This is a genomic window from Pseudomonas sp. FR229a, from assembly GCF_030209115.1.
GTDB lineage: Bacteria > Pseudomonadota > Gammaproteobacteria > Pseudomonadales > Pseudomonadaceae > Aquipseudomonas > Aquipseudomonas moraviensis_A.
On record NZ_JARVSP010000004.1, the window covers coordinates 1 to 57,109 of the forward strand.

The window sequence follows — 57,109 nt, forward strand, 5'->3', positions numbered from 1 at the left end:
ATGGGCGTAGATTACCGCCCTTTAGGAGTGTCCAGAATCATTAAGCCAGATCAGAGACACCTGACGACCTTCTGATGTGGGCGCACTACGCTTGCTCCCATGAAGGGTTTGTAATCGAATTTGATACTGAGTCTGCCTTCTTCAATCAGCGGCGCAGTCAAAAAGATGATTTCAGGCACCTCAAGCCGGTCCAATACTCGACTGTCAGACCCCCACTGACCTTCGATAATGGTGATATCACAGCGATGTTGACGAAAAGTGAGCATTGGTCCTACGAACGCGAATGGCGGATGATGGTCGACTTAAGCGACTCAACAAACACCCTATCTTTTCACGGCAAGACCTATCACCTCTTCGAATTCCCACCCTCTTGCATTACATCAGTGATACTGGGTGCTCGAATGCCCGAAGCGATCAGGGCGCGATTTCTTGAGTTGATCAAAGAAACTCCGACGCTTGCACATATCATTTGCTACCAAGCCTCAACCGATGACACCCTTTTCAAGCTGAACATCGGTCCCACGTGAAATCGGAGTAGCAGTCATCAACATGTATCCCTAGTTGTATCCCTAACTATGTGATTCGCCTGCAGGCCTCGATTTATATAGAGCGCACGAGTCTCCCTCGGGCACCAACACAGAGAAAAAGGTCTTGCGAAAGCAGGGCCTTTTTTTCGTCTGGAGGAAAGTGGGGCGTTGATTTTTTGCATGTGTGAGACGCCGAGGATTGCACTCAACGACGGCGTAATCCCCAGACGCTGAAAGAAGCAAGGTGCTGAGCAAATAGCGCTTGATGACCTTTGCCGGAATCGTTACCAACCGGCAGTAGACGGCAGGCCTACAAGATAGTAGCGTCGCGCCACCACTCTCAGTCATGTAAAGGATTACGTCATGCTTCTCTCTACCGTTCGGTGTGCTGCATTTGCCAGTTTGCTATCAACGCTCGTCGGGTGCTCCGCGGTAGGCGTGGTAAGCAGTTCGGACCCTCATCAAAAGCTGGCCGATGCCAATGCTTTGGTCGATCAGAATAGACCGTTGCCTGCAGAGCGGCTCATTGTCGAGACGCTGACGATCTGCCAGACCACGGCGGATCAGCTTTGCTTTGCCGATGCGTACCGAAGTTATGGTTTGTTTTTCATGTCGCCTACTTTGGGTGGTCAATGGGCGAATCATTACACCACCAACGGTTTTCTTGATCGCACAGCGACCTACAGTGCTCGCTATGAGAAGGCCAACGAGTACTTCGAAAAGTCACGGGCAATTTATGCGCAGGCCGGTAAATTCGATGTCGTGACCAATATCAATCTCAACCGTGGTTTCGCTTATGAGATGGCGGCGAACAAGCCGTCCGCTTGCAGTGCCTACAACGACAGCCTGGCGGCCAGCCATGAAAATCTTCGGCTACAACCGGGAGCCGTGATTCGAGTGCCGGAAAAATACGGCACGTTTGAGAATTACATCGCTTTGCAGAAGAAACGCGTGGGATGCGATAGCCAAGGCTGAGCCCATTAGCGAACAATCTTTCAGACCACCTTCAAGCGCGAGGAGCGGCGGAACACGCGCTCCAGCGCAGTGCCTGCCTGAACTGGTTCCAACGTCGTGAATCAAGGCGCGCTAACAACATGGATGTCGAGGTTGTGCCAGCCTGTGACGCCAGTTGCCGGATCGCTCGTTGCCCCCAATGCGATCACCACCCGTATAATCACGCCCGCACAACAGACCTCCACCGGCATTTTGCGTATTGGTTTGAAGCCCCCCCTTCTACGACAGACATCCCCATGGAAACCTCACTGGAAACCGTCGCCCTCTTCTCCCTCAAACTCGCCTACGAAGAAGAAGGCCTCAGCCCGATCCTGCGCGATGACATGGTCATGGGCGACTACCAAAAAGACGTTTTCGAATTGCTGGTGAAGCGCAGCGATGTCGAGTCCATTCAGTTCAAGCTGAACGAATGCCTGAACCTCGCGCTGGATGCGCTTGGCGGGGTCGAGAAGCCGTTGGGGCGGGAGTTGCGCAAGTTGTCGGCGGAGTTGGCTCAGGCGCGATCCGTGGAGCAACTGGGTCAGCCGCTCCTCGCGCTGAAGGGGTATTTGCGCGACATTCTTTGAGTGCCGCGCGGTGGGTTATTACAGCAGGTAGCTGGAGATGTATTTGGAGATCTCCACCATCGAGGCCTTGCCGGTGAATTCGAATTTCACTTTGCCCAGCGACGAAAAGTAGATCTCCAGTTCCGAATCCAGATCGAAGGTGCCCGAAGTTTCCACGGAGTAGGCGACGATGTTTTTGTAGGGCAGTGAGGTGAAATCCTTTTTGCTGCCGGTGATGCCCTGGACGTTAACGGCGATGATGCGTTTGTTGGTGAAGACCACGCCGTCACGCATGGCTTTGTAGGAATCGATGACTTGTTCTCCTTCCAGTAGTAGTGCGGTGACGCGCTCGGCGTACTCATCGTTCTGCTTGAGTTTGAAGAAGCCCTTGTTGTTGAAGTCGATCATCTGTCCATCCTCTGAGTAAAAAAACTCCCGGTAAAGCTTTGGCTCAGCGACGCGCCCTTAATGCGAAAGTGGCGCGATGCCAGTATTTTGTTATCTTGCGCCCAAATCTTTCGAGAGGCACTGGCGCCTACCCGATCAAAGCGTTTTTCTGGAGTGGATTGCAATGGATGGGTGGCTTTTTGTACTAGCTCTGGTCGTGACGTGGGTATGGGTCGTAGGCGAACGAGGTGATTGGAACCTGGTGACAGCCAACCTCGCCGGGTGTTTCGCTGGCTGGGTTGTCGGCTTGGTAGTGAAAGCGGTGTACGAGGGTTTCGTGGGCGGCACAAGCATGCAATCGTCGCCACACGTTGTGCGATCCCTGCTGATGGTGCTCAGCAGCCTTGGCGCGTTCGCCGGCGTTTGGATTTGGGTGGTGCACCGCAAACGCCCCACGAGCAAGTTGACACGCCATATCATTGGCGCTGCTTTTGGCATTTTTGCTGGTTTCGATACGCTGATGCTGCTCACTCGGTTCATTCCTTTGAGTGCCTGACAGGGCGGACCAACAGGTTTGCTATCGTGCAGCCCTGTTGGAATGATTCGTGTGTCATCTAAAGAATTTCAAGGTTTGAGGAAAAGGATCAAATGGAGTTTCTGTATTTCCTGTTGTTTTTGCTCGTCTGGGGCCTCATGTGGCGCTGGGTGATGAAAAACCGCGGCAGCTGGAATCTGTTCTTCGGCACGTTCGCCGGTGTTCTGGCCGGGTTCATCGTCGCCCTGGTGGTACTGTCGATCACCCTCGCCCTATTCCCTCTGGCGCCGCGCTCCCCTGTGGAACCAACGCAAAGCAACGAGGCTGAAATCTCCTCTTCTTCCCCCGCGCCCGTTACACAAACCGTGTCCAGGTTGATGCCGGTGATCGCCTCCACACCGGATACTTCCGACAACCTTGTCGACTATGTCGCCAGCGCACCTCAGAACGAGCCCTCTCCGCCCGAGTCCGCGCTGTTGCCGAACTACAGCGAACGCCTGCCCTCTTCGCTGCTCGAAAGGGATTTCAAGGACATCATGGGCAATGACTTTGTCGTGTCGCGCCGGCTGGCGGGCAGCAATGCGAATGCGGACAGATCGTTGATGGCGTTCATGATGTGCGACCCCTTCATCAAGCGCGCCATGCGTTTTGCAGCAGCGACTTCCATCGCAGGTGCCGAGAGCGCCAGCAGCCATCGGTTCAAAGATCAGACTTACAGCATTAACGGCACCCTGACCGCTCGCAACATGTTGGGCGACGATGTCCCCTATGCCTACGATTGTTCAGTTCAGCAAGTGGACGGCAGCAATCCTGACAAGGCCGCATGGCGACTGCTCGGCCTGAAGTTGAAAAAGGTCGACTCTTAAGACTCATTTAAGGGATCAAGGTGCCGGCTGCGCTATCATCGCCGGCCTGTGCGCCTTGAGCTTTACCCTGATGTTTTCAACACCCGATGACCTTACCTCGCTGCCTCCTGTACTGGCCGGCCCGCTGCTGCGACGGCTGGAGCCGACGCGCGTGGTGCTGTGGCTTGTGGGCTCGCGTGAACTGTCGCTGACCTTGCGCCTGCAGGGTGTAGGAGATATTCCGCTCGACTCGGAGAAATGCACGGTCATTGCCGTAGGCCGTCATGCCTTTGTGCATCTGATCGACGTTCAACTTGAAAGCGCCCTGCCCTGCGACACGTTTATCGATTACGACCTGCTGATTGATGACGCCATCGGCATGGCTGAATGGGCACCGCATCTGCTTTACGCCGGTGCCACCTGCGCGAACCTCGTGGTGCGTTCGCGGATCGACCAATTGCTCCACGGCTCCTGCCGCAAGCCGCATCATCCGGCAACCGATGGTTTGCTCTGCGTCGATCAACTGCTGGCCGACGAAACCGATGCGCAACAACGTCCGGCGCTGCTGATGATGAGCGGTGATCAGGTATATGCCGACGACGTCGCCGGGCCAATGCTGCGGGCGATTCATGCCTTGATCGAGCGTCTCGGTCTGTTCGATGAGCACCTTGACGGCGCCGTGGTCAGCGACAGCGCCAAGCTCTATCAACACCCGGCCAGCTATTACCACCGCGCGGATTTGTTACCGGCGCTGGAGAGCAACGAGACCTTGCGCGAGCGATTTTTCGGTGGCGCGCGTAAGCCGATTTTCACCAGCAGCAGCGCAGACAATCACCTGGTGACGTTTGCCGAAGTCATGGCGATGTACATGCTGGTGTGGTCGCCGACGCCGTGGTCGCTGATCAATCCGAGCGCGCCGACGCTGACGCCGGAACGCCTGAAGCGCTACAACCTTGAGCAGACGCGTATCGATGCGTTCAAGGCTGGCCTTGGCAACGTCGCGCGGGCGCTGGCGCATCTGCCGAGCCTGATGATTTTCGATGATCACGACATCACCGATGACTGGAATCTCTCCGCGCAGTGGGAGGAAACCGCCTACGGTCACCCGTTCTCCAAACGCATCATCGGCAACGCGCTGATCGCCTATATGTTGTGCCAGGGCTGGGGCAACAATCCGGATCCCTTCAAGGGCGTGCTGGAGCAGACCGCGCAACTGAGCGCCAGTGGCGATGACGGCTATCTGGACATGCCAGTGCAGGACGATCTGATTGATCAGTTACTGCGTTTTCAGCAGTGGCATTTCGTGTTGCCGAGCAATCCGGCACTGGTGGTGATCGACACGCGCACGCGGCGCTGGCGCAGCGAGATGGCCCTCAAGCAACCGTCGGGCCTGCTCGACTGGGAGGCCTTGAGCGAACTGCAACAGGAACTGCTCGATCACCCTTCGGCAATCATCGTGTCGCCGGCGCCGATCTTCGGCGTGAAGCTGATTGAAACCGTGCAGAAGGTGTTCAGCTGGTACGGTTATCCACTGCTGGTCGACGCGGAAAACTGGATGGCCCATCGCGGCGCGGCCCAGGTGATCCTGAACATTTTCCGACACTCGCGCACACCCGGGAACTACGTGGTGCTGTCCGGCGATGTGCATTATTCCTTCGTCTACGAAGTCCTGATTCGTCACCGCAAGGCCGGCCCACGGATCTGGCAGATCACCAGCAGCGGTATCAAGAACGAATTCCCTGCAACCCTGCTGGAATGGTTCGACCGCCTCAACCGCTGGCTCTACTCACCACGCTCGCCGTTGAACTGGTTCACCAAACGCCGGCTGATGCGCATCGTCCCGTATACCCCGGAACATGCCGAGGCCGGGGAACGGCTGTGGAATTCGGCGGGAATTGGACAGGTGTTTTTCAATGAACAGGGACAGCCGAGCGAGATTGTTCAGCACAACTCGAATGGGGCGGAGAAGACGAGGATGCTGGCGCCGGAGTTTGAAGATGCGCCGGATTGAAGCAGTAACCATTTCCTACATCGGCTAGGTCATGGGATGACGAAATAAGGGCTTCGCGACACTGAACAGGACGGAGGAGGATTACAACCTTCTCAGAAACGTCTCGAATATTACTGAGCGATACTGATTGCAGTCGCAGTCAGCCCTGCTGCGACACAACCACTGGTAGGTGTCGCCTTGTCATCCTGTACTCATTTCTGTACGTTCTCTGCAACCAGCGAGGACTTCAATATGCAAACCATCAACTACACCACCGCCCGTGCGCATTTGGCCGAGACGATGGACCGTGTCAATGAAGATCGTGCGCCGCTATTGGTCACTCGGCAGAAAGGTGAACCAGTAGTGATGATGTCTTTGGCCGAATACAACGCATTGGAAGAAACAGCGTATTTGCTTCGCTCCCCCGCCAACGCCGAACGGCTGATGAAATCCATCGGTGAGTTACGCGCCGGCAAAGCCAAAGTCAGGCAATTGATCGAAGAATGAAAATCGAGTTCACGCCCACAGGCTGGGAAGACTATTTGTGGTTTCAGCAAAACGACAAGGCTGGGCTCAAGCGCATCAATCTTCTGATCAAAGCAATCAAGCGCGAACCGTTTGAGGGTGTCGGTAAACCAGAGGCGCTCAAACATAATATGAGCGGCCTCTGGTCACGCCGAGTAACGGCCGAACATCGTCTGGTGTACAGGGTTGAGGACGGCGAAATCTGCGTCATCAGTTGCCGGTATCACTATTGAACCTGAGCTGAATCAGTCATCAGAGCCCGCCCAACCCCTCTGACAATCATCCCCACCTCGCGCTCATCAATTGTCAACGGCGGCAGCAACCTGATGGTCTTGCCACGAGTCACGTTGATCAACAACCCATGATCCCGTGCGGCGATCAGCGTCAGGTCGCGCACCGGTTGTTTCAGCTCGATACCGATCATCAGGCCCTGCCCACGAATCGCCAGCACGTTCGGGTTGTCTGCCAGTTCGGCGCGCAGGCGTTCCAATAACCGTACACCCTGCACCCGCGCATTCTCCAGCAGGCCTTGTTCTTCGATGATGTCCAGCACCGTGCAGCCGACCCGGCAGGCCAGTGGATTACCGCCGAAAGTGCTTCCGTGGCTGCCCGGGGTGAACAGGTCGGCCGCGCGGCCGCAGGCAAGGCAGGCGCCAATCGGCACGCCATTGCCGAGGCCTTTGGCCAGGGTCATGACGTCGGGAACGATGCCTTCATGCTGAAAGGCGAACCACTGCCCGGTGCGGCCGATGCCGGTCTGGATCTCATCGAGCATCAGCAGCCATGCGTGGCGATTGCACAGGTCGCGCAGGGCCTTGAGATAACCCGGCGGTGCGACTTGCACGCCGCTTTCGCCCTGGATCGGCTCGACCAGAATCGCCACGATGCGCGCGCCATGTTTGCGCTGTATTTGCTCCAGCGCCGCGAGATCACCGAACGGCACTTTGACGAAATCCCCCGGCAATTCGTTGAATCCCAGCCGCACTGCCGGGCCATCGCTGGCGGACAACGTGCCAAGCGTGCGGCCATGAAACGCGTTGGCCATGACCACCACCAGCGGCTGCTCGATGCCTTTGCGCCAGCCGTACAGACGTGCCAGTTTAAGTGCCGTCTCGTTCGCTTCGGCCCCGGAATTGTTGAAGAACGCGCGCTCCATGCCCGACAACGCCGTCAGCCGTTTAGCCAGTTGTTGCTGCCAATCGATGCTGTACAAGTTGGAGGTGTGCAACAGCAATCCCGCTTGCTCGCTGATCGCCGAGACAATGCGCGGATGCGAGTGGCCGACGTTGGTCACTGCCACACCGGCGACGGCGTCCAGGTATTCGCGCCCCGCCTGATCCCACAGGCGCGTGCCCAGGCCTTTGGTGAAACTCAGGGCCAGTGGTTGGTAGGTGTTCATCAGGGCGGCGGTCATGACGTGAAACTCCATTGCAGGTCGGTGTTTTTGCAGTATGGTTAGCCACCTGAGCTGGATAAACCCGGAATAACTTCAATCATTTAAAAGCTGAGCTTGATAATGGATCTGTTCCAGTCAATGGCCGTTTACGTCAAAGTGGTCGAAACGGGGAGCATGACGGCAGCCGCCGCAAAGTGCGAAATGTCGACGACGATGGTGGGCAATCATCTACGCGCGCTGGAGCAACGCCTCGGTGTGCAACTGTTGCAACGCACCACGCGGCGTCAGCGCCTGACCGAATTCGGCAGCGTCTATTATCAACGCTGCCTGGAAGTGCTTGGCCTGGTGGCGGACTCTGAACGCCTTGCCGAACAAGCATCGGATGAGCCGCGCGGCTTGCTGCGCATCACCGCGCCGCTGACCTTCGGCGTCGAACGACTGACCCCGGCCCTCAGCGAATATTCGTTGCTGTATCCGCAAGTGAAACTCGACGTGGTGCTGACCAACAGCCGCCCGGATCTGCTGGAAAACGGCCTCGATGTTGCGTTCCGCCTGGGCAATTTCGACCAGTCCAACCTGATCGCCCGCCCCCTGATCGACTACACCCTGACGGTCTGCGCCTCCCCCGAATACATCGCGCGACGCGGCATGCCGCACACGCCACAGGATTTGCAGCAACACGATTGCCTGTCCTTCGCCTACCCGGCCGGGGATGATTGGCAATCGGTGGAAAAACGCTGGCGTCTGAGCGGCCCGGAAGGCGAAGTCCTCATCGACGTCAGCGGGCCGATGCTGATCAACAGCTCCGCCGGACTGCATCAGGCGGCGCGCAACGGCATGGGCATCATGATGCTGCCCGATGCCTTGGTGGAGCAGGACTTGCGCGACGGCAAACTGGTCAGGGTGATGGCCGACTACCAACCACCGAGCCGACCGATGCATCTGCTGTATGCGCAGGATCGCTATCGACTGCCGAAGCTGAGACGGTTCGTCGAGTTTGCGATGCGTACGTGGGGGAAACCTGACGTCGGCCGGCCGTAATCATTCACGATGGACAATTACAAAGGACTGGTACCAACCATGAACGACGCCCTGACCGTGCGCGACTTGCATCCCGGCGAAACAGAGTCGGCGAGGCTGTTTCTCGACCAGCATGGCTGGGGCCATCGCACCGGTGATGCCGACTCTTTTGCTCGCTTGATTCACAATTCGCAGCGCACGGCTGTCGCGCTCGCGGGCGAGCAGATTGTGGGATTCGCTCGAGCGATTACCGATGAGGTCTCCAACGGCTATCTGTCGATGGTGGTGGTCGATGACCAGCATCGGCGTAAGGGAATTGGCCGGGCACTGGTGGAGCATGTGATGGGCAATGACCCCGCTATCACTTGGGTGCTACGCGCAGGACGCGAGGGCGCTGAAGCTTTTTTTGCCAGCCTGGGCTTCGAAAAGTCCGTGATTGCCATGGAACGTCCGCGCCGCAAATAGCGCGCAGTGGAAAAATCCCGACCGGCAGACCGTTGCTCCGTGACAACGCCGCCCCGCTCCCCTAAATTAGGCGGCCTGGAAAAGACCTCGTGCTTTCTCGCCTCAACTCAAGTTAAAAAGTAGTGAAATTTCAATGTCCGATTTCAACACCGCTGAATCCGTAGTCACCCAGTCGTCCAAAGCGGAATACGAAAACTCCATCAATCTTTCACAACACCTGCCTCAAGCCAAAATCATCAGCGAGATGGTCCTGGACGCGTTCCAGTCGACCCGCGAAAGCGACCAGATCCGCGAATTGCGTGCGGCTATCCGTCAGGCGCATGACAGCTTTGATGACGACAAGGCGTACGAGCTGATGGGTGAACTCAAGGCTCTGAAAGACGCTGAAGCCGCCGACCTCGCCGCGTTGGAAGATCTCAGCAGCAAGTTCTCGATCGGGCGCATTCTGTCCAGCTTCAAGGACGATCCGGCATTCCAGGAAATCGTTTATGGCCTGGCCCTCAAAGTGCTGAACCAGACTCACCAGGCGATCAGCAACCCGAGCGGCGGCAAGAGCAAGGCTGCAAAAAAGAAAGAAGTGGAAATCTTCACCATCAGCAAGGACGGCGCCAGCGTAACCCTGCCAATGCGCACCCCGCGTTCGCGTCTGAACGTTGACCGTGCGGCGCTGGAGTTCCTCGGTTTCACCTTTGTGGGTGAAGGCGATGAAGCCGAGCTGGAGAGCGAAACCTTCGTCGATAACGCCGGCACCGAACAGGCTGTGAACCGCAAGAACATCATCACCGCGCTGCAGCAGCAGACCGCGTTTGACGGGTATAGCATCGCGGCGCAGTAATCTGCCAAGCGCTTGCGAAAAAGCCTCGTGCTGAGCAATCAGATGGGGCTTTTTTTCGGCTTGGGATCGGTGGTGTAGCTAACATCGTCGCCCCTCACCCCAGCCCTCTCCCGAGGGAGAGGGAGCCGATTTGTGGGCTGTTCGGAATTCGCATTCGACGCGATATTCCGTTTCGACGCGTCTCGCCCAATCACCTCGGTCAGTCCCCTCTCCCCCCGGGAGAGGGTTAGGGTGAGGGGAGCAGGCGCCGAAGATTTCAAGCCGAAGGATGCAACGCCGCAATCATGTCCACTTCAATCGCCGCATTCTTCGGCAACTGATACACGCCGATGGTCGTGCGGGTATGCCGCCCGGCATCGCCCAGCACATGGCTGAACACATCCGAAGCGCCGTTGGCCACTTCGCTCAGGTCGACAAAATCAGCGGTCGACTTCACATACACCGTGACCCGCAACAACGCGCGAATCTTGTCCAGCGAACCGACCGCATCGACGATCAGCGCCAGGCAACGCATCGCGCTGATGCTCGCCGCGGCTTGCGCATCCTTGAGGTTCAATTCCAGCCCCACGCGACCGGGATACAGAATCTTGCCATTGACCCGCGGCACCATGCCGCTGATGTAGAGCTCGTCGTGATGACGGATCAGCGGCGCGTAATTGCCACCAGCGGTGTTCTCGCCATAGATGTCGTAGTTGAGTTCTTCAGCCAGGGCGATAAAGCGCTCATCGCAGGTCATCCGTTCGGTCATTGCGCCCAGCCTTTTGATCAATGCACGGGTTAGGACAGTCGAGCACCGAAGGATGGCTTGGAGCTACTACTGTCGGGGTTGGATCCGAATCTAGGTCTTTTACCGAATGGCCGCAACCGCAAACTGTGGGAGCGAGCCTGCTCGCGAATGGCAGCACCCCGAACGAGCATATTTCAGCCAACAAAAAACCCCGCACATCTCTCAACGTGCGGGGTTTTCCTGAAGCTTGCAAACCTTACGGCGCGTACGTCAGCAGCAGCTCTGTCGGCACCTTGAAGTCCAGGGACATCATGACGCTCAACGCAGTGATGGTGAAGATCGAGAACACGAACAGCTTGCGTGCCCAGACGGTGTCATCGACTGCCTTGTAGCCGGTCCAGGCCATGTACAGCCAGTACATGCCCATGGCGGCGGCGACGGCGAGGTAGCTCATGCCGGCGTAGCCGCTGAAGGTCAGCATCAAGGTCGCCACGAGGAACGCCAGGATGTAGAGCAGGATGTGCTTCTTCGCCACCTGGATTCCGCGTTTCACTGGCAGCACCGGAATCGATGCGGCCAGGTAATCGTTGAAACGGAAAATCGCGATAGCGTAGGAATGCGGCATCTGCCACAGGCTGAACATCACCAGCAGGGTCAGTGCGGCCATGTCGAAGCTGTTGGTCACGGCCACGTAACCGATCACTGGCGGCATGGCGCCCGACAGGCTGCCCACCAGCGTGCCGTGAACCGACTTGCGCTTGAGGTACAGGCTGTAGAAGCCGACGTAGATGATGAAGCCGATTACTGCGAACAGGGCAGCCAACGGGTTGGCCACCTTGTACAACAGGGCAACGCCGAGAACACCCAGAATGGTCGCGTAAACCAGGGCCAGTTTCAGGGAGATGAGGCCCTGGACCAGCACACGGTTCTTGGTGCGTTCCATCTTCAGGTCGATGTCGCGGTCGATGCAGTTGTTGAACACGCAACCGGAGGCCACGACCAGGGAAGTACCGATCATGGCGGCCAGGAACACCGCCAGATCGACATGCCCTTTCGAGGCCAGGAAGAACCCGCCTGCCACAGAAAGCACGTTACCGAAAATGATCCCCGGTTTGGTGATTTGGATAAAGTGCTTGAGCGACATCGGGTCTACCTCACTTCGCCATCATGTACGTGTGGATGCTGAACATGATCCACAGCGACAGGCCAACCAGCAGCACGATCACAATCGCCGTGAAGACGAACGCGATCACGTTGTTACGCTGTGCAATGGAGCGGTCCAGGTGCAGGAAGTAATACAGGTGAACGATCACCTGGATCACTGCGAACAGCAGAACGATTGCCAGCGTCGTCGACTTCGGCAGGGTCGGGTACATCACCAGACCGAACGGAATGACGGTCAGGATTACCGACAGGATGAAGCCGATGGCGTACGACTTGACGCTGCCGTGGCCAGCATCGTGGCTGTCATGGGAGTGTGCATTAGCCATTACAGAGTCCCCATCAGGTAAACAACGGTGAAGACGCAGATCCAGACCACGTCCAGGAAGTGCCAGAACAGGCTCAGGCAGCTCAGACGGGTCTTGTTGGTCGACGTCAGGCCATGCTTGTTGACCTGATACATCATGATGCCCATCCAGATCAGACCGGCCGAAACGTGCAGACCGTGGGTACCGACCAGGGTGAAGAACGCCGACAGGAAGCCCGAACGGCTAGGACCGAAGCCCTCGGAGATCAGCAGGTGGAACTCGTTGATCTCCATGGCGATGAAGCCCGCGCCGAGCAGGAAGGTCATGAACAACCAGCCCAGGACCGCCTGCTTCTTGCCCTTGTACAACGCCAGCATGGCGAAGCCGTAGGTAATCGAACTGAACAACAGAAGAGCGGTTTCGCCCAGCACGTATGGCAGTTCGAAGATGTCGTGGCCCGACGGGCCACCGGCAACGTTGTTTACCAGTACTGCGTACACCGCGAAGATCGACGCAAACAGAATGCAGTCGGTCATCAGGTAGAGCCAGAAACCGTATACGGTCATCTCGCCCGAGTCGTGGTGATGGTCATCGTGCCCATGGTCACCATGGGCGTGTCCAACATTGGTCACTAAGTTCGACATGGTTTAAGCCTGTTCCAACGAGGTTTCAACACGGGTGGCATTGGCCGGGATTTTCCCTGCCGCGACCAGACGCTTGTGCTGCTCGGCTTCGATACGCTCGATCGTTTCAACCGGAACCATATAGCCCTGGTCGTCACGCGCAGCGTGGATCACGAAGTAAACGACGGTGCCTACCAGGCTCGCGATCGCCAGCCACCAGATGTGCCAGATCATCGCGAAACCGAAGACGGTCAACAGCGCGCCCATCACCACGCCAGTGGCGGTGTTGTTCGGCATGTGGATCGGCTCGTACTTGGCCGGACGCTGGTACGCAGTACCGTTTTCCTTGGCCTCGGTGAACGGGTCGATGCAGTCAGCCTTAGGCAGCACAGCGAAGTTGTAGAACGGTGGTGGCGACGAGGTCGACCATTCCAGCGTGTGCGCATTCCACGGGTCACCGTGATCGCAAACGTTCTCTGGCTTGTTGCGGTCACGCACACTGACGTACAGCTGGATCAGTTGGCAGGCGATACCGGCAGCAATCATCACCGCACCGAACATGGCAACGTACAGGTACGGTACCCACTCAGGGTTGGTGGTGGCGTTCAGACGACGGGTCATGCCCATGAAGCCCAGTGCATAGAGCGGCATGAACGCGACGAAGAAGCCCGAGATCCAGAACCAGAACGCTGCTTTGCCCCAGCCTTCGTGCAGCTTGAAGCCGAACGCTTTCGGGAAGTAGAACGCGAAGCCAGCGATGTAACCGAATACCGCACCGCCGATGATCACGTTGTGGAAGTGCGCGATCACGAACAGGCTGTTGTGCAGCACGAAGTCAGCACCCGGAATGGCCAGCAGTACGCCGGTCATGCCGCCGATGGCGAAGGTCACCATGAAGCCCAGGGTCCACATTACCTGGCTGGTGAAGCGCAGACGGCCCTGGTAGATGGTGAACAGCCAGTTGAACAGCTTCACACCCGTCGGGATGGAAATCAGCATCGTCGCCAGACCGAAGAAGGCGTTGACGCTTGCACCCGAACCCATGGTGAAGAAGTGGTGCAGCCAGACCATGAAGCCCAGTACCGAGATCGCGCCCGAGGCGTAGATCATCGAGTGGTGGCCGAACAGTTTCTTGCCGGTGAAGGCCGAGATCACTTCCGAGAAGATGCCGAAAGCCGGCAGGATCAGGATGTAAACCTCAGGGTGGCCCCACGCCCAGAACAGGTTGACGTACATCATCGGATTGCCACCAAGTTCATTGGTGAAAATGTGGAAATCCATGTAACGGTCAAGGGTCAGCAGTGCCAGGGTCGCGGTCAGGATCGGGAACGAAGCCACGATCAGAACGTTTGCCCAGGTGCAGGTCCAGGTGAAGATCGGCATGTCCATCAGTTTCATGCCAGGGGTACGCATTTTCAGTACGGTCGCGAGGAAGTTGACCCCGGTTAACGTCGTACCCAATCCGGATAGCTGTAGCGCCCAGATGTAGTAATCCATACCTACGCCAGGACTGTATTGCAGACCCGACAGCGGCGGATACGCAACCCAACCGGTCTTGGCGAATTCACCGATACCCAGCGACAGGTTGATCAGCACAACGCCGGACACCAGCAGCCAGAAGCTCAGGGAGTTCAGGAACGGGAAGGCAACGTCACGCGCGCCGATCTGCAGCGGCACTGCAAGGTTCATCAGGCCGGTGAAGAATGGCATCGCCATGAAGATGATCATGATCACACCGTGAGCGGTGAAGATCTGGTCATAGTGTTCAGGTGGCAGGTAGCCAGGCGAACCCTCGGTGGCCATGGCCAGCTGGGTACGCATCATGATCGCGTCGGCAAAGCCGCGCAGCAGCATGACCATGGCGACGATGATGTACATCACGCCGATTTTCTTGTGGTCGACCGAAGTCAGCCACTCGGTCCACAGGTACGTCCACTTCTTGAAGTAAGTGATCGCAGCGAACAGTGCCAGACCACCGAGGGCGATCATGGCGATGGTCACCATCACGATCGGCTCGTGGAATGGGACTGCTTCCCAACTTAATTTACCAAACATCGTTTACTCCTCTGCCCCGGCAGCTGAATGCGAACCCGCGTCAATATCCGTGGCCGCCACTTCTTTCTCTTTCTTCTCGTGCTTCAGCGGCTTGCCCGGCTTCATACCTTCGTACTTGTCGACGATGATCTGGAACTGGTTCGGCGTGACCGACGAGTAGAGCTCGACTGGGTTGTTCTGGCTCGGTTTGGCCAGGGCTGCGTATTCAGCCTGATCAAGCTGTTTAGGCGACTTCTTGACTTCACTTACCCAGGCGTCGAAATCTTCCTGAGTAGTGGAGATAGCCTTGAATTTCATACCGGTGAAACCGGCGCCGCTGTAGTTGGCGGAGATACCGTCCATTTCAGCGTTGCGGTCGGCGATCAGGTGCAGCTTGGTCTGCATGCCCGCCATCGCGTAGATCTGGCCGCCCAGGCCCGGGATGAAGAACGAGTTCATCACGGCGTCGGAGGTGATCTTGAAGTTGATTGGCGTGTGCGCCGGGAACACGATCTTGTTGACCGTGGCGATGCCTTGTTCCGGATAGATGAACAGCCACTTCCAGTCCAGCGCGACGACTTCGATGGTCACCGGCTTGACGTCAGACTCGATCGGACGATACGGATCCAGCTCGTGAGTCGAGATGTAAGTGATGTAACCCAGGGCGATGATGATCAGCACCGGGATGGTCCATACGGCCACTTCGATCTTTGTCGAGTGCGACCACTTCGGCGTGTAGACGGCGTTCTTGTTCGAAGCGCGGTACTTCCAGGCAAACAGGAAGGTCATGACGATGACCGGCACGACGACCAACAGCATCAGCAGCGTGGCGGTGATGATCAGGTTGCGCTGTTCCAGGCCGACCTGGCCCGTTGGATTGAGCAAGGTCATGTTGCAGCCTCCCAGCAGCAACGTGCCGAGCAGCGGCACTAGGCCTAGTAATCTGGGGTACCTGTTTTTACTCATCTCACGACCTCTAAAGCAGCTTGCGCAATGCAGTTGGGTTTTGATCGCCAACACTTCACCCTGCCAAGGGTTGGCATTTTCTTTGGATTGAATAAGGGCCGCCCGTCGCGCGTCTCACGCTCGACAAAACCTTGGGACAGCGTTCAGTTCTTATTCGAATTCGTGGTCAAAGGCCTTGTTACAGACCAATTCCATTTGGTGCGGAAAATTGGAAAGGCACCGACACCTGGGTGTCTTGAAAGACTCACGGCTCGCTCGACACCCGACCTCCTGATCAGTTCCTTGATAAAGGCTGAACAGCGCCGGGAATTCAGTGCGGGCGATTGTAGATAGGTAGCGCCCTATACACCATGTCTTATCCCGAAATAATTTTTATCACTCAGAGCAACAATCCATCGCCATTTTTGCAAAAGTTGCGGGTGTTATTGAAAGCTATTCTCAACAAACCCGGCAAAATGTGCACATGTAACCGCCTCAAATCAGACAGCTCTGCGAGCCGCCTGCGAGCGCCTGACCGGCGCAAAGCCCGATATTCCAAGGCCTTCGCCTACATGCCGGGGCCTGTTAAAACTGCCTGATCCGGCGCCTCCGCCCTGAAGCCCGAAATCGTCGAAACTGGCCAATGTTTTTATGTAACAGGCGGCCAATCCGCCGCATCCCGAGCCCCTGCGACAGCCTGTGTGTGACAACATGTCGCACACTTGCCGCATGCTTCATTGCCGTTCGTCACGGTGTTTTCACAAACGCTCTGAAATGCAAAACGCCTCGATTTTAAGCAGCGAAAATCGGGGCGTTTTGTTTATCGGCACTTCTGCGCAAAAGTTGACTCAGCGCAGCGCTTTTCGATTACGCGAGGTCAGCAGCGGCACCAGAATCACCACCAGCACGAACGCCACCAGCGCCCATTGCGCCAGCGACAGACCGAGGATCGGCGGATACGGCGTCGAGCAGAAACCGTCGACCTGGAAGCCCAGCGGGAAGATCTTCGCCAGCGGCAGATCATCGACAATCGGCTGCAGCACATCGATGCCACAACTCACCGCCGGATAGAACTGCGTATAGACGTGATGCCCGGCCACAGCGGCCCCGGCAAGCGCACAGATCACCACCAGCGTCTCGAACACGGTGATGCTGCGACGGCTGCGCATGCCCGCGCCGATGAAGGCGAACAGTGCGATCAGCAGCAATGCATAGCGCTGCAGAATGCACAGCGGGCACGGTGCCTCACCCAAGACGATCTGCATGTACAGCGCACCGCCGATCAACGCCAGGCAGATGATCCCCAGCAGCACCAGATAGCGCCGCTCACGTCCCAACCGCATCGTTTCCTCGCTCATTGCCTTTCCCTTGTAAGTCCATGGTCCAGCCGGCCGGCGGCTGAAATTGTCGCAAGTCTACACCGGGGCAATAAACGATAAAGCGGTTAAGGAATGATTAACCAACAAAGCTTTGCGGCGCGCAGAAGATTCGCGAGCAGGCTCGCTCCCACCATGGATCTGCGTCGGACACAAACTCTGTGAACAATGCAAAACCTGTAGGAGTGAGCCTGCTCGCGATGCACACGACTCGGTCGTTGACGGTTATTCCAAAGCAGAAGCCGGCCCGAAGAACTCGTACCGGCTCTGTTTCTCCGGCACGCCCAACGCTTTCAGATGCCGCTTGATCGCCCCCATGAACCCTTTCGGCCCGAGGAAGTACGCATCGACATCACGCTGCGCCGGCAACCATTCGCCGAGCAGCTCTTCACTGAGCATGCCGACCTTGTCCGCCGCCGGGCTCACGCCGTCTTCTTCGGCGTAGCAATAGAAGCGCTTGAGCTGTGGATGACGTTCAGCCAGCCCATCGACCCAGTCACGGAACGCGTGGACGCTGCCGTTGCGCGCGCAGTGGATAAAATGCACCGGACGCTCGGTCTCCAGCGCCGCTTCCAGCATCGCCAGCGTCGGGGTAATGCCGACACCGCCGCTGATCAGCACCAGCGGTTTGTCGCTGGCCGCCAGGGTGAATTCGCCGGATGGCGGGAACAGTTGAATGCTTGAGCCGACCTGCAGTTGATCATGCAGATAATTCGACGCGCGGCCACCCGGTTCACGCTTGACGCTGATGCGGTACTGGCCGTGATTGGCCAGTGCCGACAGCGAATAGTTGCGGCGGATTTCTTCGCCATCGAGGAGCAGCTTCATGCCGATGTACTGACCCGGTTCAGCCGCAAGAATCGGCCCTTTGTCCACCGGCTCGAAGTAGAACGAGGTGATTTCGGCGCTCTCTTGCACTTTCGCCGCGACGATGAACTCCCGCGCACCGCGCCAGCCGCCGACCGCGTGTTCCTTCTGATCGTAGATGGCGGTTTCCGCGCCGATCAGGATGTCGGCCAGTTGCCCGTACGCCGCGCCCCAGGCGCTCATCACTTCGGGCGTTGCGATCTCTTCACCGAGCACTTCGGAAATGGCGCGCAGCAGGCAGGTGCCGACGATCGGGTAGTGCTCCGGCAGAATCTGCAGGGCCACGTGCTTGTTGATGATCTTCGCCACCAGATCGCCCAACTGGTCGAGCTGATCGATGTGCCGGGCATACATCAGCACGCCGTTAGCCAAGGCACGCGGCTGATCGCCACTGGCCTGGTGCGCCTGGTTGAACAGCGGGCGTACTTGCGGGTATTCGGAAAGCATCATGCGATAAAAGTGCGTGATCAACGCCTCGCCGCCGCTTTCCAGCAGAGGCACGGTGGATTTGACGATGGCACGATCCTGGACGCTAAGCATAAGGTGACTCCTGCGCTTTCTTGAAAGATTGCACTAGAAGTATCAGCTTTCGTGCCAACTTATTAATCGTTTAAATTCAATGAGTTGAAACCAACATAGTCATTTCGACACAAATGTACGTATAGTCATCACGACTACACTTTGTCTCTTTGACTACATCACCATGACCGCCAAATCCTTGCTTACCGCCCTGCTGCCTCTGGTCGCTGACCTGTCCCGCGAATTGCCCGAAGGTGAGCGCTACCGGCGCTTGCTCGAAGCCATGCGCGCCTTGTTGCCCTGCGATGCCGCCGCGTTACTGCGTCTGGTCGGTGAGTCCTTGGTGCCGCTGGCGGTGGACGGCTTGAGTACCGACACCCTCGGCCGCCGCTTCAAAGTCAGCGAACACCCACGGTTCGAAATTCTGCTGGCCGGCGCCGGTCCGACGCGCTTCGCCGCCGACAGCGAACTGCCCGATCCCTATGACGGATTGGTCGATGGCCTCGACGATCACCTCGAAGTCCACGACTGCCTCGGCTGTCCTTTATTTGTCGATGAGAAACTCTGGGGCCTGATCACCCTTGATGCGCTCGACCCCGAGCGTTTCGAGCCGATCGAACTCGATGCCCTGCAAGCCTTCGCCAGCCTCGCCTCGGCCACGGTCAACGCTGCCGAGCGCATCGAGCGTCTGGCCACCCGCGCCGAAGATGAACATCAGCGCGCCGAGGTCTACCGTCAGGCCAGCGGCCAGCAGAACCGCGAAATGATCGGCCAGAGCAAAGCGCACAAACGTCTGGTGGAAGAAATCAATCTGGTCGGCGGCAGTGACCTGACCGTGCTGATCACCGGCGAAACCGGTGTCGGCAAGGAGCTGGTCGCCCAAGCGATTCACGCCGCTTCCCCGCGCGCCGACAAACCAATCATCAGCCTCAACTGCGCCGCCCTGCCTGACACACTGGTGGAAAGCGAACTGTTCGGCCACGTGCGCGGTGCTTTCACCGGCGCTACCAGCGACCGCCGCGGCAAATTCGAACTGGCCAATGGCGGCACGCTGTTTCTCGATGAAGTCGGCGAGCTGTCGCTGACGGTCCAGGCCAAATTGCTGCGCGTATTGCAGAGCGGACAGTTGCAGCGCCTGGGCTCGGACAAGGAGCATCAGGTTGATGTGCGCTTGATTGCCGCGACCAATCGCGATCTGGCCGAAGAAGTACGCAGCGGTCGCTATCGGGCCGACTTCTATCACCGCTTGAGTGTCTACCCGCTGCGGGTGCCGGCGCTGCGCGATCGCGGCCGCGATGTGTTGCTGCTCAGCGGCTTTTTTCTCGAGCAGAACCGCTCGCGCATGGGCCTTAACAGCCTGCGCTTGAACGGCGATGCGCAAGAGGCGCTGCTGGCGTACACCTGGCCGGGGAATGTGCGCGAGCTGGAGCATTTGATCGGGCGCAGTGCACTGAAGGCGCTGGGTAATTGCAAGGTGCGGCCGAAAATCCTGAGTCTGAGTGCGGCGGATCTGGATTTGCCGCGTGAGGTTGTGGATAACGTTGTTGTGACTGTTACCGCAGGCTTGGCCAATGAGATGCCAATGATCGGCGGGGATTTGCGCAGTGCCACTGATGAGTTTCAGCGGCGCCTGATCAGTGCAGCGCTGGAACGTCATCGGGATAACTGGGCGAGTGCGGCGCGAGAGCTGGGGGTGGATCGGGCGAACCTTGGGCGGATGGCCAAGCGCTTGGGCATGAAAAGCTGAAGATTCTCGCCAAGGCCTAAAGCCCCTCACCCCAGCCCTCTCCCAGAGGGAGAGGGAGCCGATTCGGGAATATTGGAGAACTCCGTCGACCTGAGTGTGATTTACCGAATCCGTAACCTGACCGGCTCCAGTGCGCTAATTGATTCAAACTCTTCCAGTCCATAATCGATTCGATCTTTCAGGTCAATGTATGACGCAGGACACCTCGGTCGGCCCCCTCTCCCTCTGGGAGAGGGCTGGGGTGAGGGGCTTTTGATCTGTGACGACAAACCTAAAGCCCACTCCATTCAAGCCGATAACCCGGCATCAAAGGTTTCTGGCGATTTGCACTCTCGCCCATCCACAGAAGGTTCTTATGTCCTCCACCAAAGCCCGCGCAGATTCACTTTCGCTTCTGCTGTTTACCTTGCGCAGCGGCAAGCTGATGGCGATCAACCTGCTGAAAGTCAGTGAAATCATTCCCTGCCCGCCGCTGACCAAGCTGCCGGAGTCGCACCCGCACGTCAAAGGCATCGCCTCCCTGCGTGGTGCCTCGCTGTCGGTGATCGACCTCAGCCGCGCGATCGGCGAGCGGCCGCTGGAAGATCCCAACGGCGGCTGCCTGATCGTCACCGATGTCAGCCGTTCCAAGCAGGGTCTGCACGTGCAGGCGGTGAGCAAGATCGTCCATTGCCTGACCACCGACATCAGGCCGCCACCGTTCGGCTCCGGCGGTTCGCGTGCCTACATCACCGGCGTGACCTCGGTGGACGGTACGCTGGTGCAGGTGCTGGATATCGAAAAAGTCATTCACAGCATCGCCCCGGCGCAGATCGAAATGGCGCCGACCGACCTGACCATGGAGGACGCCGAAGTCCTCGGCAACGCGCGGATTCTGGTGGTCGATGACAGCCAGGTGGCGCTACAGCAATCGGTGCACACCCTGCGCAACCTCGGCCTGCAGTGCCACACCGCGCGCAGTGCGAAGGAAGCCATCGACTGCCTGCTCGATCTGCAGGGCACCGCGCAGCAGATCAACCTGATCGTCTCCGACATCGAAATGTCCGAAATGGACGGCTACGCCTTCACCCGCACGCTGCGCGAGACTCCTGACTTCTCTCACTTGTACGTGCTGCTGCACACCTCGCTCGACAGCGCGATGAACAGCGAAAAGGCCCGACTGGCGGGAGCGAATGCAGTGCTGACCAAGTTCTCCTCGCCGGAACTGACCCAACGTCTGATCGAAGCAGCCAAGCACGTCGCGGCCAACGGGCACTGAGTCTTGGCCGAGACGTTTTGCTTTCTGATGCGGCGCGACTTGAGTGAAGCGGTGCCGAATGTGCAGTGGCCGTTTGGGATTGAGTTGTCCGTCTACCGCAAGGAGCTGGCGCCAGCGCTGCATCAGTTGATGCAACTCGGACATCTGCAGGGTGGCGGTCGAGTACCGCCGCTGGACGAATGGCAGCAGCGGTTTGTCAGCGATCCCGAATACGATCCCTCATTGTGCTTCGTTGCCTGCGATGCCGAGGGTGTGGTTGGCGTGGCGCAGTGCTGGACCAGTGCGTATATCAAGAATCTGGTGGTACACCCGCGAATGCAGGGCCGGGGACTTGGGCGAGCGTTGTTGCTGCATGCTTTCAGCGTCTATCAACAGCGGCGTGAAGGGTTTGTCGATTTGAGGGTGCTGGAGGACAACCTGCGGGCGCGCCGGTTGTATGAAAGTGTCGGGATGTATGTGGTCCGGCGGGAGCTGGTCGTCGAATGATCCACCGCCATCGCGAGCAGGCTCACTCCTACATTTGAAATGCATTCCAACCTGTAGGAGTGAGCCTGCTCGCGATAGCGCCGACACAGGCAACTTCCAACCCGCTGGCATACTCCAACCTTGGCCATAACCCAGGATGCCCCAACCATGAAAGCCATCACCCTCGCCCTGCTCAGCCTCACCGCCCTCGCCTCCCAGGCCCACGCCTCCAGCCCCGACGCCTGGGCCGCCTACGACAAAACCGTGCTCGCCAGTTGCACCAAGGCCAGCGGACTGAAAAACGTCAAACCGGTCGGCACGCCCGCGCAATTCGATGATCGCGTCGGTTACACCGCCGTTCTGCTGCAAGGCCAATATCCGCAAAAACACATGAAAGGCCAGCAAGGCAGCGAGCTGTGCCTTTACAACAAACAGTCGAAAACCGCATTCGTCACCGAGTGGGACTCGATCCGCCCGATGACAAAATCCCACTGAGTGGCGCAGTCCTTGCTTCGATCGGGTTCTGTGCGATGGTTTTCCGCCATCCTTTCACACCCTGATTGAAGACAGATCGCTCAATGAATACGACGTTTTCCTGCGTAGGCTGCGGCAAATGCTGCACCGACCACCATGTGCCGCTGACGCTGGCCGAAGCCCGCATGTGGGCGGCGGATGGCGGTCAGGTGATCGTGCTGGTCGAGGCCTTTCTCGGCAATGGTCTGGGCCTGCCAGCGCAGCAGCGCGAACATGCCGAGCGCCGGTCGGCCATGGTCCGCAGCGGCGCTACCGATGCTCATGTGGCGATCACTTTCGCCGCCTACAACGTCGGCCCCTGCCGGAATCTTGACGACGACAAGCGCTGCCGAATCTACGAGCGGCGTCCGCTGGTGTGCCGGATTTATCCGGCGGAAATCAATCCGCACATCCCGCTCAATCCTGCTGCCAAGGATTGCCCGCCAGAATCCTGGGAACAGGGACCGGAACTGATCGTGGGCGGCGAGTTGGTGGATCGGGAACTGGTTGAGCTGATCCAGCGGTCGCGTCAGGCGGACCGGGATGACATCAGACTCAAGGATGCGATCTGCGCGATGCTCGGGATTCGCACTACTGCGCTGAAGGGCGATGGGTTTACAGCTTATTTGCCGAACATGGATGCGTTTGCGCAGGTGATCGACCAGGTAAGCGCGCAACCGCTGGCGGCGCAGCCGAGTGAGTGGCTGTTTCATTTGTCAGGTGATGACGTGGCCGGGCAAGTGCTGGCTGCGGGTGGGCAGGTAGTGACCGAACCAGCGCAGACTTATGCGTTCATCTCATTGCGCGCGGCTTGATCTGATATTCGTGGTGTAGCGGCTGCCGCCTTCGCGAGCAGGCTCGCTCCCACATTGGATCTGCGCCGAACCCAAACCTGCTCGCGAAAAGGCCAGCGCAAGCACCATCACTTTTCCGATGTCAGCGCTTGCCCATCGACCGACGCGTGCCCGGGGGCGCCATGCCCGGGGTCTTGGTGTGGCCATTCTTCGCGCCATTCTTGTACCACGGCTGATTCGAGCCTTTCGCCGAGGCCAGCTCGCCCGGCTTGAACGGGAACTTGAACGCCGGGATCTCGGCCTTGGTTTCGCTGGTGTCAGCCACGTCAGCCGGGACGTCGCTCACAGCGTCGTCAACCGGCGGTTGGGTCGGGGAAGTCATAAAAAGCTCCGGGAACAAAAGTCGGCCCGATCAGTGAGCCGCAAAGGCGCGCAGTATACCCGTGCGCTCTGGCTCGGCATCTGGAGATTTGCTCGGTGCGCTGAACGGTTTTCCCCTCACCCTAGTCCCCTCCCGAGGGAGAGGGCTGGGCGGGCGGCGTTCCGATGAGGGGCGAATCCAACACAAGACCATCGCCGTACACCTGCTACTCCCCAACTATCCAAACGAAACTGACAATCCTGACAGCCAGCCGTCACCCTGCCGACCGCCTGACCGGTTTATAACTGGCCAATCTGCCCAAACTCCAAACTCCAAACTCCAAACTCCAAACTCCAAACTCCAGACTCCGGCGCCGCGCATGTCCATTCAGAAAAATAAAATCCTGCTCGCCTCTCTCCTGATTTTGCTGGCAGCCGCCGGCCTGTGGTTTGCGCTCAAACCGGCACCGGCCAAACTGGCCAGCCCGACCGCCATTCCTGTGCGCGTGGTGACGGTCAGCGCCAAAGACGTGCCGCGTTATACCAGCGGCATCGGCTCGGTGCTCTCGCTCCACAGTGTGGTGGTGCGTCCGCAGATCGACGGGATCCTGACGAAAATTCTGGTAAAGGAAGGTCAACTGGTCAAAGCAGGCGACCTGCTCGCCACCATCGACGACCGCTCGATCCGCGCCAGCCTTGATCAGGCCCGGGCGCAGTTGGGCGAGAGCCAGGCGCAGTTGCAGGTCGCGCTGGTCAATCTCAAGCGCTACAAATTGCTCAGCGTTGACGACGGCGTGTCGAAGCAGACCTTCGACCAGCAGCAAGCGCTGGTCAATCAGCTCAAAGCCACGGCGCAGGGCAATCAGGCCTTGATCGATGCGGCGCAGGTGCAACTGTCCTACACGCAGATTCGCTCCCCAGTCACCGGGCGCGTCGGTATTCGTACGGTCGATGAAGGCAATTTCCTGCGCATGACCGACACTCAAGGACTGTTCACCGTGACTCAGATCGACCCGATCGCCGTCGAGTTCTCCCTGCCCCAACAGATGCTGCCGACCCTGCAGAGCCTGATCAGCGATCCGCAACGCGCGCCGGTCAAGGCCTACATCGGCGCCGACACCGATGGCGAAACCGGCAATCTGCTCGGCGAAGGTCATCTGACCCTGATCGACAACCAGATCAACGCCAACACCGGCACCATCCGCGCCAAGGCCGAATTCGCCAACGCCAGCCAGAAGCTCTGGCCGGGTTTGCTGGTGACGGTAAAAATTCAGACGGCTGTGGATAAAGATGCGCTGGTCGTTCCGCCCACCGTCGTACAACGTGGCCTTGAACAACACTTCGTTTACCGCGTGAAGGACGATAAGGTCGAAGCGGTGCCGGTGCAGATGGTGTATCAGGGCAGCGGCCAGGACATCATCAAAGGCGTCAACGCCGGTGACGTGCTGGTGACCGACGGCCAGTCGCGGCTCAAGCCGGGGTCGAGCGTGCAAGTCATGAGTGAGCCGCCGCAAGTGGTGCAGGCGGAGCCGAAGCCATGAATTCGCACAAAGGCATCTCGACCTGGTGCATCGATCACCCGGTGGCGACGATCCTGTTGACGATCGCGCTGGTGCTGGTCGGGGCGATTGCCTTCCCGCGCTTGCCGATTGCTCCACTGCCAGAAGCGGAATTTCCTACGATTCAAGTCTCGGCGCAGTTGCCCGGCGCCAGCCCTGACACCATGGCGTCTTCGGTGGCGACGCCGCTGGAGGTGCAATTCAGTGCCATCCCCGGCATGACCCAGATGACCTCGAGCAGTGCGCTGGGCTCAACCCTGCTGACCCTGCAATTCACCCTCGACAAAAGCATCGACACCGCCGCCCAGGAAGTCCAGGCGGCGATCAACACCGCCGCCGGCAAGCTGCCCAAGGATATGCCGACGCTGCCGACGTGGAAGAAGGTCAACCCGGCCGACAGCCCGGTGCTGATCCTCAGTGTCAGCTCCACACAGATGCCCGGCACCGAACTCAGCGACCTGGTGGAAACCCTGCTCGCCCGGCAGATCAGTCAGATCGACGGCGTCGGCCAGATCAACATCACCGGTCAGCAACGTCCGGCGATTCGCGTGCAGGCGTCGGCGGACAAACTCGCGGCGATTGGCCTGACCCTGGCCGACATCAGGCTGGCGATCCAGCAGACCAGCCTTAACCTCGCCAAAGGCGCGCTGTACGGCGAATCGAGCATTTCCACGCTGTCGACCAATGACCAGTTGTTCCACCCCGAGGACTACAGCCAGCTCATCGTTTCCTACAAGGATGGCGCCCCGGTTCACCTGCGCGATGTCGCCAAAGTCGTCAACGGTGCGGAAGATGCCTACGTGCAGGCGTGGGCGGGTGATCGTCCGGGGGTGAACCTGGTGATCTCGCGTCAGCCCGGCGCCAACATCGTTGAGACCGTCGACCGCATTCAAGCCGCCCTCCCCGGTCTCGAAGCCATGCTGCCGGCCTCGGTGCAGGTGAAAACCCTGATCGACCGCACGCAGACCATTCGCGCTTCGCTGCATGAAGTCGAGATCACCTTGCTGATCGCGATCCTGCTGGTGGTCGCAGTCATGGCGCTGTTCCTGCGGCAGTTGTCGGCGACGCTGATTGTTTCGGCGGTGCTCGGCGTCTCGCTGATCGCCAGTTTCGCCCTGATGTACGTGCTCGGTTTCAGCCTGAACAACCTGACGCTGGTGGCGATCGTCGTCGCGGTCGGCTTCGTGGTCGACGATGCGATTGTCGTGGTGGAGAACATTCACCGCCATCTCGAGGCCGGCGATGACATGCGCGAGGCGGCGATCAAGGGTGCCGGCGAGATTGGCTTCACCGTCGTTTCGATCAGTTTCTCGCTGGTAGCGGCGTTCATCCCGCTGCTGTTCATGGGCGGTGTGGTCGGGCGGCTGTTCAAGGAATTCGCCCTGACCGCGACGTCCACCATCATGATTTCCGTGGTGGTGTCGCTGACGCTGGCGCCAACCCTTGCCGCGCTGTTCATGCGCAAACCGCTGCATCATGCCAATGCCAAACCCGGTTTCAGCGAACGCCTGCTCGGCTGGTACGAAAAGGGCCTGCGCCGCGCCCTCGACCATCAGAAACTGATGATTGGTGTGTTCGGTCTCTCGCTGGCGTTGGCGGTCGCCGGCTACATCTTCATTCCCAAGGGCTTCTTCCCGGTGCAGGACACCGGTTTTGTCCTCGGCACCACCGAAGCCGCTGCGGACATTTCCTACGGCGACATGGTGAAAAAACACTTGGCGATGGCGGAAATCGTCGCGGCCGATCCGGCGGTGCAGGCGTTTTCCCATTCGGTGGGTGTCTCCGGCAGCAACCAGACCATCGCCAACGGGCGCTTCTGGATCGCGCTGAAAAAACGCGGCGATCGCGATGTCAGCGCCAGCCAGTTCATCGACCGCATCCGTCCGCAACTGATGAAAGTCCCCGGCATCGTTCTGTATTTGCGCGCAGGGCAGGACATCAACCTCAGCTCCGGCCCGAGCCGTGCGCAGTACCAGTACGTGCTCAAAAGCAATGACGGCGCGACCCTCGCCACCTGGACCCAGCGCCTGACCGAGAAACTGCGCAGCAACCCGGCGTTCCGCGACATTTCCAATGATCTGCAACTGGGCGGCAGCATCACTCACATCAGCATCGACCGTAGCGCAGCGGCGCGTTTTGGCCTGACTGCGAGCGATGTCGACGAGGCGCTGTACGATGCGTTCGGCCAACGGCAGATCAATGAATTCCAGACTCAGGTCAACCAGTACAACGTGATTCTCGAGCTGGACACAAAGCAACGCGGCAAGGCCGAAAGCCTCAACTATTTCTACCTGCGTTCGCCGCTCAGCGGAGAAATGGTGCCGCTCTCGGCGCTGGCCCGGTTTGACGCGCCGACCATCGGCCCGCTGTCGATTGCCCACGACGGCATGTTCCCCGCCGCCAACCTGTCCTTCAACCTCGCCCCGGGCGTGGCGCTGGGCGATGCGGTAATTCTGCTCAATCAGGCCAAGGCCGAGATCGGCATGCCCACCGCGATCAGCGGCAATTTCCAGGGTGCAGCGCAGGCGTTCCAGAGTTCGCTGGCCAGTCAGCCGTGGCTGATCCTTGCGGCGCTGGTGGCGGTGTACATCATCCTCGGCGTGCTTTATGAAAGCTTCGTGCATCCGCTGACGATCATTTCGACATTGCCGGCGGCCGGCCTCGGCGCGGTGATCATGCTGTGGATCTGTGGCCAGGACTTTTCGATCATGGCGTTGATCGGCCTGGTGCTGCTGATCGGTATCGTCAAGAAGAACGGCATCCTGATGATCGACTTTGCCCTTGAGGCGCAGCGCCAGCGTGGACTGCCGCCGCAAGAGGCGATTTTCGAGGCGTGCATCACCCGGTTCCGGCCGATCATCATGACCACCCTCGCCGCGCTGCTCGGCGCGTTGCCGCTGATGCTCGGCTACGGCACCGGCGCCGAATTGCGCCAGCCATTGGGCATTGCCGTGGTCGGCGGTTTGCTGGTCAGCCAGATGCTGACGCTGTTCACCACCCCGGTCATATACTTATGGCTCGAACGGCTGTTTCACCGGCACTCACACCCACCAGCCCCAACGCCCGCAACGGCATTGGCGACCACAGACTGAGGCGGTCATGCGCGTTCTGATTATCGAAGACGAAGAAAAAACCGCGGACTATCTGCACCGTGGCCTGACCGAGCAGGGCTACACCGTGGACCTTGCCCGCGACGGCGTTGAAGGCCTGCATCTGGCGCTGGAATGCGACTATGCAGTGATCGTCCTCGACGTCATGTTGCCGGGGCTCGATGGCTTCGGCGTGCTGCGCGCGTTGCGTGCGCGCAAACAGACCCCGGTGATCATGCTCACCGCCCGCGAGCGCGTCGAAGACCGCATCAAGGGCCTGCGCGACGGTGCCGACGATTACCTCGGCAAGCCGTTTTCCTTCCTCGAACTGGTCGCCCGCCTGCAAGCATTGACCCGGCGCAGCGGCGGCCACGAGCCGGTGCAAGTAACCATCGCCGACCTGTGGATCGACCTGATCAGCCGCAAGGCCACCCGCGCCGGCACGCGCCTGGATCTGACCGCGAAAGAGTTTTCCCTGCTCAGCGTGCTCGCCCGTCGCCAGGGCGAAATCCTCTCGAAAACCGCGATCGCCGAGATGGTCTGGGACATCAATTTCGACAGTGACGCCAACGTCGTCGAAGTCGCGATCAAACGCCTGCGCGCCAAACTGGATGGCCCGTTCCACGAAAAACTGCTGCATACCATTCGCGGCATGGGGTATGTCCTGGAGAGCCGTGGTGTCCAGTAACTCGATTGCCCTGCGTTTAAGCGGGATGTTCACGCTGGTGGCGCTCGTGGTCTTTCTGTTGATTGGTGGCGCACTGTATCAACAGGTCGACAAGGGCTTGGGGCTGTTGCCGGAAGCTGAGCTGGATGCGCGTTACAGCGTGCTCGAGTCGGCGCTCAATCGCTTCGGCACACCGGAACATTGGGTGAAGATCAACGCAAAGCTCAAGCTGCTCGGCGAAGAAGACAAGCGCATCCGGTTCTGGGTGGTCAGTGGTAATCCGGGTTACGAATATGGACAACCCGATGCCGCGATTCGGGCCTTCGCTCAGGGTCCGCTGGGCATGCATGACCTGCATCTGGCCGACCATCCCTACCCCCTGAAAGTGCTGCTGACCGAGTTGCCGGCCAAGGACCAGCGCCCGTCGCTGCGCTTCATGATCGGCATCGATACGGAGACCTTCCATGAGACGCAGCACAATCTGCTGATTGCGCTGATCGGTCTGGCGATCGCCGGTGTGCTGATGGCTTCGGCGCTGGGCTATTGGGTGGCGCGCATCGGCCTCAAGCCGTTGATCAAACTGTCGCAGGAAGCTCAGCGCCTGGCACCACCACTACGCGCCGGGCGCTTGCGTCTATCGCCGTTGCCGCCGGAACTGGAGCAGTTCGTCGAGTCGTTCAACTCGACGCTGGAACGGGTGGAACTGGCCTATTCGCGGTTGGAGTCGTTCAACGCCGACGTCGCCCATGAACTGCGGTCACCGCTGACCAACCTGATCGGCCAGACCCAGGTCGCGCTGACCCGCGGGCGCTCGGCCGAACACTATTTCGAAGTGCTGCAATCGAACCTCGAAGAGCTGGAGCGACTGCGTTCGATCATCAACGATATGTTGTTCCTGGCCAGCGCCGATCAGGGCAACAAGGCAACCAAACTGACCTCGACGTCACTGGCTGATGAGGTGGCGACGACCCTGGACTATCTGGATTTCATCCTTGAGGACGCTCAGGTTGAAGTGCAGGTCAGCGGCGATGCGCAGGTACAGATCGAGGTCGCGCATTTGCGCCGGGCGCTGATCAACTTGCTGAGCAACGCGGTGCAGCACACCGAACCGGGACAGGTGATCGAAGTGCGCATCGAGGTTCAAGAACATCAGGTGAGCATCGGCGTGGCCAATCCCGGGACGCCGATTGCCAGTGAACATTTGCCGAGATTGTTCGAGCGCTTCTATCGGGTCGATGCCTCGCGCAGCAACAGCGGCAATAACCACGGCTTGGGGCTGGCGATCGTCAAGGCGATCGCGCTGATGCACGGCGGGGATGTGTTTGTGCGCAGTGACCGGGGCATGAATACCTTCGGCATCAACCTCCCGGTCTGAAAAGATCAAAAGATCGCAGCCTTCGGCAGCTCTTACAGGTGTACACCAAGCCCTTGTAGGAGCTGCCGAAGGCTGCGATCTTTGCTTTTGCTGTAACAGTCATTTATGAAAATCACGCTGTTTCCCAACCCTCGGCAACCTTATCTTTGCCCGCACCAAACAGCACTTGCCAAGCAAGAAGGTTTTCCAGATGTCCAACAGTATGGGTATTGCCAGCGCGTTCGTTTTGTCCTCATTGATCCTGTCGCCGATGGCGATGGCTGAAGAATCGCAAACGTTCGTGGCGCAAAAAGTCGCTCGCGCGCAGGCATTCGATCAGCATCAGGCCGAAGTGATGGCCAAGGCTCAAGACGCGACGCAATCCCCCCAGGCCGCCAATTCCCAGACTCAAGCGCTCGAGAAAGACAGCTGAGTCGCACCGCGAAAGGTTTCCCTCGACGCGGTTGTTTGGCTCTTCCCGTTCAACCGTCGTCACTCCAGGCCGCTGCCGTTCAGCGGCCTTTTTTCGTTGTGGTCTGAAAGCCGTCTGGTGCGTCTGTAACAACAAGAAATATCAAGCCGCTCAAGAAACAGAGCGGCCCGCTGACCCAAGGAGCTCCACCGCACGTGTTTTACCCTGCCCGCCTTACCCCGCTGTTCATTGCAATGGCCGCAACGATTGTTCCCACCGCCCACGCCGACGAGCCTGCTGAACAAGGCTTCGTCGAAGGTTCGAGCCTCAACCTGAACGCCCGCAACTACTACATGAATCGCAACCGCTTGCAGCAAGCGGACGACAACATCGAGTGGGGCCAGGGTTTTCTCGGGGTGTTCCAGTCCGGCTATACCGAGGGCACGGTTGGCTTCGGTTTTGATGCCCACGCCATGCTCGGCCTGAAACTCGACGGCGGTGGCGGTACCGACGGTTCGAGTATCCTGCCGATCAGCGATGGCAACGGCAAAGCGCCGGGCTCGTTCTCCACCGCAGGCGGGACGTTGAAGCTGCGGGCGTTCGATACCGAGTTGAAGGCCGGTGACCTGTTCCTCACCAACCCGGTGATTGCCGGCGGCGACACGCGGATGCTGCCGCAGACGTTTCGCGGCATCAGCCTCGCCAATCACAGTTTCGACGGCTGGCTGATCGAAGGTGGCCAGGCCAGTTTCACCAAGCCGTATAACCAGAGCGGTCACACGCGAATCGGTACGTCCTACGGCACCCTCGCCGATGGCGATGAGAGTCAGCGCCTGAACTGGGCCGGTGTGGCCTGGAGCGGGGTCGAAGGTCTGACCAGTAGCCTCTATGCCTCTGAGCTGAAAGACATCTGGAACCAGTACTACTACGACCTCGACTACACCTGGCAACTGAATGACCTGCTCAGCCTCAACCCGGGCCTGCACTTCTATCACACACAAGACACCGGCGACGCGCTACTCGGCGACATCGACAACAACACCTGGAGCGCGCATCTGACCGTCGACATCGGCAGCCACAGCGTTACCGCCGCGTACCAGCGGGTCAACGGCAACACACCGTTCGACTACATCAGCCAGGGCGACAGCGTTTACCTGGACAACTCCCAGCAATACTCGGACTTCAACGGGCCGAACGAACGCTCGTGGAAGCTCAAGTACGCTTACGACTTCACCGGTGTCGGCCTGCCAGGGCTGACTTCGGCGCTGTCCTATTCGCGCGGCACGGTCGACCTGACCAAAGCCGATCCGGACAACCCAGGCTATTCCAGCTGGTACAGCGCTGATGGCCGCAACGCCAAACACTGGGAGCGCGATATCGATTTGCAGTACGTCGTGCAAAGCGGTCAGGCCAAGGACCTGGCGGTGCGCCTGCAATGGGCGACCAACCGTGGCGGCAATGGCTACGGCGCGATTGATTCGGATACAGATGAATACCGCGTGATCATCGACTACCCGATCAACGTCTTCTAAGATCGGCGCGGCGTTTTTCAGATCCTGTGATCTATCCTGTGGGAGCGAGCCTGCTCGCGAAAGCGGTGTGTCATTCAACGCAGATGTTGACTGACAATCAGCTTTCGCGAGCAGGCTCGCTCCCACAGGTTCGTCCGGCGTCAGCCCAACTAAGCTTATGAAACCACTCCAACCGGCTCCCCATCATGATCGCCAGCCGCACACCTCCCGTCACAGGCCAGACCGGTCGCCCCGAGCGCCTGCTGATCCTCGGCAGTCTGCTGACCGTGATTGCGATGGTGTGCATCGTCACCTTCCTGCTGATCCGCGAGTACGCCAGTGCGCAGGAAGCCGCCACTCGCCGTGCGACCACCATCGCGCAACTGATCGACGCCGATGTGCTGCGCACCGTCGAGCTGTACGACCTGACGCTGCAAGGCCTGATCGCCGCCGCCCAGCGTGACGACTTGCAGCAGGTCTCGCCGCAGATCCGTCACCTGGCGCTGTTCGATCGCTCGGCCACCGCGCGCTTCAAAGGCGACATCCTGCTGCTGGACAAGCATGGCGAGGTCGTCGCCGACTCCTCGCGTATCGAACCGAAACCGGGCAATTTCGCTGACCGCGATTATTTCCTCGCCCATGCGTTCAACCGCGAGATGGGCATGTTCATCAGCCGGCCGTTCAAGACCCGTTGCGATTGCGACGAGGCCGATCAGTGGCGCATCAGCTTCAGTCGACGCATATCCTCGCAGACCGGTGAATTCCTCGGTGTGGCGGTGGCGTCGTTGAAACTCGACTACTTCGACGAACTGTTCAAAAGCCTCGACATTGGCACCGACAGCACGCTGAACATCATCAACAGCGATGGCGTGCTGCTCGCGCAGAAGCCGTACCTGCAAAGCGATTCGGTGGGCAAGAGCTTCGGCAATCGGCCCAACGTTGTGCGCATCCTCAATGATCGCGATGGCAGCGGCAGTTTCACCAGCACCTCGAGCATGGATAAACAACGCCGGCTCTACACCTACTCGCGGGTCGGCAATCTGCCGTTGACCGTGATGGTCGCGCTGTCCAGTGATGAGGTGTTCGGCACCTGGCGGCGCACGGCGATATTGATCAGTGGCGCCACCGGCGTGCTGTGCCTTGGCCTGTTGTGGCTGACCTGGCTGCTCGCCCGGGAACTGCGTTTGCGCCATCGCGCCGAACGCGAGCTGGCGCAACTGGCCGCCACCGATGACCTGACCGGCGTGGCCAACCGGCGCATGCTCGATCAGACTCTGCGTCATGAGTGGTTCCGCGCGCAACGCTCGGGCCAGCCGCTGTCGGTGATGATGATCGATGCCGACCACTTCAAGGCCTTCAACGACCGACATGGCCATCAGGCCGGCGATCAGGTCTTGCGTGAGCTGGCCAAGGTGATCACGGCAAATGTGCGACGTCCGGCGGATCTGGTTGCGCGTTATGGCGGCGAAGAGTTTTCGGTGATTCTCGCCGAGACCGACAGCGCAGGGGCGCAGCAGATCGCCGAGCAGATCCGTAGCGCTGTGGAAAACCTGCCGTGGACCGAAGGCGCTGAGCGGGCGATGACCGTGAGTATCGGCATCGCCACATGGACGACAGCGAGCGAGATGACCCTGGAGCAGTTGTTGTTTGCCGCGGACAAGGCCTTGTATCAGGCCAAGGAAGGCGGACGCAATCGGGTGGTGGTATCGGTTTGAGAGGTGCAGTGGCCCCACCGGCCCTATCGCGAGCAGGCTCACTCCTACAATTGGAATGCGTTCCCCCTGTAGGAGTGAGCCTGCTCGCGATAGGGCCATCCCAGGCAATACAAAAACCACAGGTATAAAAAAAGGCCATCCGAGGATGGCCTTCAAAAAACTAGAGAGGTTTTTTACTTACACAGCCGCTACAGGGCGCATGTAAGAGATCGGTGCGGTGCTGGCGTCTTCGAACGTCACCACTTCCCACGCATCTGTCTGCTCAATCAATTTGCGCAGCAGCTGGTTGTTCAGTGCATGACCGGACTTGAAGCCTTTGAACTCACCAATCAGGCTGTTGCCCAGCAGGTACAGGTCGCCAATCGCATCGAGGATCTTGTGCTTGACGAATTCGTCTTCATAACGAAGACCGTCTTCGTTCAACACGCCATCGGCGTCGACCACGATCGCGTTTTCCACGCTGCCGCCGAGTGCGAGGTTGTGCTTGCGCAGGTACTCGATGTCACTCATGAAACCAAAGGTACGGGCGCGACTGACTTCTTTTACGAACGAAGTGCTGGAAAAGTCCACGCTTGCACTTTGGGTGCGGTCCCGGAATACCGGGTGATCGAAATCGATCTCGAAGCTCACCTTGAAGCCTTCGAAAGGGACGAAAGTGGCGCGCTTGTCGCCGTCTTCCACTGTCACTTCACGCAGGATGCGGATGAATTTCTTGGCGGCGTCCTGTTCTTCCAGGCCTGCCGATTGAATCAGGAATACGAAGGGTCCAGCGCTGCCATCCATGATCGGGACTTCGGACGCGGAGAGCTCGACGTAGGCGTTATCGATGCCCAGGCCAGCCATGGCCGAGAGCAAGTGCTCTACCGTGTCCACTTTGACGTCGCCATTGATCAGCGTCGTCGACATAGTGGTTTCACCGACGTTTTCCGCGCGGGCAGGAATCTGCACCACAGGGTCGAGGTCAGCGCGACAAAACACAATGCCAGTGTCGACAGGCGCAGGCTTGAGGGTCAGGTAGACCTTCTCACCGGAGTGCAGGCCTACACCTGTGGCACGGATAATATTTTTCAGTGTGCGTTGTTTAATCATGGCTTGGGCCGCTTCAGCGCAAATTGCGAACTGGTATCAACAAAGGCTGGCGATGATAGCAGACCATGCCTTTGCTGAACACCAATCACCTTCATAGCCCTGATACATTCCATCAATCGGCCTGACGACGCAGGAATGCCGGAATGTCCAGGTAGTCCAGGTCATCCTGCGGATTCATCTTCGCGGCAGCCGCAGCACCGGCCTGAGCCTGGTTGCGCATGACGGTCGGACGGTCCAGATCACGGTAGTTCACCGCAGGCTGCTCCTGACGGGCCGGAGCCGGTTGTTGCACCTGAGCCGAAGCCATGGAGGTGTGAACGGTGTTGTCGATAACCTTCACAGGCTTCTCGATCTTCGCGCCCAGACCGGTGGCAACCACAGTCACGTGCAGCTCGTCGCGCATGTCCGGATCGATAACGGTACCGACCTTGACCATCGCGTGCTCGGAAGCGAAGGCTTCGATGATCGAACCGACGTCGGAGTACTCACCCAGGGACAGGTCAGGACCGGCGGTGATGTTCACCAGGATGCCGCGCGCGCCTTGCAGGTTGACGTCTTCCAGCAGCGGGTTGCGGATCGCTGCCTCGGTGGCTTCACGTGCACGGTTCGGACCGCTGGCGCAGCCAGTGCCCATCATCGCCATGCCCATTTCGCTCATCACGGTACGTACGTCGGCGAAGTCGACGTTGATCATGCCCGGACGCTTGATGATGTCGGAGATACCGCGCACGGCACCGGCCAGTACATCGTCAGCCTTGGCGAAAGCCGACAGCAGGCTGGCGTCTTTGCCGAGGATGGTCAGCAGTTTTTCGTTCGGAATGGTGATCAGCGAGTCGACGCTTTCCGAGAGCATGCGGATGCCTTCGTCGGCGATCTGCATACGCTTGCGGCCTTCGAACGGGAACGGACGGGTCACGACCGCAACGGTCAGGATGCCCATTTCCTTGGCCACTTCAGCGATGATCGGCGCCGCACCGGTACCGGTACCGCCGCCCATGCCAGTGGTGATGAACACCATGTTGGTGCCGGCCAGCACTTCAGCGATGCGCTCGCGGTCTTCCAGAGCGGCTTGACGGCCGACTTCAGGATTGGCGCCAGCACCCAGGCCTTTGGTCACGCCAGTGCCCAGTTGCAGGATGGTCCGCGCGCCGATGTTTTTCAGCGCTTGAGCATCGGTGTTGGCGCAGATGAACTCAACGCCTTCGATGTTGCTCTTGACCATGTGATTGACAGCGTTGCCGCCGCCACCGCCGACACCGATAACTTTGATTACCGGGCTTGCGGGGATGTTGTCTACGAGTTCGAACATTTTCCCTCTCCTTACATTCTCTAGTTTTTTCGCCTACTGCTGTTTGTAGCGGTGTATCTACTGCAGTTGCTTGCCGCTTGAAGCTTGTCGCTCCAGGCTGCTTTTAAAAATTGCCCTGAACCCACTTTTTCAAGCGGTCCAGCAGCGGCGCCTGAGGCTCTTCGCTGCTGTAGCTGTCGCGGCTGCCGATGCCGGAGAACGAAACTCCGTCGGACTGTTTTTGCAGGCCGTACATCAATAAACCGACGCCAGTGGAATAAATCGGGTTGCGCACTACGTCATCCAGACCTTTCACGCCATGCGGCACGCCGAGGCGTACCGGCATGTGGAAGATTTCTTCGGCCAGTTCGGTCGCGCCTTCCATTTTCGAGGTACCGCCGGTGAGCACGATGCCCGCCGGAATCAGGTCTTCGTAGCCGCTGCGACGCAGCTCGGCCTGGATCAGGGTGAACAGTTCGTCGTAACGCGGCTCGACCACTTCGGCCAGGGCCTGACGCGACAGTTCGCGCGGTGGACGGTCGCCGACGCTCGGCACCTTGATGGTTTCGCCGGCACCGGCCAGTTTCGCCAGGGCGCAGGCATAGCGGATCTTGATTTCTTCGGCGTACTGGGTCGGGGTGCGCAACGCCATGGCGATGTCGTTGGTCACCTGATCACCGGCAATCGGGATCACCGCGGTGTGACGGATCGCGCCTTCGGTGAAGATCGCGATGTCGGTAGTGCCGCCGCCGATGTCGACCAGGCACACGCCCAGTTCTTTCTCGTCGTCGGTCAGCACCGAGTAGGCCGAGGCCAGTTGCTCGAGGATGATGTCGTCGATTTCCAGACCGCAGCGACGTACGCATTTTTCAATGTTCTGTGCGGCGTTGACGGCGCAGGTGACCACGTGAACCTTGGCTTCCAGGCGCACGCCGGACATGCCCAGCGGCTCGCGCACGCCTTCCTGGTTATCGATCACGTAATCCTGCGGCAGGGTGTGCAGCACGCGCTGGTCAGCCGGAATCGCCACGGCCTGGGCGGCGTCGAGCACACGCTCAAGGTCGGCCGAGCTGACTTCGCGATCACGGATCGCGACGATGCCGTGGGAGTTCAGGCTGCGAATGTGATTGCCGGCCACGCCGACGAAAGCCGAGTGAATGCGGCAGCCGGCCATCAGTTGGGCTTCTTCGATCGCACGCTGGATCGACTGCACGGTGGATTCGATGTTGACCACCACGCCCTTCTTCAGGCCGCGGGACGGATGCGTGCCGATCCCGACGATTTCCAGCTGGCCGTCGTCCGCGACCTCGCCTACCAGCGCCACCACTTTGGAGGTGCCGATATCCAGACCGACGATCATTTTGCCGCTTTGCACGTTTGCCATGGGTCCTGCCTCTTCTTAATTCTTTGCGACAGCGGGTTGGGCTGTCGTCGGCGCTACGGGTTCCCGCCAGCCAACAGCAAGGCCGTTGGCGTAGCGCAGATCGATGCGCGCAATGTTCGTAATCTGCTCTTTCAGCGTCTTGTCATAGATGGCGATGAAGCGGCGCATCTTTTCCACCAGGTTGCCGCGTCCCAGCAGCAACTCGATGCCGGGGCCGGAACTGCCGGCACCGGTGGTCAGGAACCAGCTGCCGCGTTCACGCAATTCCAGGCGTGCAATCGAAAAACCCAGCGGCCGCAGCATCTGGCTCAACACCTGATACTGCTGCATCACCTGCTGCTGAGCCCGTTGTGGGCCGAACAGCTGCGGCAGGTGTTCGTAGTTCGCCAGTTCCTTGGGCGTGAACGCCTGGCCCTGGTTGTTGAGCAGCGACTCGTCGCCCCAGCGCGCCACCGGCAATTGTTCTTCGAGGCGGATCACCACCTGGTCCGGCCATACCCGGCGCACTTCGGCGTGGGCGATCCACGGCATCTGTTCCAACTCGGTACGCATACCGGCGAGGTCGATGGTGAAGAAGCTCGACGCCACGAACGGTGCGATCCGCTGCTGCACCGCCTGCTGGCTGATGTAACTCAAGTCGCCCTGCACCGCGATCTTGCTGATCGGCCGGTCGGCATACGGCAGCAAACGCTGCGCACCTTCATAGGTGCCAAAGCCCAGTGCTACCAGCAGCACCGGCCAGAACAAACTTTTCAGAAAGCTGAAATTGGCTTTCGGCAGGCGCGCGGACATCGGCTCTTTCGCCACCATTCGGCTGGCACCCCGCGGCACCGGCTTGCGGCCGGGTGCGGGTGGCTGATGTCTGAGATGAGCGCCTTGCATGGTCTTAACCTCGCGCCTCTGTTGCGCCTGCGTCTTCAACGCTGGCGGCCAGAATGGCCAGAACCAGTTGCTGGAAATCCAGACCGGCAGCCCGCGCCGCCATCGGCACCAGGCTGTGATCGGTCATGCCCGGTGCGGTATTGACTTCAAGGAACCAGAACTGCCCGTCGGCGTCCTGCATCACGTCCGCCCGGCCCCAACCGGCGATACCCAGCGCCTCACAGGCCTTGGCCGTGAGCTCCATGAGTTCCTGTTCCTTGGCCGCGTCCAGTCCGCACGGAATGCGGTACTGGGTATCGTTGGCGATGTACTTGGCGTCGTAGTCGTAAAATGTGTGCGGTGTACCCAGGGCGATAGGAGGCAACACCTGGTCACGCAGGGTGGCGATGGTGAACTCCGGACCTTGAATCCATTGCTCGACCAACACTTGCGAATCGTAGGTACTGGCCGCTTTCCATGCGTCGATCAACTCGGACGCAGAATTCACTTTGGCCATCCCGATACTTGAACCTTCATGCGCCGGTTTGACGATCAAAGGCAAGCCCAGTTCCGTCGCTGCCGAAATACAATCGGCTTCGCTGCACAGCACGGCGTGACGCGGCGTCGGAATCCCGAGGCTGTGCCAGACCTGCTTGGTGCGCAGCTTGTCCATCGCCAGTGCGGAAGCAAGAATGCCGCTGCCGGTGTACGGGATGCCGGCGCACTCGAGCAGGCCCTGCATGCTGCCGTCTTCACCGCCGCGACCGTGGAGAATGATGAACGCGCGGTCGATCTTTTCGCTGAGCAGACGCTGCAGGAAGTCTTCGCCCACATCGATACCGAACGCATCCACGCCAGCGCTTTGCAGCGCCTCGAGCACGGCGTTACCGGATTTCAGCGACACCTCACGCTCGGCACTCAGGCCGCCGAAGAGCACGGCGACGCGGCCGAAGTCTTTCAGCGCGATCGTGGAAAACAGCTTGGCGTAGGCAGCAGTCATTTCAACTTCCCCTCGACCGACGCCGCCACGGCGCCGGCGAACAACTCACTTTTCAACAGTTTCGGTGCGAGACCGCCGATATCACCGGCGCCCTGGCACAACAGAATGTCGCCGGCACGCAGCAGCGGCTTGACCAGCGGCGCCAGATCGACACCACGCTCGATGTAGATCGGGTCGAGCTGACCGCGCTGGCGGATGCTGTTGCACAATTTGCGGCTGTCGGCGCCCGGGATCGGCTCTTCGCCGGCCGGATAGACTTCCATCAGCAGCAGCACGTTGGCATCGGCCAGCACATTGACGAAGTCGTCGTACAGATCGCGGGTGCGGCTGTAACGGTGCGGCTGGTAAACCATCACCAGACGACGCTCCGGCCAGCCACCGCGCACGGCTTTGATCACCGCAGCGACTTCAGTCGGGTGATGACCGTAGTCGTCGACCAGCATCACGTTGCCGCCGTCCACCGGCAGTTCGCCGTAGACCTGGAAGCGTCGACCGACACCCTGGAAGCCTGACAGGCCCTGGACAATCGCTTCATCGCTGACGCCTTCGTCGGTGGCGATGCAGATGGTCGCCAGCGAGTTGAGCACGTTGTGATTGCCGGGCATGTTCACCGACACGTCGAGCGGCTCGCGATCCGGGCGCAGCACGGTAAAGAAGGTCTGCATGCCCTGCTGACGCACATTGATTGCGCGCACATCGGCGTCTTCGCTGAAGCCATAGGTCACGGTCGGACGTTTCACCAGCGGCAGGATCTCCCGCACCACCGGATCGTCCAGGCACATCACCGCCAAACCGTAGAACGGCAGGTTGTGCAGGAATTCGACAAAGGTTTTCTTCAGTTTGTTGAAGTCACCGTCGTAGGTCGCCATGTGGTCGGCGTCGATATTGGTGACCACGGCCACCAGCGGCTGCAGGTGCAGGAAGCTCGCATCGCTTTCGTCGGCTTCGGCGATCAGGTAACGGCTGGTGCCGAGCTGAGCGTTGGTGCCCGCTGCATTCAGACGACCACCGATCACGAACGTCGGATCCAGACCACCGGCCGCGAACACCGAAGCGATCAGGCTGGTGGTGGTGGTTTTGCCGTGGGTACCGGCGACGGCGATGCCGTGGCGATAGCGCATCAGCTCGGCGAGCATTTCTGCGCGCGGTACCACTGGAATGCGGCGCTCAAGGGCGGTCGCGACTTCCGGGTTGGACGTGTTCACTGCGCTCGACACCACCAGCACGTCGGCGGTAGCGGCGTTCTCGGCACGGTGACCGATGAAGATCTGCGCGCCGAAGGTTTCCAGGCGCTCGGTGACCGGCGACGCTTTCAGGTCGGAACCGGAGACTTGATAGCCCAGGTTCAACAACACTTCAGCGATACCGCACATGCCCACGCCGCCGATACCGACGAAGTGGATGCGCCGGATGCGGCGCATTTCCGGTTGTGGCATGGCTTTCTGATTCTCAACCATGGGCCACCTCCAGACAGGTATCGACCACGCTACGGGTGGCATCGGGTTTGGCCAGTCGGCGGGCCGCTTGGGCCATTGCTTCGAGTCGTTGCGGTTGCATCAAGACCTCTGTCAGGCGCGCGGCAAGATCCGCGGCACCAGTCGTTCTTTGCGGCATCAGGAAGGCAGCGCCTTCGCGGGCCAAATAATCGGCGTTGCGGGTCTGGTGATCGTCGATCGCGTGGGGCAAAGGCACCAGCATCGAGGGCAGACCGGCGGCCGCCAGCTCACTGATGGTCAGCGCGCCAGCGCGGCACACCACCAGGTCAGCCCAGCCATAGGCCTGGGCCATGTCTTTGATGAACGGCTGCACCTGCGCGTCCACGCCCGCGGCGCGGTAACGCTCGGCAGTCACTTCATCGTGATTTTTGCCGGCCTGATGGAACACTTCCGGGCGCAGGTCGGCAGCGACTTGGGCCAGGGCTTCAGGCAGCAATTTGTTCAACGGTTCTGCGCCCAGGCTGCCGCCAAGGATCAGCAAACGCGCTTTGCGCCCGGCCAGCGCCGGTCGCGATGTCTCGAGGAACAGCTCGCTGCGCACCGGATTACCGGTGGTACGGCGGCTGTCCGACAGAGTAAAGGTGTCGGGGAACGCTTCACACACTCGGGCGGCGAACGGCACCAGCAACCGATTGGCGGTGCCGGCGACAGCGTTCTGCTCATGAACGATCACCGGCACGCCAGCCAGTTTCGCGGCAAGGCCACCAGGGCCAGTCACATAACCGCCGAAACCGACGACGCATACGGGTTTCAAGCGGCGCATGATCGCCCGCGCCTGCCACACCGATTTGAGCAGCATTAACGGCGCCTTGAGCAGCGACAGCTTGCCCTTGCCGCGCAGACCGCTGGCGTTGATCCGGTGCAGTTCAAGCCCTGCCGCCGGGACCAGTTCGTTTTCGATGCCGCGTGGTGTGCCGAGCCAGTGCACGGTATAGCCGCGCGCCTGAAACTCGCGGGCACAGGCCAGCGCCGGGAACACGTGGCCGCCGGTACCGCCGGCCATGATCAGTACGTTAGCGCCCATGAGTCGGCTCCTCGGCGAAGTCGCTCTCCTGGAATTCCATCTCTTCGCTGCCCAGGTGGGTTCGACTCTCCCACTCGATGCGCAGCAACAGGCCCAGACAGGCGCAGCAGATCACCAGCGAGCTGCCGCCGTAACTGAGGAACGGCAAGGTCAGGCCCTTGGTTGGCAGCAGGCCGACGTTCACCCCGATGTTGATCAGGAACTGACCGATCCACAGGAACGATAAGCCGTACGCCACATAAGCGGCGAAGAACTGTTTGGCTTTCTCCGCCCACAGGCCGATGTACATGCCGCGAATACACACGAACACGAACAGCGCGACAGTGCACAGCGAACCGACCGCACCGAGCTCTTCGGCGAGGACCGAAAACACGAAGTCGGTGTGTGCTTCCGGCAGGTAGAACTGCTTCTGCACACTGTTGCCCAGGCCGACGCCCAGCCACTCGCCGCGACCGAAGGCGATCAAGGCTTGCGACAGTTGATAACCGGCGCCGAACTGGTCGGCCCACGGGTCGGCGAAGTTGGTCAGACGCGCCATTCGATAGGGCTGCATCTGGATCAGCAACACCACTGCACCGACCGCCAGCACCACCATTAGCGAGAAACGGAACAGTCCGACCCCGCCAAGAAACAGCATCGCCGCCGCCGCGCCCATCATTACCACGGTGGCACCGAAGTCCGGCTCCATGAGCAACAGACCGGCCATCGGCAGCAGGACAATGAACGGCTTGAAGAAGCCCATCCAGCTCTCGCGAACTTCTTTCTGCCGGCGCACCAGATAGCCGGCGAGATAGATCACCACGAACACCTTGGCGATTTCCGACGGCTGCACGTTGAAGAAGCTGAAACCGATCCAGCGCATCGAACCGTTCACTTCCCGTCCGATGCCGGGGATGATCACCATCACCAGCAGGCCGAACGCGCCGATCAGCATCATCCAGCCGAGGCGCTGCCAGGTGGCGATCGGGATCATCATGGTGACGATGCACGCGCCCAGACCCAGCACCACATAAATAAGGTGGCGAATCATGTAATACAGCGGACTGCCCGACTGCGCCGCCGCCACTTCGGTGGACGCCGAGGCGATCATGATCAGGCCCAGGCCGAGCAGCGCCAGGCAACCGGCGAGCATCGGGAAATCAAGGTCGATGCCACGCCCGGTGATCAGCGGCGACGGGTACGGCTTGATGATGTTTCTCAGGTTCATGCCAGTTCCTCCACAGCGCGGACGAACTGGTGACCACGGTCTTCGTAATTCTTGAACATGTCGAAACTGGCGCAGGCCGGCGACAGCAGCACCACGTCACCCGGCTGGGCAGCGGCGCGGCATTGCTCGACGGCGTCGACCAGCGAGGTCGCGCGGATCAACGGCACGGCATCGCCAATGGCCTCGCCGATCTTGTCCGAGTCGCGCCCCATCAGCACCACGGCGCGGCAGTTGGCCGCGACCGGATCGCGCAGATCGTTGAATTCGGCGCCCTTGCCGTCACCGCCGGCGATCAGGATGACCTTGCCGTCGATGTCCGCACCCAGGCCTTCGATGGCAGCCAGCGCGGCGCCAACGTTGGTGGCTTTGGAATCGTTGTAGTAGGCCACGCCGTCGAGATCACGCACCCACTGGCAGCGGTGTTCGAGCCCGGTAAACGTGCGCAGTGCCGAGAGCATGGCGTCGAACGGCAGGCCGATGGCGTGACCCAATGCCAAGGCTGCAAGAGCGTTGGACTGGTTATGTGCGCCGCGAACTTTCAACTCACGCACCGGCAGCAGATTCTGGAATTCGAAGGCCAGATACTTCTCGCCGTCTTCTTCGCGGATACCGAACGCTTTGAAATCCGGTTTGCTCAGGCCGAAGGTCCAGCAAGGCTGGCCTTCGCCGATCAATGGACGGCTCAGGGCATCCTGACGATTGACCACGAACTGCTTCGCGCCACGGAAGATCCGGTGCTTGGCCAGGTGATACGCCGGCAGACCGCTGTAGCGATCCATGTGGTCTTCGCTGATGTTCAGCACGGTGGCGACTTCAGCGTTGAGCTGGTCGGTGGTTTCCAGCTGAAAACTCGACAGCTCCATCACGTACAGCTCGACGTCGTCGCTGAGCAGGTCCAGCGCCGGGGTGCCGAGGTTGCCGCCAACAGCGACGCGCTTGCCGGCCGCAGCCGCCATCTCGCCGACCAGCGTGGTCACGGTGCTTTTCGCGTTGGAACCGGTGATTGCGACGATCGGCGCCCCCGCGTTACGCGCGAACAGCTCGATGTCGCCGGACATTTTCACGCCACGGGCCGCGGCGGCTTGCAGGGCTGGGGTCGCCAGCGCCAGGCCGGGACTCACGTAGAGCTCGTCGGCACGGCAGAGGAATTCGACGTCCAGCTCGCCACAACGCACTTCCACGTGCGGATAGTCACGCTTGAGCGTGGCCAGTTCCGGTGGATTTTCCCGCGTGTCGGCCACGGCAAACGACGTGCCCCGGTTCGCCAGGAAGCGAACCAGGGACATGCCGCTCTTGCCGAGGCCGACAACGATGCGGAAGTGGTCAGAAGCGATCAGAGACACTCGTTCTACCTCAGCTTCAGGGTGGCAAGGCCGACCAGGACAAGAATCACGGTGATGATCCAGAAACGGACGATCACGCGCGGCTCGGGCCAGCCCTTGAGTTCAAAGTGGTGGTGTATCGGCGCCATGCGGAACACGCGGCGACCGGTCAGCTTAAAGGAGGCAACCTGAATGACCACTGACAGGGTTTCCATCACGAACACGCCGCCCATGATGAACAGGACGATTTCCTGGCGCACGATCACGGCGATGGTGCCCAGCGCCGCGCCGAGTGCCAGTGCACCGACGTCGCCCATGAACACTTGCGCCGGATAGGTGTTGAACCAGAGGAAACCGAGGCCGGCACCAATCAGCGCACCGCAGAACACGATCAGTTCGCCCGCGCCCGGCACGTAGGGAATCAGCAGGTATTCGGCGAATTTCACGTTGCCCGACAGGTAGCAGAAAATCCCCAGGCCGCCGCCGACCATCACCGTCGGCATGATCGCCAGACCGTCGAGGCCGTCAGTCAGGTTGACCGCGTTGCTCGAACCGACAATCACGAAGTAGGTCAGCACGATGAAGCCGGCGCCCAGCGGAATGCTGTAGTCCTTGAGCATCGGCAGGATCAGCGTGGTTTCCACCGGCGTTGCGGCGGTCATATAAAGGAAGATCGCCGCGCCGAGGCCGAACACCGACTGCCAGAAATACTTCCAGCGGCTCGGCAGGCCACGGGAGTTTTTCTCGATGACTTTGCGGTAATCGTCGACCCAGCCGATGGCGCCGAACAGCAGGGTCACCAGCAGCACCACCCAGACGTAGCGGTTGCTCAGGTCAGCCCAGAGCAAGGTGCTGACGCCGATCGACGACAGAATCAGCGCGCCACCCATGGTCGGCGTGCCGGATTTGGACAGGTGCGATTGCGGGCCGTCATTGCGTACCGATTGGCCGATCTGACGGTTCTGCAGAGTACGGATCATCCACGGGCCATAGCACAGCGACAAAACCAGCGCGGTCAGCACACCGAGAATCCCGCGCAGGGTCAGGTACTGAAAGACCGCGAAGCCTTTGTAGAACTGTTGCAGATACTCCGCTAGCAGCAGCAGCATTAATGTTTCTCCAGACTGGACCCGCACAGAGCCGCAACGATGTTTTCCATCGCTGCGCTGCGCGAACCCTTGATCAAAATGGTGGTGTTTGTGTCCTGCTCGGCGGCGAGGGCCTGGATCAGCTCGGCCTGTGTGCCGAAGTGCTGCGCCTGCTCACCGAAAGCGTTTACGGCGTGGACCATGTTCGGCCCGACTGCGTAGAGCGCGGAAACCTTGCCTCGGGCGTACTCGCCCACGTCGCGGTGCCCCTGCTCCGCCCAGTCGCCCAACTCGCCGATATCCCCGAGCACCAGGACGGTGCGGCCGGAAAAGCCGGCGAGTATATCAACGGCCGCGCACATCGAGGTGGGGTTTGCGTTGTAGGTGTCGTCGATCACGCGCATGCCGTTTTTCGCCAATTGCGCGACGGTGCGGCCCTTGACCGGTTGCACGGCACCAAGCCCGGTGGCGATGCCGAACAGCGACACGCCCAAGGCGTGTGCAGCAGCGGCGGCGGCCAAAGCATTGGCGACGTTGTGGGTACCGAGCAGGTTCAGTTGCACGCGCTCACTGCCTTCCGGCGTGTGCAGATTGAACGCCGGGCAGCCCCGAGCATCGGTGGCCAGATCACTGGCATGGAAATTCGCCTCGCTGTTGCTCAGGGCGAAGGTCAACACCTGGCGGCCAGCCGCGCGGGTCTTCCAGATACCGAAAGCCTTGTCATCGAGGTTGAGCACGGCGATCCCATCGGCGGCGAGGCCTTCGATGATTTCACCTTTGGCTTCAACGATTTTTTCCGGGCCGCCGAACTCACCGACGTGAGCGGTGCCGGCATTGTTCAGGATCGCTACGTGCGGCTTGGTCAGCCCGACGGTGTAGGCGATTTCGCCCAGACGCGAGGCGCCCAGTTCGATGACAGCCGAGGTGTGTTCCGGCGCCAGTTCGATCAGGGTCAGCGGTACGCCGAGGTCGTTGTTCAGGTTGCCACGGGTGGCCAGCACCGGGCCGCGCGTGCGCAGGATGCTCGCAAGCATTTCCTTGACCGTGGTCTTGCCGCTGGAACCGGTCACCGCTGCCACTGGCTGGGTGAACGCAGCACGATTCAAGGCGCCGAGTTGGCCCAGGGCCTGACGGGTGTCCTTGACCAGCAGTTGCGGCAGAGCGCTGTCGGCGACTTCGCGCTCGACCAGTGCCGCCACGGCGCCTTTGCCAGCGACATCATTCAGATAATCGTGGCCGTCGAAACGCGGGCCAGTCAGGGCAATGAACAGTTGGCCGGGCTGGATCGCGCGGCTGTCAATACTCACGCCGTTGAAACTGGCATCGTTGCCGATCAGACGGGCTTCGAGCGCGTTGGTCAATTCGCTGAGTGTCAGGGCCTTAAGCATGGGCCACCTCCCACGCGGTCAGGGCATGATCGGCCTCGACCAGATCGGAAAACGCATGGCGCACGCCGTTGATTTCCTGATAGTCCTCATGACCTTTGCCGGCCAGGACAATCACGTCGTCAGCGGTCGCGCCGGCAATCAATTGCGCGATGGCCTGGCCGCGACCGGCGACGAAAGTGACTTTATCCACAGCGGTAAAACCGGCGCGGATGTCGTCGAAAATCACAGCAGGATCTTCGGTGCGCGGGTTGTCATCTGTAACCAGCACCTGATCGGCCAGACGCTCGACCACTTCGGCCATCAACGGACGCTTGCCGCGGTCGCGATCACCGCCGCAGCCGAACAGGCACAGCAATTGGCCTTTGACGTGCGGGCGCAGTGCGGTGAGCACTTTTTCCAGGGCATCCGGGGTGTGGGCGTAATCGACCACCACCAGCGGCTGCGTGCCGCCGCCCAGACGCTGCATGCGACCGGCCGGGCCTTCGAGCTTCGGCAGCACCTTGAGAATTTCGTCGAGGGCGTAATCCAGACCTAGCAAGGCGCCGACTGCGGCCAGGACGTTACTCAGGTTGAAACGGCCGAGCAGCGTGCTGCGCAGGTGGTGTTCGCCCTGCGGCGTGACCAGTGTGGCGCGCACGCCGTGGTCGTCGAACTGCGCTTCGCGGCAGAACAGGTAAGCGCTGCTGTCGAGCAGGCTGTAGGTGATCAAACGCGACTCGCGTTTCTCCGCCGCCAGTTGCCGGCCGAAATCGTCGTCGAGGTTGACCACCCGGCACTTCAGGTCATTCCAGGCAAACAGCTTGGCCTTGGCCTCGGCGTACGCCTGCATGGTGCCGTGATAATCCAGATGATCGCGGGACAGGTTGGTCATCACTGCCACGTCGAACGCCAGCGCGGTAACCCGCCCCTGATCCAGACCGTGGGACGACACTTCCATGGCCACGGCTTTGGCGCCGGCCTTTTTCAGGTCACCCAGGGTCGCTTGCACGGCAATCGGGTTCGGTGTGGTGTGCAGGCCGCTTTCCAGCGCGCCATAGAAACCGGAACCGAGGGTGCCGACGATGCCGCAATGCTGACCGAGCAGATCCAGTGCCTGCGCGACCAGTTGGGTCACGCTGGTCTTGCCGTTGGTGCCGGTGACGCCGATCAGGTTCAGGTGATGACTCGGCTCACCGTAAAAACGTCCGGCGATGTCCGACAGCTGCGCCGCCAGACCTTTCACAGGAATCAGTGGCACGTCGGTGATTGGCAGCACGGTCGCGCCTTCGACTTCATAAGCCACAGCAGCCGCGCCGCGTTGCAGGGCATCGGCAATGTGCGCGCGGCCATCGAAACGGCCGCCGGGCACGGCGAGAAACAGGTCGCCGGCGCGTACGTTGCGGCTGTCCAGCGCCAGTTCACGGATCAACAGATCGTGGCCGGCGTGGGGGAATATCTTGTTCAGACTTAATGACATCAGCCGCGCCCTCCATTGGCTTTCAGCGGAACGACCGGGGTGGCGTTGGCCTGTTGCGTGGTCGGCAGGTTGTCCGGGGTCACGTTCATCAGGCGCAGGGTGCCGGACATCACACGGCTGAACACTGGCGCCGAGACCAGACCACCGAAGTAACCGGCCTTGGTCGGTTCATCGATCACCACAACGATGGCGTAACGCGGATCGCTCATCGGGCCGAAACCGGCGAACAGCGAACGGTAGGAGTTTTCCGCGTAGCCCTTGGTACCGACCGAGGTCTTGCGCGCAGTACCCGACTTGCCGCCGACGTGGTACGCCGGAACCTGCGCACGGAACACGCCGCGCGGCGCTTCGATCACTTGCTGCAACATGCCCTGCATGGTTTTCGCCACGGCTTCGGGCAACACTTGCGTGGTCTGCGGCATCTTGTCGGTTTTGATCAGGGTCAGCGGCGCGAGACGGCCGTTGTTGGCCAGCGCCGAGAACGCGTGCACCAGCTGGATTGCGGTCACGGAGATACCGTAGCCGTAAGACAAGGTTGCAGTTTCAGCCTTGCGCCATTCGCGATAGTTCGGCAGATTGCCGACGCGTTCGCCGGGGAAGCCCAGGCCGGTGTCCTGACCGAGGCCGACTTTCTGCGCCAGACGGAAAATGGTTTCGCCGCCGATATCGAAGGCGACCTTGCTCATGCCGACGTTACTGGAATTGATCAGGATGCCGGTCAGATCAAGCACCGGGCCTTCGGTCTTCGACACGTCTTTGATGGTGTACTTGCCGATCTGCAACGAGCCCGGATACACCTCGACGGTGTCGCTCGGTTTCCAGCGACCGGTTTCGATCGCCGCGCTCATGGAAATGGCTTTCATGGTCGAACCCGGTTCGAACACGTCGATCATCGCGCGGTTGCGCATCATCGCCGGTTGCAGGTTGCGACGGTTGTTCGGGTTGTAGGTCGGCTGGTTGACCATGGCCAGAATCTCGCCGGTCTTCACATCCATGATCACCAGACTGCCGGCCTTGGCGCCGTTCTCGATGATCGCGTTGCGCAGCTCGCGGTTGGCCAGGTATTGCAGACGCAGGTCAATCGACAACGCCAAGGGCTTGCCGGCCTTGGCGTTCTTGGTGACCTGAACATCCTTGATCAGCCGGCCACGGCGATCCTTGATGACTTGTCGTTTGCCCGGCACCCCGGCCAGCCATTCGTCATAGGCCAGCTCGACGCCTTCACGACCGTGATCGTCGATGTCGGTAAAGCCGACCATGTGCGCGGTGACTTCACCGGCCGGGTAGAAGCGGCGGAATTCTTCGATGCCGTACACGCCCGGCACTTTCAGATCGAGCACAGCCTGGCCCTGCTCGGGGGTCAACCCGCGCACCAGGTAAATGAATTCCTTGTTGGCCTGGGCTTCAAGGCGTTCGCTCAGGGCTTTCGGGTCCTGACCCAACGCGGCGGCAAGTGCCGGCCACTTCTCTTTGGCAGTCTGCATTTCCTTGGCGTTGGCCCACAGCGTGGTCACCGGCGTGCTGACGGCCAGAGGCTCGCCGTTACGGTCGGTGATCAGGCCACGGTGCGCCGGAATCGGAATGTGCCGCAGGCTGCGTGCGTCGCCCTGCCCCTTGAGGAAATCACGGTCGACCACTTGCAGGTCGATGATGCGCCAGCAGATCGCCGCGACCATCAGGCCGAGCAGTGCCACCATCAGGCGGAAGCGCCACGGGAACAGTGCGCCTTCGAGTTTCATCATGGCGCCACCATCTTCACGTCAGCCGCGCCAGGGATGTGCATTTTCAGTTGTTCGGTCGCCAGCACTTCGATGCGGCTATGCGCAGTCCAGGTGCTCTGCTCGAGAATCAGCCGGCCCCACTCGGCCTGCGCCTTGTCGCGCACGCTGAGCTCGTTGTACAGGGTGTTGAGCAACTGCCGGTTCCAGTGCGCGCTGTACGACACGGCGATCGCCGAAAACAGCACGCCGATAAACAGCAGCAGCATCAGAAAGCTGCCGCCGGGCAGTGGCTTGGCGAAAAGCTTGCTCACCGCAACTTCTCCGCGACACGCATGACGGCGCTACGGGAACGTGGGTTGGCTTTGAGCTCGGCGTCGGAGGCCGTCTGCGCTTTGCCGTGGACTTTGATTTTCGGTTCGAAGGCGACGTGGCGAACCGGCAGGTTGCGCGGCAGGTTGTCGGCTTCGCCTTTCACCAGCTTGCGCATGAACAGTTTGACGATGCGGTCTTCCAGCGAGTGGAAGCTGATCACCACCAGACGACCGCCGATTTCCAGCGCTTCCAGGGCGGCGTCGAGACCGGCTTCCAGGTCGCCCAGTTCGTTATTGACGTGAATGCGCAAACCCTGAAACGCGCGAGTGGCCGGGTTCTTGCCCTTTTCCCACGCCGGGTTGGCGACTTTCAGCACTTCGGCCAGATCGGCAGTGCGTTCGAATGGCTTGATGTCACGACGCTCAGCGACGGCTCGGGCCATGCGCCCGGAAAAACGTTCTTCACCGTATTCCTTGAACACCCGGGCGATTTCTTCCACCGGCGCGGTGTTGACGAATTCGGCGGCGCTGATGCCACGGGACGGGTCCATGCGCATGTCCAGCGGCCCGTCATTGAGGAAGCTGAAGCCACGCTCGGCGTCGTCAAGTTGCGGCGACGATACGCCGAGGTCGAGCAGAATGCCGCTGACCTTGCCGGTCAGGCCTTGTTCGGCAACCACCGAACCGAGCTCGGCAAAGCTGCGCTGCACAACGACAAAGCGGCCGTCTTCGGCCGCTAGCGCTTGCCCGGTGGCAATCGCTTGTGGATCCTTGTCGAATCCGATAAGTCGACCGTCCGGCCCGAGCTGGCTGAGGATCAACCGGCTGTGCCCGCCGCGCCCGAACGTGCCGTCCAGATAGCAGCCATCAGGACGTACGGCGAGAGCCTCGACGGCTTCGTCAAGCAGTACGGTGATGTGGTTAAAGCCGCTATCAATAGTCACAGGATCAAATCACGCAGTTCATCAGGCATCGCGCCCGGTTGTTGAATAGCAGCAAGGTCAGCGGCAGATACCGCGTTCCATGCATCCTCGTCCCACAGTTGGAACTTGTTCAGTTGGCCGACCAGCATCGCGCGCTTGTCCAGCTTGGCGTACTCGCGCAAACGCGGCGGAACCAGGAAACGACCACTGCCATCGAGTTCGAGGTCGACGGCATTGCCAATCAATAAACGCTGCAGCCGACGGTTCTCTTCGCGAAGCGAAGGGAGTGCGCGCAACTTGGTTTCAATAATTTCCCACTCGTCGAGCGGGTAGACACACAGACACGGATCAACGGCATCAATGGTCACGATCAATTGGCCGGAACTACGCGAATCGAGCTCGTCACGGTACCGGCTCGGCATGGCGAGACGGCCCTTTGCATCGAGACTGATAGCGTTAGCTCCGCGAAACACGTCAGCGTTTCTCCAATTTTTATCGTTTTGAGCTCAAAAAACCCACTTCATGCCACTTTCCGCCACTTGCGCACACTATAGGAATGCGCCCACCACACCGTCAAGGCGCGGATTAAAGGAAAAGCCTTACAGAACGGAGATTTAGCGACGTAAAAGGAGGCTCAACGAGAATCTGACGTGAAGTTTTGACCAATAACCTGATACAGCACTGAAAGCTGCGTTCGAAAGTTAAAGTAGTTTGTTAAGAGTAAGATTTTTTCGGTATTACGAATGCGCTTCGGCTGTTGATTGAAGCAAGGTGGGAAAAGGCTATTACCGCGTTTGCCGCTGCCGGAATTTCAGACCAGGCCGGCTGATATTACACAGCCGCGTCTTCTTTGTTTCAAGCAGGGAAAGAAAAAGGTGGAGAGTCGATCTGTAAGCCGGGTTCTGTCTTGAACAGTCATTCGTCTACGATGGCCATCACTGGACATCTTTAGCAACCTACCCGGTCCCAGCGCGGGCCACGCCTTGGGACCCTATTTGGTCTTGCTCCAAGTGGGGTTTACCTAGCCACGAACTGTTGCCAGACGTGCGGTGCGCTCTTACCGCACCTTTTCACCCTTACCGGCGCTTGCGCGCTTAGGCGGTTATTTTCTGTGGCACTTTCCGTAGGCTCACGCCTCCCAGGCATTACCTGGCACTTCGCCCTATGGAGCCCGGACTTTCCTCCCCCCCCTAATTTTCATAGAGGGCAGCGACTGTCCGATCGACTCTCCGCCGAGAAGGTTAACGGCAGAGCGCCGGAAGAACAAGCGCTAAAACCCTCAGGAACGCCATGGGCGACGGCTTACACGCCTTTCTGTTTATCCAGCGCCACCTGATAAAGCACGTTTTTGCGCTCGCCGGTGATTTGCGCTGCCAGTGCGGCGGCGCGCTTGAGCGGCATTTCTTCGAGCAGCAGATCGAGGATGCGCATGGCTTCACTGCTGACCGCGTCCTCCGACTCTGGCGCGGTCCAGCCGGCCACCAGCACCACGCACTCGCCGCGCTGCTGATTGCTGTCGGACTCGACGAACGCACGCAGTTCGCTGAGCGGCAGGCCTTTGAGGGTTTCGAAGGTTTTGGTGATTTCCCGCGCCAGCAATGCCTGACGCTCGCCACCGAACACCGCTTCCATGTCCTGCAAGCATTCAAGGATGCGATGCGGCGCCTCATAGAAAATCAACGTGCGCGGCTCTTCTTTTACCGCTTCCAGACGCGCCTTGCGCCCGACCGATTTGGCCGGCAGGAAGCCTTCGAAGATGAAACGATCGGACGGCAATCCCGCCGCCGACAGCGCCGCAATCAACGCGCAGGCACCCGGCACCGGCACCACATTGATGCCGGCCGCACGGGCCTGACGCACCAGGTGATAACCCGGATCGGAGATCAATGGCGTGCCGGCATCGGAAATCAGCGCGACGTTGTCGCCCGCCAGCAACCGGGTAATAAAGCGGCTACCCTCATCCCGTTCGTTGTGCTCGTGGCACGCGGCCAACGGCGTGCCGATACCGAAGTGCTGCATCAGACGCGCCGAGTGCCGCGTGTCTTCCGCCGCAATCAACGCCACTTCACGGAGGATCTTCAGGGCCCGGGCGCTGATGTCGTCCAGGTTGCCGATGGGCGTCGCCACCACATAAAGCGAGCCAGCAGCGGAATTCAAAGGACCTGGAGCAGTCAAAGCGCACACCTCGTGATCGGTAAAAGCGGCCATTGTAGCGCGTCAGGAGGATTGCGATGCGCTCCAGCCGAGCGCGGTTTTCCGCACGGTTGTGTGCTTGCGCAACATTTACGCCAGCTAAATTGACCGATTCACACCAGTAACATCGCGCCCCGGCCAGTGCTTGGGTACAATTCCACGCTAATTTGATCGAGTATCAGGAACACTTACATGATCGCTTGCCTGCGGCTGTTCACTGCCCTCTGCCTCGCTGCCTTGTTGGCCGCGTGTGCCAGCTCCCCTTCCTCCAGCCTTGGCGAACTTCCACGGACTCCGGACGCCAGCATCGAGCAACTGCTCGAACAGGCTGCCCAGGCCAAGACCCCGGAACAAGCCGCCCTGCTGCGCCTCAGCGCGGCGGACCAGGCTTACCGCCAAGGCAATGCCGGCCAGTCCGCGCAAATCCTGCAACAAGTGCCGGTGGAGCAACTCAAGCCAGGCCAGCAGATTTTCGCCAACACGCTGTCCGCCGAACTGGCCATGACCCGCAATCAGCCGAAAGCCGCGCTGACTGCCCTGAGCCATCCAAGCTTCCAGAAGCTCGGTGAAATGCCGCAAGAGCAGCAAGTCCGCACCGGCACTGTTCACGCCCGCGCCCTTGAAGCTGATGGCCAGACACTCGCCGCTGCTCGCGAGCGTGTGTTCATCGCGCCGATGCTGGAAGGCGAAGCGGCGAGCAAGAACCACGAAGCGATCTGGACCCTGATCGCCTCGCTGCCAACCGATCAACTGCAACCCAACACCACCGATGATCTCGGCGGCTGGATGGCGCTGGCGCAAGCGGTGAAAACCGCCGGTACGCTGGAGCAGCAGCAAGCCGCGATCGACACCTGGCGCGCGCAGAATCCAAAGCACCCAGCCGCAATCAACCTGCCGCTGCCGCTGACAAAACTCAAGGAACTGGCCAGCCAGCCACTGAGCAAAATCGCCCTGCTGCTGCCACAGGACGGCCAGTTGGCGTCGGTCGGCAAAGCACTGCGTGAAGGCTTCATGGCCGCGCATTATCAGGCGCAGCAGGCCGGGCAGAACCCACCTGCCATCGAGTTCTACGACAGTTCGAAACTGACCTCGATGGACGAGTTCTATCGCAAGGCTCAGGCTGACGGCGTGCAACTGGTGGTTGGCCCGCTGGAAAAACCCCTGGTCAAACAGCTGAGCACTCGCCCGCAACTGCCGATCACCACCCTTGCGCTGAACTACAGCGAAGGCGAGCAGGGCCCGGCGCAATTGTTCCAGTTCGGTCTGGCGGCTGAAGACGAAGCTCGTGAAGTGTCCCGTCGCGCCCGCGCCGATGGTCTGCATCGCGCTGCGATCATGGTGCCGAAGGGCGAATGGGGCGATCGCGTTCTGCGCGCCTTCAGCCAGGACTGGCAAGCCAACGGCGGCAGCATCGTTGCCACCGAGCGTGTTGATCAGCCGGTGCAACTGGCCCAGCAGATTGCCGACATGTTCCAGCTGCGTCAGAGCGAAGCCCGCGCCAAGAGCCTGCAGAACGTTGCCGGCACTAACGTTGCCGCCCAGCCGTCGCGCCGTCAGGATATTGAATTCATCTTCCTCGCCGCGACGCCGCAGCAAGCCCAGCAGATCAAACCGACCCTGAATTTCCAGTACGCCGGTGACGTGCCGGTCTACGCGACTTCCCACGTCTACAGCGCCAGCGGCGACGTCAACCAGTACAACGACATGAACGGCATTCGCTTCTGCGAAACCCCATGGCTCCTGGAAACCAGCGATCCGCTGCGCCAGCAAGTCACTGCACAATGGCCGCAAGCCAACGGCAGCCTTGGTCGCCTGTACGCCATGGGCGCCGATGCCTACCGTCTCGCTCCACGCCTGGGCCAGCTCAAAGCCCTGCCGGACAGCCGCATCGAAGGTCAGTCGGGCAGCCTCGGCATGACCCAGACACAGCGCGTTGTGCGGCAGTTGCCTTGGGCGCAGTTCGTCAGCGGTCAGGTACAGCGCCTGCCGGACACGCCGCGCTGATGCCCGACAGGTCACGCTCGCAAAGCGGCAAGGATGCCGAGCGCCAGGCGCTCGAACATCTGCAACAACACGGGCTGCGCCTGCTGGCGCAGAACTGGTTATGCAAACGCGGCGAGCTTGATCTGGTCATGCTTGATGGCGATACAGTAGTATTCGTTGAAGTTCGCTACAGAAAAAACACTCAATGGGGTGGCGCGCTCGCCAGTATCGACGAGCGCAAGCAGCAGAAACTGATCTATGCAGCACAGTATTTTCTTCAGCGCGAGTCGCGTTGGGCCAATTCCCCCTGCCGCTTCGATGTGGTGGCGATCGAAAGCCACCCCGATCAGCTGAACTGGTTGCAGAATGCTTTCGACAGTTGATCGCCTGCTCGCTGCCCCGTTTTCGTCCGACACATTTTGCTCTTTGCTTTGCGGGTTGCACATTCACGTGCCGAACAGCCGCGCCACTTAAGGTCACACAGATGGACATGCAATCCCGAATTCGCCAGCTTTTCAAGGCCAGTATCGACACCAAAGAACAGGCGATGAACGTAGTTGCACCGCACATCGAGCAAGCCAGCCAGATCATGGTCAACGCCCTGCTCAACGAAGGCAAAATGCTCTCGTGCGGCAACGGCGGCTCGGCCGGCGACGCTCAGCATTTCTCGTCGGAACTTCTCAACCGTTTCGAGCGCGAGCGTCCAAGCCTGCCAGCGATTGCGCTGACCACTGACACCTCGACGATCACCTCGATCTCCAACGACTACAGCTATAACGAAGTATTCTCCAAGCAGATCCGCGCCCTCGGCCAGCCAGGCGATGTGTTGCTGGCGATTTCGACCAGCGGTAATTCGGCGAACATTATTCAAGCGATCCAGGCCGCACATGATCGCGAAATGATTGTCGTAGCTTTGACCGGACGCGATGGCGGCGGCATGGCGTCGCTGCTGCTGCCCGAGGACGTCGAAATTCGCGTCCCGGCCTACGTCACTGCACGTATTCAGGAAGTCCACTTGCTGGCGATCCATTGCCTTTGCGATCTGATCGACAGCCAACTGTTCGGGAGTGAAGAATGACCCCTAATCGCCTTGGCCTTCTGGCCTTGACACTGTGCCTCGGCATCAGCGGCTGCACCTCGGTGGTGAATGCCAGCCGTGAAGCGCCGATCGAAGACGACCGTGGCACGCGCACCTTCGGCAGCAAGATCGACGACTCGTTGATCGAAACCAAGGCGGGCGTGAACATCGCCAAGGCCGACCCGGCCCTGGACAACGATTCACACATC

55 protein-coding genes and 1 other RNA gene (1 of these 56 cut by a window edge) are annotated in these 57,109 nt (G+C 60.0%); 27 read left to right on the forward strand and 29 right to left on the reverse strand.

Annotation, left to right across the window (positions count from 1 at the left end):
- Positions 1–74 precede the first annotated feature (74 nt).
- The 3 genes from QRN33_RS03260 (at position 75) to QRN33_RS03270 (ending at position 2,107) form a co-directional block, all read left to right on the forward strand.
- Entirely contained in the window at positions 75–527 is a 453-nt protein-coding gene (locus QRN33_RS03260) for a DUF2971 domain-containing protein (protein ID WP_285406977.1), read from the forward strand.
- 363 nt (positions 528–890) lie between these two features.
- Positions 891–1,502 (forward strand): hypothetical protein, encoded by a 612-nt coding sequence (locus QRN33_RS03265; RefSeq protein ID WP_285406979.1) that lies wholly within the window; start codon positions 891–893, stop codon positions 1,500–1,502.
- Between the two features lie 275 nt (positions 1,503–1,777).
- A complete protein-coding gene (locus QRN33_RS03270) occupies positions 1,778–2,107 on the forward strand; it encodes a hypothetical protein (RefSeq protein WP_285406981.1) in 330 nt (109 codons plus the stop codon).
- A gap of 18 nt (positions 2,108–2,125) precedes the next feature.
- On the opposite strand, the gene QRN33_RS03275 is transcribed toward QRN33_RS03270, so the two are convergent.
- Positions 2,126–2,494, reverse strand: a complete 369-nt coding sequence (locus tag QRN33_RS03275) for a PH domain-containing protein (protein WP_285406984.1) — start codon at positions 2,492–2,494, stop codon at positions 2,126–2,128.
- 163 nt (positions 2,495–2,657) lie between these two features.
- On the opposite strand from QRN33_RS03275, the gene QRN33_RS03280 reads away from it, so the two are divergent.
- The 5 genes from QRN33_RS03280 to QRN33_RS03300 all read left to right on the forward strand — a co-directional run bounded on the left by QRN33_RS03280 (position 2,658) and on the right by QRN33_RS03300 (position 6,601).
- A complete protein-coding gene (locus QRN33_RS03280; protein ID WP_042608349.1) occupies positions 2,658–3,029 on the forward strand; it encodes a hypothetical protein in 372 nt (123 codons plus the stop codon).
- Between the two features lie 92 nt (positions 3,030–3,121).
- Positions 3,122–3,874, forward strand: a complete 753-nt coding sequence (locus QRN33_RS03285) for a hypothetical protein (RefSeq protein ID WP_285406989.1) — start codon at positions 3,122–3,124, stop codon at positions 3,872–3,874.
- Positions 3,875–3,944: 70 nt separating this feature from the next.
- Complete coding sequence (locus QRN33_RS03290) at positions 3,945–5,864, forward strand: alkaline phosphatase D family protein (RefSeq protein WP_285406992.1); 1,920 nt, start codon at positions 3,945–3,947, stop codon at positions 5,862–5,864.
- A gap of 231 nt (positions 5,865–6,095) precedes the next feature.
- Complete coding sequence (locus tag QRN33_RS03295) at positions 6,096–6,350, forward strand: type II toxin-antitoxin system prevent-host-death family antitoxin (RefSeq protein ID WP_042608352.1); 255 nt, start codon at positions 6,096–6,098, stop codon at positions 6,348–6,350.
- Complete coding sequence (locus tag QRN33_RS03300; RefSeq protein WP_042608353.1) at positions 6,347–6,601, forward strand: Txe/YoeB family addiction module toxin; 255 nt, start codon at positions 6,347–6,349, stop codon at positions 6,599–6,601. Before QRN33_RS03295 ends, QRN33_RS03300 begins: the two co-directional genes overlap by 4 nt.
- Here the strand turns inward: QRN33_RS03300 and QRN33_RS03305 are convergent.
- Entirely contained in the window at positions 6,595–7,782 is a 1,188-nt protein-coding gene (locus QRN33_RS03305; protein ID WP_285406998.1) for an aspartate aminotransferase family protein, read from the reverse strand. The genes QRN33_RS03300 and QRN33_RS03305 overlap by 7 nt on opposite strands.
- A gap of 102 nt (positions 7,783–7,884) precedes the next feature.
- On the opposite strand from QRN33_RS03305, the gene QRN33_RS03310 reads away from it, so the two are divergent.
- The 3 genes from QRN33_RS03310 (at position 7,885) to QRN33_RS03320 (ending at position 10,084) form a co-directional block, all read left to right on the forward strand.
- Entirely contained in the window at positions 7,885–8,805 is a 921-nt protein-coding gene (locus tag QRN33_RS03310) for a LysR family transcriptional regulator (protein WP_285407000.1), read from the forward strand.
- 39 nt (positions 8,806–8,844) lie between these two features.
- On the forward strand, positions 8,845–9,249 hold the full coding sequence (locus QRN33_RS03315; protein WP_285407003.1) for a GNAT family N-acetyltransferase: 405 nt from the start codon (positions 8,845–8,847) through the stop codon (positions 9,247–9,249).
- A 133-nt stretch (positions 9,250–9,382) separates the two neighbouring features.
- Positions 9,383–10,084: a hypothetical protein gene (locus QRN33_RS03320; protein WP_285407005.1), complete on the forward strand. Its 702-nt coding sequence runs from the start codon at positions 9,383–9,385 to the stop codon at positions 10,082–10,084.
- Positions 10,085–10,340: 256 nt separating this feature from the next.
- Here QRN33_RS03320 and QRN33_RS03325 read toward each other — a convergent pair whose 3' ends face one another.
- The 8 genes from QRN33_RS03325 to hmpA all read right to left on the reverse strand — a co-directional run bounded on the left by QRN33_RS03325 (position 10,341) and on the right by hmpA (position 18,665).
- Complete coding sequence (locus tag QRN33_RS03325) at positions 10,341–10,832, reverse strand: RidA family protein (RefSeq protein WP_016773306.1); 492 nt, start codon at positions 10,830–10,832, stop codon at positions 10,341–10,343.
- Between the two features lie 235 nt (positions 10,833–11,067).
- Positions 11,068–11,955 (reverse strand): heme o synthase, encoded by an 888-nt coding sequence (gene cyoE, locus QRN33_RS03330; protein ID WP_016773305.1) that lies wholly within the window; start codon positions 11,953–11,955, stop codon positions 11,068–11,070.
- Positions 11,956–11,965: 10 nt separating this feature from the next.
- On the reverse strand, positions 11,966–12,301 hold the full coding sequence (gene cyoD / locus QRN33_RS03335; RefSeq protein WP_011335842.1) for a cytochrome o ubiquinol oxidase subunit IV: 336 nt from the start codon (positions 12,299–12,301) through the stop codon (positions 11,966–11,968).
- Entirely contained in the window at positions 12,301–12,924 is a 624-nt protein-coding gene (cyoC, locus tag QRN33_RS03340) for a cytochrome o ubiquinol oxidase subunit III (RefSeq protein WP_016773303.1), read from the reverse strand. Before cyoC ends, cyoD begins: the two co-directional genes overlap by 1 nt.
- Positions 12,925–12,927: 3 nt before the next feature.
- The gene (gene cyoB, locus QRN33_RS03345) at positions 12,928–14,958 is read right to left on the reverse strand and encodes a cytochrome o ubiquinol oxidase subunit I (RefSeq protein ID WP_039761405.1); all 2,031 of its coding nucleotides are present in this window, start codon (positions 14,956–14,958) and stop codon (positions 12,928–12,930) included.
- A 3-nt stretch (positions 14,959–14,961) separates the two neighbouring features.
- The gene (gene cyoA, locus QRN33_RS03350) at positions 14,962–15,903 is read right to left on the reverse strand and encodes a ubiquinol oxidase subunit II (protein ID WP_024014231.1); all 942 of its coding nucleotides are present in this window, start codon (positions 15,901–15,903) and stop codon (positions 14,962–14,964) included.
- Between the two features lie 827 nt (positions 15,904–16,730).
- A complete protein-coding gene (locus QRN33_RS03355) occupies positions 16,731–17,240 on the reverse strand; it encodes a disulfide bond formation protein B (protein WP_285407012.1) in 510 nt (169 codons plus the stop codon).
- Between the two features lie 243 nt (positions 17,241–17,483).
- Entirely contained in the window at positions 17,484–18,665 is a 1,182-nt protein-coding gene (hmpA, locus tag QRN33_RS03360; protein WP_285407014.1) for an NO-inducible flavohemoprotein, read from the reverse strand.
- A 163-nt stretch (positions 18,666–18,828) separates the two neighbouring features.
- On the opposite strand from hmpA, the gene norR reads away from it, so the two are divergent.
- The 5 genes from norR to QRN33_RS03385 all read left to right on the forward strand — a co-directional run bounded on the left by norR (position 18,829) and on the right by QRN33_RS03385 (position 23,442).
- Entirely contained in the window at positions 18,829–20,391 is a 1,563-nt protein-coding gene (gene norR / locus QRN33_RS03365; RefSeq protein ID WP_285407017.1) for a nitric oxide reductase transcriptional regulator NorR, read from the forward strand.
- 355 nt (positions 20,392–20,746) lie between these two features.
- On the forward strand, positions 20,747–21,649 hold the full coding sequence (locus QRN33_RS03370) for a chemotaxis protein CheV (RefSeq protein ID WP_285407020.1): 903 nt from the start codon (positions 20,747–20,749) through the stop codon (positions 21,647–21,649).
- 3 nt (positions 21,650–21,652) lie between these two features.
- Positions 21,653–22,135, forward strand: coding sequence for a GNAT family N-acetyltransferase (locus QRN33_RS03375; protein WP_285407023.1), 483 nt, complete (start codon positions 21,653–21,655; stop codon positions 22,133–22,135).
- A 147-nt stretch (positions 22,136–22,282) separates the two neighbouring features.
- On the forward strand, positions 22,283–22,609 hold the full coding sequence (locus tag QRN33_RS03380) for a hypothetical protein (protein ID WP_285407026.1): 327 nt from the start codon (positions 22,283–22,285) through the stop codon (positions 22,607–22,609).
- Between the two features lie 83 nt (positions 22,610–22,692).
- Positions 22,693–23,442, forward strand: a complete 750-nt coding sequence (locus tag QRN33_RS03385) for a YkgJ family cysteine cluster protein (protein ID WP_065616626.1) — start codon at positions 22,693–22,695, stop codon at positions 23,440–23,442.
- Between the two features lie 121 nt (positions 23,443–23,563).
- Here QRN33_RS03385 and QRN33_RS03390 read toward each other — a convergent pair whose 3' ends face one another.
- A complete protein-coding gene (locus QRN33_RS03390; RefSeq protein WP_042608363.1) occupies positions 23,564–23,803 on the reverse strand; it encodes a hypothetical protein in 240 nt (79 codons plus the stop codon).
- Between the two features lie 358 nt (positions 23,804–24,161).
- On the opposite strand from QRN33_RS03390, the gene QRN33_RS03395 reads away from it, so the two are divergent.
- The 7 genes from QRN33_RS03395 (at position 24,162) to QRN33_RS03425 (ending at position 34,088) form a co-directional block, all read left to right on the forward strand.
- A complete protein-coding gene (locus QRN33_RS03395; protein WP_285407034.1) occupies positions 24,162–25,322 on the forward strand; it encodes an efflux RND transporter periplasmic adaptor subunit in 1,161 nt (386 codons plus the stop codon).
- Entirely contained in the window at positions 25,319–28,432 is a 3,114-nt protein-coding gene (locus QRN33_RS03400) for a multidrug efflux RND transporter permease subunit (RefSeq protein WP_227973039.1), read from the forward strand. Before QRN33_RS03395 ends, QRN33_RS03400 begins: the two co-directional genes overlap by 4 nt.
- A 7-nt stretch (positions 28,433–28,439) precedes the next feature.
- Complete coding sequence (locus QRN33_RS03405; RefSeq protein ID WP_042608367.1) at positions 28,440–29,117, forward strand: heavy metal response regulator transcription factor; 678 nt, start codon at positions 28,440–28,442, stop codon at positions 29,115–29,117.
- Positions 29,107–30,471, forward strand: a complete 1,365-nt coding sequence (locus tag QRN33_RS03410; protein WP_285407042.1) for a heavy metal sensor histidine kinase — start codon at positions 29,107–29,109, stop codon at positions 30,469–30,471. Before QRN33_RS03405 ends, QRN33_RS03410 begins: the two co-directional genes overlap by 11 nt.
- A gap of 190 nt (positions 30,472–30,661) precedes the next feature.
- On the forward strand, positions 30,662–30,883 hold the full coding sequence (locus QRN33_RS03415) for a hypothetical protein (protein WP_039761392.1): 222 nt from the start codon (positions 30,662–30,664) through the stop codon (positions 30,881–30,883).
- A gap of 233 nt (positions 30,884–31,116) precedes the next feature.
- Entirely contained in the window at positions 31,117–32,394 is a 1,278-nt protein-coding gene (locus tag QRN33_RS03420) for an OprD family porin (RefSeq protein WP_502944971.1), read from the forward strand.
- Between the two features lie 185 nt (positions 32,395–32,579).
- Positions 32,580–34,088, forward strand: coding sequence for a sensor domain-containing diguanylate cyclase (locus QRN33_RS03425; RefSeq protein WP_123420122.1), 1,509 nt, complete (start codon positions 32,580–32,582; stop codon positions 34,086–34,088).
- A gap of 177 nt (positions 34,089–34,265) precedes the next feature.
- On the opposite strand, the gene lpxC is transcribed toward QRN33_RS03425, so the two are convergent.
- From lpxC to rsmI, 18 genes are all read right to left on the reverse strand, one after another.
- Complete coding sequence (gene lpxC / locus QRN33_RS03430) at positions 34,266–35,177, reverse strand: UDP-3-O-acyl-N-acetylglucosamine deacetylase (protein ID WP_007916984.1); 912 nt, start codon at positions 35,175–35,177, stop codon at positions 34,266–34,268.
- A gap of 112 nt (positions 35,178–35,289) precedes the next feature.
- Positions 35,290–36,486 carry a cell division protein FtsZ gene (gene ftsZ, locus QRN33_RS03435; protein ID WP_016773283.1) on the reverse strand — a complete coding sequence of 399 codons (1,197 nt, stop codon included), beginning with the start codon at positions 36,484–36,486 and terminating at the stop codon, positions 35,290–35,292.
- A gap of 103 nt (positions 36,487–36,589) precedes the next feature.
- The gene (ftsA, locus tag QRN33_RS03440; protein ID WP_016773282.1) at positions 36,590–37,849 is read right to left on the reverse strand and encodes a cell division protein FtsA; all 1,260 of its coding nucleotides are present in this window, start codon (positions 37,847–37,849) and stop codon (positions 36,590–36,592) included.
- Between the two features lie 15 nt (positions 37,850–37,864).
- Positions 37,865–38,731 carry a cell division protein FtsQ/DivIB gene (locus tag QRN33_RS03445; protein ID WP_039761388.1) on the reverse strand — a complete coding sequence of 289 codons (867 nt, stop codon included), beginning with the start codon at positions 38,729–38,731 and terminating at the stop codon, positions 37,865–37,867.
- Positions 38,732–38,735: 4 nt separating this feature from the next.
- Positions 38,736–39,710, reverse strand: coding sequence for a D-alanine--D-alanine ligase (locus tag QRN33_RS03450; RefSeq protein WP_285407057.1), 975 nt, complete (start codon positions 39,708–39,710; stop codon positions 38,736–38,738).
- The gene (gene murC / locus QRN33_RS03455) at positions 39,707–41,167 is read right to left on the reverse strand and encodes a UDP-N-acetylmuramate--L-alanine ligase (protein ID WP_042608371.1); all 1,461 of its coding nucleotides are present in this window, start codon (positions 41,165–41,167) and stop codon (positions 39,707–39,709) included. Before murC ends, QRN33_RS03450 begins: the two co-directional genes overlap by 4 nt.
- Entirely contained in the window at positions 41,160–42,230 is a 1,071-nt protein-coding gene (murG, locus tag QRN33_RS03460) for an undecaprenyldiphospho-muramoylpentapeptide beta-N-acetylglucosaminyltransferase (RefSeq protein ID WP_227973043.1), read from the reverse strand. The genes murC and murG overlap by 8 nt, the downstream gene beginning before the upstream one ends.
- Entirely contained in the window at positions 42,220–43,437 is a 1,218-nt protein-coding gene (ftsW, locus tag QRN33_RS03465) for a putative lipid II flippase FtsW (RefSeq protein WP_016773276.1), read from the reverse strand. The genes murG and ftsW overlap by 11 nt, the downstream gene beginning before the upstream one ends.
- Positions 43,434–44,780, reverse strand: a complete 1,347-nt coding sequence (gene murD, locus QRN33_RS03470; protein WP_285407063.1) for a UDP-N-acetylmuramoyl-L-alanine--D-glutamate ligase — start codon at positions 44,778–44,780, stop codon at positions 43,434–43,436. The genes ftsW and murD overlap by 4 nt, the downstream gene beginning before the upstream one ends.
- Positions 44,781–44,785: 5 nt before the next feature.
- Positions 44,786–45,868 carry a phospho-N-acetylmuramoyl-pentapeptide-transferase gene (gene mraY / locus QRN33_RS03475; protein WP_016773275.1) on the reverse strand — a complete coding sequence of 361 codons (1,083 nt, stop codon included), beginning with the start codon at positions 45,866–45,868 and terminating at the stop codon, positions 44,786–44,788.
- Positions 45,868–47,235, reverse strand: a complete 1,368-nt coding sequence (locus tag QRN33_RS03480; protein ID WP_042608374.1) for a UDP-N-acetylmuramoyl-tripeptide--D-alanyl-D-alanine ligase — start codon at positions 47,233–47,235, stop codon at positions 45,868–45,870. The genes mraY and QRN33_RS03480 overlap by 1 nt, the downstream gene beginning before the upstream one ends.
- Complete coding sequence (locus tag QRN33_RS03485; protein WP_039761379.1) at positions 47,228–48,691, reverse strand: UDP-N-acetylmuramoyl-L-alanyl-D-glutamate--2,6-diaminopimelate ligase; 1,464 nt, start codon at positions 48,689–48,691, stop codon at positions 47,228–47,230. The genes QRN33_RS03480 and QRN33_RS03485 overlap by 8 nt, the downstream gene beginning before the upstream one ends.
- Entirely contained in the window at positions 48,691–50,430 is a 1,740-nt protein-coding gene (locus tag QRN33_RS03490) for a peptidoglycan D,D-transpeptidase FtsI family protein (protein WP_172667898.1), read from the reverse strand. Before QRN33_RS03490 ends, QRN33_RS03485 begins: the two co-directional genes overlap by 1 nt.
- Positions 50,430–50,723, reverse strand: coding sequence for a cell division protein FtsL (gene ftsL / locus QRN33_RS03495; RefSeq protein ID WP_016773269.1), 294 nt, complete (start codon positions 50,721–50,723; stop codon positions 50,430–50,432). The genes QRN33_RS03490 and ftsL overlap by 1 nt, the downstream gene beginning before the upstream one ends.
- Entirely contained in the window at positions 50,720–51,667 is a 948-nt protein-coding gene (rsmH, locus tag QRN33_RS03500) for a 16S rRNA (cytosine(1402)-N(4))-methyltransferase RsmH (protein WP_042608376.1), read from the reverse strand. The genes ftsL and rsmH overlap by 4 nt, the downstream gene beginning before the upstream one ends.
- Positions 51,664–52,119 carry a division/cell wall cluster transcriptional repressor MraZ gene (mraZ, locus tag QRN33_RS03505; protein ID WP_007917012.1) on the reverse strand — a complete coding sequence of 152 codons (456 nt, stop codon included), beginning with the start codon at positions 52,117–52,119 and terminating at the stop codon, positions 51,664–51,666. Before mraZ ends, rsmH begins: the two co-directional genes overlap by 4 nt.
- Positions 52,120–52,521: 402 nt before the next feature.
- Positions 52,522–52,875: RNase P RNA component class A (rnpB, locus tag QRN33_RS03510), an RNA gene on the reverse strand.
- Positions 52,876–52,948: 73 nt separating this feature from the next.
- Positions 52,949–53,854 carry a 16S rRNA (cytidine(1402)-2'-O)-methyltransferase gene (rsmI, locus tag QRN33_RS03515; protein WP_016773267.1) on the reverse strand — a complete coding sequence of 302 codons (906 nt, stop codon included), beginning with the start codon at positions 53,852–53,854 and terminating at the stop codon, positions 52,949–52,951.
- A gap of 177 nt (positions 53,855–54,031) precedes the next feature.
- Between rsmI and QRN33_RS03520 the strand changes: the two genes are divergently transcribed.
- The 4 genes from QRN33_RS03520 to QRN33_RS03535 all read left to right on the forward strand — a co-directional run.
- Positions 54,032–55,843: a penicillin-binding protein activator gene (locus QRN33_RS03520; protein WP_064364298.1), complete on the forward strand. Its 1,812-nt coding sequence runs from the start codon at positions 54,032–54,034 to the stop codon at positions 55,841–55,843.
- Positions 55,843–56,205, forward strand: coding sequence for a YraN family protein (locus QRN33_RS03525; RefSeq protein ID WP_065616614.1), 363 nt, complete (start codon positions 55,843–55,845; stop codon positions 56,203–56,205). Before QRN33_RS03520 ends, QRN33_RS03525 begins: the two co-directional genes overlap by 1 nt.
- 101 nt (positions 56,206–56,306) lie before the next feature.
- On the forward strand, positions 56,307–56,900 hold the full coding sequence (locus QRN33_RS03530) for a phosphoheptose isomerase (protein WP_042608379.1): 594 nt from the start codon (positions 56,307–56,309) through the stop codon (positions 56,898–56,900).
- Positions 56,897–57,109 carry the start of a BON domain-containing protein gene (locus QRN33_RS03535; RefSeq protein WP_024014250.1) on the forward strand. Its footprint extends 366 nt past the window's final position, so 213 of the gene's 579 nt are visible here — the first part of the coding sequence; the start codon lies at positions 56,897–56,899; its stop codon lies off the right edge, out of view. The genes QRN33_RS03530 and QRN33_RS03535 overlap by 4 nt, the downstream gene beginning before the upstream one ends.

Bases quoted from the DNA above. Each gene is read 5' to 3' on its own strand.
- QRN33_RS03260 (WP_285406977.1), top strand. From the start codon at position 75: ATGTGGGCGCACTACGCTTGCTCCCATGAAGGGTTTGTAATCGAATTT.
- QRN33_RS03265 (WP_285406979.1), top strand. From the start codon at position 891: ATGCTTCTCTCTACCGTTCGGTGTGCTGCATTTGCCAGTTTGCTATCA.
- QRN33_RS03270 (WP_285406981.1), top strand. From the start codon at position 1,778: ATGGAAACCTCACTGGAAACCGTCGCCCTCTTCTCCCTCAAACTCGCC.
- QRN33_RS03275 (WP_285406984.1), bottom strand. From the start codon at position 2,494: ATGATCGACTTCAACAACAAGGGCTTCTTCAAACTCAAGCAGAACGAT.
- QRN33_RS03280 (WP_042608349.1), top strand. From the start codon at position 2,658: ATGGATGGGTGGCTTTTTGTACTAGCTCTGGTCGTGACGTGGGTATGG.
- QRN33_RS03285 (WP_285406989.1), top strand. From the start codon at position 3,122: ATGGAGTTTCTGTATTTCCTGTTGTTTTTGCTCGTCTGGGGCCTCATG.
- QRN33_RS03290 (WP_285406992.1), top strand. From the start codon at position 3,945: ATGTTTTCAACACCCGATGACCTTACCTCGCTGCCTCCTGTACTGGCC.
- QRN33_RS03295 (WP_042608352.1), top strand. From the start codon at position 6,096: ATGCAAACCATCAACTACACCACCGCCCGTGCGCATTTGGCCGAGACG.
- QRN33_RS03300 (WP_042608353.1), top strand. From the start codon at position 6,347: ATGAAAATCGAGTTCACGCCCACAGGCTGGGAAGACTATTTGTGGTTT.
- QRN33_RS03305 (WP_285406998.1), bottom strand. From the start codon at position 7,782: ATGACCGCCGCCCTGATGAACACCTACCAACCACTGGCCCTGAGTTTC.
- QRN33_RS03310 (WP_285407000.1), top strand. From the start codon at position 7,885: ATGGATCTGTTCCAGTCAATGGCCGTTTACGTCAAAGTGGTCGAAACG.
- QRN33_RS03315 (WP_285407003.1), top strand. From the start codon at position 8,845: ATGAACGACGCCCTGACCGTGCGCGACTTGCATCCCGGCGAAACAGAG.
- QRN33_RS03320 (WP_285407005.1), top strand. From the start codon at position 9,383: ATGTCCGATTTCAACACCGCTGAATCCGTAGTCACCCAGTCGTCCAAA.
- QRN33_RS03325 (WP_016773306.1), bottom strand. From the start codon at position 10,832: ATGACCGAACGGATGACCTGCGATGAGCGCTTTATCGCCCTGGCTGAA.
- cyoE (WP_016773305.1), bottom strand. From the start codon at position 11,955: ATGTCGCTCAAGCACTTTATCCAAATCACCAAACCGGGGATCATTTTC.
- cyoD (WP_011335842.1), bottom strand. From the start codon at position 12,301: ATGGCTAATGCACACTCCCATGACAGCCACGATGCTGGCCACGGCAGC.
- cyoC (WP_016773303.1), bottom strand. From the start codon at position 12,924: ATGTCGAACTTAGTGACCAATGTTGGACACGCCCATGGTGACCATGGG.
- cyoB (WP_039761405.1), bottom strand. From the start codon at position 14,958: ATGTTTGGTAAATTAAGTTGGGAAGCAGTCCCATTCCACGAGCCGATC.
- cyoA (WP_024014231.1), bottom strand. From the start codon at position 15,903: ATGAGTAAAAACAGGTACCCCAGATTACTAGGCCTAGTGCCGCTGCTC.
- QRN33_RS03355 (WP_285407012.1), bottom strand. From the start codon at position 17,240: ATGAGCGAGGAAACGATGCGGTTGGGACGTGAGCGGCGCTATCTGGTG.
- hmpA (WP_285407014.1), bottom strand. From the start codon at position 18,665: ATGCTTAGCGTCCAGGATCGTGCCATCGTCAAATCCACCGTGCCTCTG.
- norR (WP_285407017.1), top strand. From the start codon at position 18,829: ATGACCGCCAAATCCTTGCTTACCGCCCTGCTGCCTCTGGTCGCTGAC.
- QRN33_RS03370 (WP_285407020.1), top strand. From the start codon at position 20,747: ATGTCCTCCACCAAAGCCCGCGCAGATTCACTTTCGCTTCTGCTGTTT.
- QRN33_RS03380 (WP_285407026.1), top strand. From the start codon at position 22,283: ATGAAAGCCATCACCCTCGCCCTGCTCAGCCTCACCGCCCTCGCCTCC.
- QRN33_RS03385 (WP_065616626.1), top strand. From the start codon at position 22,693: ATGAATACGACGTTTTCCTGCGTAGGCTGCGGCAAATGCTGCACCGAC.
- QRN33_RS03390 (WP_042608363.1), bottom strand. From the start codon at position 23,803: ATGACTTCCCCGACCCAACCGCCGGTTGACGACGCTGTGAGCGACGTC.
- QRN33_RS03395 (WP_285407034.1), top strand. From the start codon at position 24,162: ATGTCCATTCAGAAAAATAAAATCCTGCTCGCCTCTCTCCTGATTTTG.
- QRN33_RS03400 (WP_227973039.1), top strand. From the start codon at position 25,319: ATGAATTCGCACAAAGGCATCTCGACCTGGTGCATCGATCACCCGGTG.
- QRN33_RS03405 (WP_042608367.1), top strand. From the start codon at position 28,440: ATGCGCGTTCTGATTATCGAAGACGAAGAAAAAACCGCGGACTATCTG.
- QRN33_RS03415 (WP_039761392.1), top strand. From the start codon at position 30,662: ATGTCCAACAGTATGGGTATTGCCAGCGCGTTCGTTTTGTCCTCATTG.
- QRN33_RS03420 (WP_502944971.1), top strand. From the start codon at position 31,117: ATGGCCGCAACGATTGTTCCCACCGCCCACGCCGACGAGCCTGCTGAA.
- QRN33_RS03425 (WP_123420122.1), top strand. From the start codon at position 32,580: ATGATCGCCAGCCGCACACCTCCCGTCACAGGCCAGACCGGTCGCCCC.
- lpxC (WP_007916984.1), bottom strand. From the start codon at position 35,177: ATGATTAAACAACGCACACTGAAAAATATTATCCGTGCCACAGGTGTA.
- ftsZ (WP_016773283.1), bottom strand. From the start codon at position 36,486: ATGTTCGAACTCGTAGACAACATCCCCGCAAGCCCGGTAATCAAAGTT.
- ftsA (WP_016773282.1), bottom strand. From the start codon at position 37,849: ATGGCAAACGTGCAAAGCGGCAAAATGATCGTCGGTCTGGATATCGGC.
- QRN33_RS03445 (WP_039761388.1), bottom strand. From the start codon at position 38,731: ATGCAAGGCGCTCATCTCAGACATCAGCCACCCGCACCCGGCCGCAAG.
- QRN33_RS03450 (WP_285407057.1), bottom strand. From the start codon at position 39,710: ATGACTGCTGCCTACGCCAAGCTGTTTTCCACGATCGCGCTGAAAGAC.
- murC (WP_042608371.1), bottom strand. From the start codon at position 41,167: ATGGTTGAGAATCAGAAAGCCATGCCACAACCGGAAATGCGCCGCATC.
- murG (WP_227973043.1), bottom strand. From the start codon at position 42,230: ATGGGCGCTAACGTACTGATCATGGCCGGCGGTACCGGCGGCCACGTG.
- ftsW (WP_016773276.1), bottom strand. From the start codon at position 43,437: ATGAACCTGAGAAACATCATCAAGCCGTACCCGTCGCCGCTGATCACC.
- mraY (WP_016773275.1), bottom strand. From the start codon at position 45,868: ATGCTGCTGCTGCTAGCGGAGTATCTGCAACAGTTCTACAAAGGCTTC.
- QRN33_RS03480 (WP_042608374.1), bottom strand. From the start codon at position 47,235: ATGCTTAAGGCCCTGACACTCAGCGAATTGACCAACGCGCTCGAAGCC.
- QRN33_RS03485 (WP_039761379.1), bottom strand. From the start codon at position 48,691: ATGTCATTAAGTCTGAACAAGATATTCCCCCACGCCGGCCACGATCTG.
- QRN33_RS03490 (WP_172667898.1), bottom strand. From the start codon at position 50,430: ATGAAACTCGAAGGCGCACTGTTCCCGTGGCGCTTCCGCCTGATGGTG.
- rsmI (WP_016773267.1), bottom strand. From the start codon at position 53,854: ATGGCCGCTTTTACCGATCACGAGGTGTGCGCTTTGACTGCTCCAGGT.
- QRN33_RS03520 (WP_064364298.1), top strand. From the start codon at position 54,032: ATGATCGCTTGCCTGCGGCTGTTCACTGCCCTCTGCCTCGCTGCCTTG.
- QRN33_RS03525 (WP_065616614.1), top strand. From the start codon at position 55,843: ATGCCCGACAGGTCACGCTCGCAAAGCGGCAAGGATGCCGAGCGCCAG.
- QRN33_RS03530 (WP_042608379.1), top strand. From the start codon at position 56,307: ATGGACATGCAATCCCGAATTCGCCAGCTTTTCAAGGCCAGTATCGAC.